The sequence below is a fragment of the Gelidibacter pelagius genome, from assembly GCF_017581925.1.
Taxonomy (GTDB): Bacteria; Bacteroidota; Bacteroidia; order Flavobacteriales; family Flavobacteriaceae; genus Gelidibacter; species Gelidibacter pelagius.
The window spans coordinates 1-57671 of record NZ_JAGEVG010000017.1; the positions used below are offsets into that span (position 1 = coordinate 1).

General features: G+C 38.2%; 39 protein-coding genes (1 of these 39 running past the window's edge). 14 read left to right on the forward strand and 25 right to left on the reverse strand.

Annotation, left to right across the window (positions count from 1 at the left end; genetic code table 11):
* The coding region (locus J4051_RS14100) for a hypothetical protein (RefSeq protein ID WP_208234523.1) at positions 1-212 on the forward strand (212 nt) is incomplete at its 5' end.
* Positions 213-365: 153 nt separating this feature from the next.
* Complete coding sequence (locus tag J4051_RS14105) at positions 366-1436, forward strand: serine hydrolase domain-containing protein (RefSeq protein ID WP_208234524.1); 1071 nt, start codon at positions 366-368, stop codon at positions 1434-1436.
* Here the strand turns inward: J4051_RS14105 and J4051_RS14110 are convergent.
* The 14 genes from J4051_RS14110 to recR all read right to left on the reverse strand — a co-directional run bounded on the left by J4051_RS14110 (position 1433) and on the right by recR (position 12797).
* Positions 1433-3076, reverse strand: a complete 1644-nt coding sequence (locus J4051_RS14110; RefSeq protein WP_208234525.1) for an amidase family protein — start codon at positions 3074-3076, stop codon at positions 1433-1435. The genes J4051_RS14105 and J4051_RS14110 overlap by 4 nt on opposite strands.
* A 204-nt stretch (positions 3077-3280) precedes the next feature.
* Positions 3281-4234 carry a signal recognition particle-docking protein FtsY gene (gene ftsY / locus J4051_RS14115; protein WP_208234526.1) on the reverse strand — a complete coding sequence of 318 codons (954 nt, stop codon included), beginning with the start codon at positions 4232-4234 and terminating at the stop codon, positions 3281-3283.
* Positions 4235-4560: 326 nt separating this feature from the next.
* Positions 4561-4713, reverse strand: coding sequence for a DUF4295 domain-containing protein (locus tag J4051_RS14120; protein ID WP_208234527.1), 153 nt, complete (start codon positions 4711-4713; stop codon positions 4561-4563).
* A gap of 45 nt (positions 4714-4758) precedes the next feature.
* On the reverse strand, positions 4759-4941 hold the full coding sequence (gene rpmG / locus J4051_RS14125; protein ID WP_208234528.1) for a 50S ribosomal protein L33: 183 nt from the start codon (positions 4939-4941) through the stop codon (positions 4759-4761).
* A 26-nt stretch (positions 4942-4967) separates the two neighbouring features.
* Positions 4968-5204: a 50S ribosomal protein L28 gene (rpmB, locus tag J4051_RS14130; protein WP_129016605.1), complete on the reverse strand. Its 237-nt coding sequence runs from the start codon at positions 5202-5204 to the stop codon at positions 4968-4970.
* Positions 5205-5282: 78 nt separating this feature from the next.
* Positions 5283-6530 (reverse strand): competence/damage-inducible protein A, encoded by a 1248-nt coding sequence (locus tag J4051_RS14135; RefSeq protein ID WP_208234529.1) that lies wholly within the window; start codon positions 6528-6530, stop codon positions 5283-5285.
* On the reverse strand, positions 6530-6871 hold the full coding sequence (locus J4051_RS14140) for an Hpt domain-containing protein (protein ID WP_208234530.1): 342 nt from the start codon (positions 6869-6871) through the stop codon (positions 6530-6532). Before J4051_RS14140 ends, J4051_RS14135 begins: the two co-directional genes overlap by 1 nt.
* Positions 6872-7483, reverse strand: coding sequence for a fumarylacetoacetate hydrolase family protein (locus J4051_RS14145; RefSeq protein WP_208234531.1), 612 nt, complete (start codon positions 7481-7483; stop codon positions 6872-6874).
* A gap of 176 nt (positions 7484-7659) precedes the next feature.
* The gene (locus J4051_RS14150) at positions 7660-8154 is read right to left on the reverse strand and encodes a hypothetical protein (RefSeq protein WP_208234532.1); all 495 of its coding nucleotides are present in this window, start codon (positions 8152-8154) and stop codon (positions 7660-7662) included.
* A gap of 84 nt (positions 8155-8238) precedes the next feature.
* Positions 8239-8514, reverse strand: coding sequence for a carboxypeptidase-like regulatory domain-containing protein (locus tag J4051_RS14155; RefSeq protein WP_208234533.1), 276 nt, complete (start codon positions 8512-8514; stop codon positions 8239-8241).
* A gap of 132 nt (positions 8515-8646) precedes the next feature.
* Positions 8647-9423 carry a 3'-5' exonuclease gene (locus tag J4051_RS14160; protein ID WP_208234534.1) on the reverse strand — a complete coding sequence of 259 codons (777 nt, stop codon included), beginning with the start codon at positions 9421-9423 and terminating at the stop codon, positions 8647-8649.
* A 156-nt stretch (positions 9424-9579) separates the two neighbouring features.
* Positions 9580-10962 (reverse strand): dihydrolipoamide acetyltransferase family protein, encoded by a 1383-nt coding sequence (locus J4051_RS14165; protein ID WP_208234535.1) that lies wholly within the window; start codon positions 10960-10962, stop codon positions 9580-9582.
* Positions 10963-11081: 119 nt separating this feature from the next.
* On the reverse strand, positions 11082-12173 hold the full coding sequence (locus J4051_RS14170; RefSeq protein ID WP_208234536.1) for a glycosyltransferase family 2 protein: 1092 nt from the start codon (positions 12171-12173) through the stop codon (positions 11082-11084).
* Between the two features lie 6 nt (positions 12174-12179).
* Positions 12180-12797 carry a recombination mediator RecR gene (gene recR / locus J4051_RS14175; RefSeq protein WP_208234537.1) on the reverse strand — a complete coding sequence of 206 codons (618 nt, stop codon included), beginning with the start codon at positions 12795-12797 and terminating at the stop codon, positions 12180-12182.
* Positions 12798-12921: 124 nt separating this feature from the next.
* Here recR and J4051_RS14180 point away from each other — a divergent pair, with 124 nt between their 5' ends.
* Positions 12922-14364: a sodium:solute symporter gene (locus tag J4051_RS14180; RefSeq protein ID WP_208234538.1), complete on the forward strand. Its 1443-nt coding sequence runs from the start codon at positions 12922-12924 to the stop codon at positions 14362-14364.
* Here the strand turns inward: J4051_RS14180 and J4051_RS14185 are convergent.
* A complete protein-coding gene (locus J4051_RS14185) occupies positions 14335-14703 on the reverse strand; it encodes a CoA-binding protein (RefSeq protein WP_208234539.1) in 369 nt (122 codons plus the stop codon). The genes J4051_RS14180 and J4051_RS14185 overlap by 30 nt on opposite strands.
* 120 nt (positions 14704-14823) lie before the next feature.
* Here J4051_RS14185 and J4051_RS14190 point away from each other — a divergent pair, with 120 nt between their 5' ends.
* Positions 14824-17280: an outer membrane beta-barrel family protein gene (locus J4051_RS14190; protein WP_208234540.1), complete on the forward strand. Its 2457-nt coding sequence runs from the start codon at positions 14824-14826 to the stop codon at positions 17278-17280.
* Between the two features lie 897 nt (positions 17281-18177).
* Here J4051_RS14190 and J4051_RS14195 read toward each other — a convergent pair.
* Positions 18178-19188, reverse strand: coding sequence for a 3-oxoacyl-ACP synthase III family protein (locus tag J4051_RS14195; RefSeq protein ID WP_208234541.1), 1011 nt, complete (start codon positions 19186-19188; stop codon positions 18178-18180).
* 177 nt (positions 19189-19365) lie between these two features.
* On the opposite strand from J4051_RS14195, the gene J4051_RS14200 reads away from it, so the two are divergent.
* From J4051_RS14200 to J4051_RS14225, 6 genes are all read left to right on the forward strand, one after another.
* Positions 19366-21816, forward strand: a complete 2451-nt coding sequence (locus tag J4051_RS14200) for a S9 family peptidase (RefSeq protein WP_208234542.1) — start codon at positions 19366-19368, stop codon at positions 21814-21816.
* A 254-nt stretch (positions 21817-22070) separates the two neighbouring features.
* The gene (htpG, locus tag J4051_RS14205) at positions 22071-23984 is read left to right on the forward strand and encodes a molecular chaperone HtpG (RefSeq protein ID WP_208234543.1); all 1914 of its coding nucleotides are present in this window, start codon (positions 22071-22073) and stop codon (positions 23982-23984) included.
* A 362-nt stretch (positions 23985-24346) separates the two neighbouring features.
* Entirely contained in the window at positions 24347-27799 is a 3453-nt protein-coding gene (locus J4051_RS14210) for a pyruvate carboxylase (RefSeq protein ID WP_208234544.1), read from the forward strand.
* Positions 27800-27820: 21 nt separating this feature from the next.
* Positions 27821-28465: a transposase gene (locus J4051_RS14215; RefSeq protein ID WP_208234545.1), complete on the forward strand. Its 645-nt coding sequence runs from the start codon at positions 27821-27823 to the stop codon at positions 28463-28465.
* 17 nt (positions 28466-28482) lie between these two features.
* Positions 28483-29049, forward strand: coding sequence for a hypothetical protein (locus tag J4051_RS14220; protein WP_208234546.1), 567 nt, complete (start codon positions 28483-28485; stop codon positions 29047-29049).
* 170 nt (positions 29050-29219) lie between these two features.
* Entirely contained in the window at positions 29220-31460 is a 2241-nt protein-coding gene (locus tag J4051_RS14225; protein ID WP_208234547.1) for an FUSC family protein, read from the forward strand.
* Between the two features lie 228 nt (positions 31461-31688).
* On the opposite strand, the gene J4051_RS14230 is transcribed toward J4051_RS14225, so the two are convergent.
* The 4 genes from J4051_RS14230 to J4051_RS14245 form a co-directional block, all read right to left on the reverse strand.
* Complete coding sequence (locus tag J4051_RS14230; protein WP_208234548.1) at positions 31689-33710, reverse strand: protein-disulfide reductase DsbD family protein; 2022 nt, start codon at positions 33708-33710, stop codon at positions 31689-31691.
* A gap of 257 nt (positions 33711-33967) precedes the next feature.
* Positions 33968-35287 carry a TolC family protein gene (locus tag J4051_RS14235; protein ID WP_208234549.1) on the reverse strand — a complete coding sequence of 440 codons (1320 nt, stop codon included), beginning with the start codon at positions 35285-35287 and terminating at the stop codon, positions 33968-33970.
* On the reverse strand, positions 35274-38363 hold the full coding sequence (locus J4051_RS14240; protein WP_208234550.1) for an efflux RND transporter permease subunit: 3090 nt from the start codon (positions 38361-38363) through the stop codon (positions 35274-35276). The genes J4051_RS14235 and J4051_RS14240 overlap by 14 nt, the downstream gene beginning before the upstream one ends.
* A gap of 3 nt (positions 38364-38366) precedes the next feature.
* Positions 38367-39431: an efflux RND transporter periplasmic adaptor subunit gene (locus tag J4051_RS14245; protein WP_208234551.1), complete on the reverse strand. Its 1065-nt coding sequence runs from the start codon at positions 39429-39431 to the stop codon at positions 38367-38369.
* A 236-nt stretch (positions 39432-39667) separates the two neighbouring features.
* Here J4051_RS14245 and J4051_RS14250 point away from each other — a divergent pair, with 236 nt between their 5' ends.
* Positions 39668-41485, forward strand: coding sequence for a TonB-dependent receptor (locus tag J4051_RS14250; RefSeq protein WP_208234552.1), 1818 nt, complete (start codon positions 39668-39670; stop codon positions 41483-41485).
* A gap of 7 nt (positions 41486-41492) precedes the next feature.
* Here J4051_RS14250 and J4051_RS14255 read toward each other — a convergent pair whose 3' ends face one another.
* The 3 genes from J4051_RS14255 to J4051_RS14265 all read right to left on the reverse strand — a co-directional run bounded on the left by J4051_RS14255 (position 41493) and on the right by J4051_RS14265 (position 49805).
* Positions 41493-44627, reverse strand: coding sequence for a glycoside hydrolase family 2 TIM barrel-domain containing protein (locus tag J4051_RS14255; protein ID WP_208234553.1), 3135 nt, complete (start codon positions 44625-44627; stop codon positions 41493-41495).
* A 132-nt stretch (positions 44628-44759) separates the two neighbouring features.
* Positions 44760-47786 carry an aminotransferase class III-fold pyridoxal phosphate-dependent enzyme gene (locus tag J4051_RS14260; protein ID WP_208234554.1) on the reverse strand — a complete coding sequence of 1009 codons (3027 nt, stop codon included), beginning with the start codon at positions 47784-47786 and terminating at the stop codon, positions 44760-44762.
* On the reverse strand, positions 47787-49805 hold the full coding sequence (locus tag J4051_RS14265) for an MGH1-like glycoside hydrolase domain-containing protein (RefSeq protein ID WP_236027457.1): 2019 nt from the start codon (positions 49803-49805) through the stop codon (positions 47787-47789).
* 210 nt (positions 49806-50015) lie between these two features.
* Between J4051_RS14265 and J4051_RS14270 the strand changes: the two genes are divergently transcribed.
* The 3 genes from J4051_RS14270 to J4051_RS14280 all read left to right on the forward strand — a co-directional run bounded on the left by J4051_RS14270 (position 50016) and on the right by J4051_RS14280 (position 56631).
* Positions 50016-51710 carry a tetratricopeptide repeat protein gene (locus J4051_RS14270; protein WP_208234555.1) on the forward strand — a complete coding sequence of 565 codons (1695 nt, stop codon included), beginning with the start codon at positions 50016-50018 and terminating at the stop codon, positions 51708-51710.
* 260 nt (positions 51711-51970) lie between these two features.
* Entirely contained in the window at positions 51971-55066 is a 3096-nt protein-coding gene (locus tag J4051_RS14275; protein ID WP_208234556.1) for a SusC/RagA family TonB-linked outer membrane protein, read from the forward strand.
* Positions 55067-55086: 20 nt separating this feature from the next.
* A complete protein-coding gene (locus J4051_RS14280) occupies positions 55087-56631 on the forward strand; it encodes a RagB/SusD family nutrient uptake outer membrane protein (RefSeq protein WP_208234557.1) in 1545 nt (514 codons plus the stop codon).
* A 103-nt stretch (positions 56632-56734) separates the two neighbouring features.
* Here J4051_RS14280 and J4051_RS14285 read toward each other — a convergent pair whose 3' ends face one another.
* Together J4051_RS14285 and J4051_RS14290 are read right to left on the reverse strand one after the other, a co-directional pair.
* On the reverse strand, positions 56735-57355 hold the full coding sequence (locus J4051_RS14285) for a MarC family protein (RefSeq protein WP_208234558.1): 621 nt from the start codon (positions 57353-57355) through the stop codon (positions 56735-56737).
* Between the two features lie 147 nt (positions 57356-57502).
* Positions 57503-57671, reverse strand: partial view of a carboxymuconolactone decarboxylase family protein gene (locus J4051_RS14290; RefSeq protein ID WP_208234559.1) — the end only. The gene runs 224 nt beyond the window's last position; the window shows 169 of its 393 coding nt (coding positions 225-393); the start codon falls outside the window, past its right edge; it ends in the stop codon at positions 57503-57505.

Below are 57671 nucleotides of genomic sequence, written 5' to 3' on the forward strand. Positions count from 1 at the left end.
AAGCAGAAGACGAGGTGGTTTTTAAATTGCACAAGCTCAATGCTTATAACGATTCTTTTTTATTCCTAATTCCTCGCTTTAAAACAAACCCTTCCGGCTTCATCCCGTATCCGCGGGATGAAGCCACCTTCCCTTTGAAAGGGAAGGAATTAATTGGGCTATGTATGAATGAAAATAGCGCAGTAAATTATACCTCATCCGCTGAACCCTGAACTCTGAACTCTGAACTCTGAACTTTGGAATTCTTCAATCGCTAATCAAACTTCATTTCTGACCACCAAATCATCATCCGTCATCCAAAATCCAATCTTGTCCACATTAAACTTTTCTATTTTTTGACAGTCTTAACGTCAAATTCATATCCTATGAAAACTCTCTGGATCTTTGCTATTTCGATATGTTTTCTGAGTTTTACTTGTTCTACTGATCCCTCTGAAATCCAAGAGCCACAAGAAGACAGCATTTATTTCCCTCCAATAAATTCAGATGAATGGGAGACTGTTTCTCCGACAGATTTAGGATGGGATCAAACTGAACTTCAGCCACTTTTAGATTATCTCGAATTAAAAAACACCAAAAGTTTTATCATTCTATACAATGGGAGAATTGCCGTTGAAGCTTATTTCGATGAGCATTCCGCTACATCTCTATGGTATTGGGCCAGTGCTGGAAAGACCTTGACCTCCACCATTGTAGGAATTGCTGAAGATGATGGCTTATTAAATATCAATAATAGGGTGTCTGAATATTTAGGAACGGGTTGGACCAGTGCGCCGTTGGAAAAAGAAAATTTGATAACTTGTAAAAACCTTTTGTCCATGGATTCTGGTCTTGATGATCATTTGGGAGATAATGTCTCTCCAGAAAACCTGCGATACATGGCAGATGCTGGAACACGTTGGGCATATCATAATGTGTATGTAAAACTGCAAGATGTTGTTGCAGAAGCCAGTGATCAAAGTTGGAACACCTATTTCAACAGCTCTTTAAAAAACAAAATCGGAATGTCTGGAACTTGGCTTCCTCTTGATGATTTGAGCGTGTATTGGAGCAACACCAGAAGTATGGCACGATTTGGGTTAATGATATATGCCAAAGGAAAATGGAAAAACACTCAAATTGTTTCAGCAAGTTATTTGAATGATGCCACTAATACATCTCAAAACATCAACGAATCCTATGGTTATTTCTGGTGGCTCAATGGTAAATCAAGTTATCATTTACCTCAAACCCAACTGGAATTTAATGGAAGTCTCATCCCGAATGCTCCAGCCGATATGTTTGCAGCCTTGGGAAAAAATGATCAAAAAATCTACATCGTGCCCAGTAAAAAGCTAGTGATTATTAGAATGGGAGATGCTGCGGATGCGGTTAATTTTGGACTATCAGATTTTGACGATACCCTATGGGCCAAAATTAATGCCTTAACAAATTAATTGTATTTTTCAGGAGCAACACGTCGCTTAGAAGCTTGTTCATAAGCATATGCCCATGACAAAAGTAAAGCTTCAGTCCATGGTCTTCCTATCAACGTCAAACCTTTAGGCACACCACTATCTGTATACCCCATTGGCACCGTTATGGCTGGATATTCAGCGACTGCTGCAAAACCAGCGTGATAATTATTTATTGATAAAATTCCGTCTAAATCATGTCTTTCAAATGGTGTGTCAAAAAACAATTTACCATTTGTTTTAAGGGTATTTTTGATAGATTCAAATTCCTCGTCCGTAGCGGAATCCGCAACAATTCCTGCAAACAAACTCTGACCATAAGGCATCGTCGCCATGGAATCCTTCTGGTTGAAGGCCATGACATCTTGTATAGACTTTACTGTCAGTTTAGCATCTCCTGAAGTTTTGATATAGTTGGGAAGGTCATTTTTCATGTCCAAATTGAGGAGTCTTAAAAAATCTGGCAACTCTATCTTCTCTGGTTCAATTTCAATGATGATGGCTCCTTCGGATTTTAGATCTTCAATAGCCCGCACATAAAGAGAATCTTCCAACAAGGTTGTCAATACCCCAAAACGCTTTCTTTTGAGCTTGTTTGCCTTAAAGTTCTTTTCATAATAAGATGAGTTTTCTAAATGTCTCTTGACTGATTTTGAATCCGTAGCATCAAAACCTCGCATCGCATCCAAAAGTATGGCGGTGTCCGTGACATTTTTGGCCATTGGCCCAGGTGTATCCAAGGTTGATGAAATAGGTACAATGCCGCTCCTGCTCAATAACCCAATAGTTGGTTTTAATCCTACCCCCGAATTTTGGCTGGCAGGAGATAAGATAGATCCCGATGTTTCGGTTCCAACCGCTGCAACACAAAAATTAGCGGCAACAGCCACCCCACTTCCTGAACTCGACCCACCAGTGTCTATGATCTTTCGACCATACGGATTCAAGGTTTGTCCACCAATAGCGCTATAACCGCTCGGGCAATCACCACAGAAGAAATAAGCCCATTCGCTTAAATTAGCCTTTCCTAAAATCAATGCGCCTTGTGCTTTCAAACGCTCCACAATAAAAGCGTCCTTGGTGTTATTATTTTGAAACGCCACCGCACCTGAAGTTGTTGGCATGTCAACCGTATTAATATTGTCCTTCAAAAGAATTGGCATTCCGAAAATGGGATGCTTCCGCATCTTGTTCTTGAAATCGAAATCCTTTTGTTTAGCTTCGGAAATAACATTCGGATTCAAAGAGATCACAGAATTCAAGGATAGATCATTATCTCTATCGAAGGCTCTTATGCGATAGAGATAGAATTTGGTCAAGTTTTCATAAGACAATTTTCCATCTTGAATATGCTGCTGCATGGTTGGGATATCTTGTTCTAATATTAAAGGTTTAAGAGCATTGTATTTGTCCTCAGTGAAATCCGCCAAATCATCAGTGAAACCTTCCCACAGTTTTGAATTGTCAATATACTTAGAGTCCAACACCTTAAATTCAGTGAAATCTTTAGCGGAAATGGCACTGATATCTGTGGATGACTTTTTGGTTCCTTCTTCGCTCTTTTCAGTGTTTTTACAAGAGCAAACAATCATAAATGTGATACAGAATAAGATTGGTTTCATTTTGGAAGTTTTTACTAAAAATACTCAAAAGGAATTGATTATTCAAAACGCGGGAATAATAAGCGGGGTTTGGTGAGCGGACTATTGCGCATGTGGTTGGAACAAATATTTCCGTCAGATGTACAGGTTTGGTTGTCAATCAGTAAATTGCGAGATTACGTGAGATTCCTGTCTTCGCAGGAATTCGTCTTCGCAGGAATTAGGCTATTTGAAAAAAGAATCTACGAATTCAAATTTATTGAAGACTTGCAAATCATCGATTCCTTCTCCTACACCAATATATTTAACGGGAATTTTAAACTGATCAGAAATACCGATGACCACGCCACCTTTGGCAGTTCCGTCCAACTTTGTAACGGCTAATGAAGTGACTTCTGTTGCAGCAGTAAACTGTTTAGCTTGTTCAAAAGCATTTTGACCTGTAGAACCGTCTAATACCAAAAGTACTTCGTGAGGTGCATCAGCAATGACTTTTTGCATGACACGTTTGATTTTGGTCAACTCGTTCATTAAATTGACCTTGTTATGTAAACGTCCAGCGGTATCAATGATAACCACATCCGCATTTTGGTTAACGCCACTTTTTAAGGTATCAAAAGCGACAGAGGCAGGGTCACTACCAAAATCTTGACGCACCATTGGCACATCAACACGATCTGCCCAAATTTGCAACTGATCGATGGCTGCAGCTCTAAAGGTGTCTGCGGCACCAAGCACAACTTTTAAGCCTTGCTTTTTGAATTGTGACGCCAACTTACCAATAGTGGTCGTTTTTCCAACACCATTTACGCCAACAACCATAATGACATAAGGTTTTTTATCTGTTGGAACTGTAAATTCTGTCGCATTGCCACTATCAACTTCAGACAGCAAACCCGCTATTTCCTCACGTAAGATTTGATTGAGCTCTGAGGTTCCTAAATATTTATCTGTAGCAACACGCTCTTCGATCCTATCAATGATTTTTAAAGTCGTATTGACCCCTACATCACTTGATACTAAAATTTCTTCAAGATTGTCAAGAACATCATCATCTACTTTTGATTTTCCAGCAACTGCTTTGTTGAGCTTTGTGAAAAATGAGGTTTTAGATTTTTCTAAACCTTTATCTAAGGTTTCTTTCTTTTCTGAAGTGAATATTTTTTTAAAAAAGCTCATTTGTTTTGAGGTGTTAATTGTTAAGCCGATTTTATGGTTCAAAGACAGAGTTGCGTTAGGGATTACTCATAGCTCAGCATTCTTTTTATTTTGATGGCTGAGCTTGCCGAAGCCCTCAAAATAAAAAGATACAGCGATAAGCCCGATCTTTTTAACCCACATGGTTTTTTTGGTGACCTTGGGTGTTTAAAAGGTAACTCTTAAAATCTTATAACAAATTTAAGTCCCTAAAGTTCAAACTGCTAATTTGTCAGATTTAACTCAAATATAGACATAAAAAAACTGCTTTCAAATGAAAGCAGTTTTTAAAAATATAGCGTATATATTTATTTTTTATTTAAAAAGTCGTCCACAAACTCAGGTGCGATAACAGCTTCAACGAACTGATAAGCTCCTGTTTTTGGAGATTTAACCATCTTTATTGCTTTGGTTAATCTCTTAGATCCTTTTTGTAACGATGCTACTGATTTCTTTGCCATTGTAAAGTTTCTTTTTATAATTCCCATGTCAATGGGAATCTACATTTATTTTATCTCTTTATGAACTGTCATACGCTTAAGGACAGGATTAAATTTCTTAATCTCCATTCTGTCTGGCGTATTCTTTTTATTCTTTGTGGTGATGTAACGAGACGTCCCTGGCTGCCCAGACTCCTTGTGCTCAGTACACTCTAATATAACTTGTATTCTATTACCCTTTTTTGCCATTATCTTAACTTTTTAGCTTGTGGCTATTATTTTAAAAATCCTTTAGATTTCGCTTCTTTGATTGCAGCAGCAATACCAATTTTATTGATTGTTTTCAACGCAGATGTAGAAACTTTTAAAGTTACCCATTTATCCTCCTCAGGAATGTAAAAACGTTTTTTGATCAAATTTGCATCAAATTTACGCTTCGTTTTATTCATAGCGTGAGATACGTTGTTTCCAACCATCGCTTTTTTTCCAGTAAGTTCACAAACTCTTGACATTCTTTCTAACTTTAATTATGTTATTTAAAACAGTTTGCAAATTTAGTAAAACTTTACAATACCAACAAACTTAAATTGTTACTTTTTTAAAATTTCTTTCTGTAGCATTTCAAAGGCTTTGGTTGTGGCTCTGTTTATGACTTTATGACGATGATCACCAAAAGTAAAACGTTCAGAAAATACTTTGTACTTCGTAGCGATGGCTATAAAAACGGTACCTATCTCAGCATCGGCATCGCCTTTTGTTGGCCCCGCATTTCCAGTAGTAGCAATAGCATAGTCCGAATTAAACAATTTCAAAGCGGCTTTGGCCATGGCTTCAGCAACTTCAGCACTTACTACAGAGAATTTAGAAATCAACTCTGGATCAATCTTCAAAACATCCACCTTAGATTGGGTGGCGTAACTGACCACACTACCTTTAAAATATTGGGACGCGCCCGCAATCGCCGTGAAGGATTCAGCTATTTTACCTCCTGTACAGCTTTCTGCCGTGGCTACTGTTTTGCCCGAAGCAATCAGATGTTGCCCAATAACGGCTTCAATAGATTCATCACGTTCAAAACCAACAAAAACGTCTTTAATTTGCGGCAACAACAATTCAATCTGATGTTTTATCTCTATTTGGATCAGATGTTTGTCCATAGATTTACCCGAAAGACGTAATCGCACTCTTCCTAAACTGGGCAAATACGCCAACTTTATATAGGGAGGCAAATGGTCAGCCCAGGCTTCAATGCGTTCTGCCAAAGCACTTTCGCCAAGACCATAAGTCAATATCGTTTCATGTTGGATATAAGGAAACTTAAATTGCTTTGCAAGTTTAGGGATAACGGCATCATCAATGAGTCCGCGCATTTCATACGGTACGCCAGGGAGCGAAATAAATACTTTCCCTTCCTTTTCAAGCCACATTCCTGGAGCACTCCCGTGATGGTTCATTAATACTTGTGCTTTAGACGGTACCAAAGCTTGATCCAAACTGACTTGGGAGGGTGTTTTAACCGTGAAGTCTCCCCAAATACGTTTGATGTTTTCTGTGACTTCATCGTTTCTAACCAGGGTATCATTAAAGTATTCCGCAATGGTTCTTTTGGTGATGTCATCTTTGGTTGGCCCCAATCCGCCAGTGATGATAATGATATTGGCATTCTCTTCAGCTTCCTTAAAAGACTTTAAGATATGCTCCTTATCGTCTTGCACAGAAGTAATCTGATATACGGATACTCCAATCTTATTAAGTTGTTTGGCTATAAATGCAGAATTGGTATCGACAATTTGACCAATAAGAATTTCGTCTCCAATAGTTATGATTTCAGCTAACATTAGAGATTGAAATCTTTTTTAATTTCTTCAGATGTCTTTTCTATAGCCTCCAGAACTGTCCTTAATTCCTTTGAAACATCCTCGTCCTTCTTTTCTAATTTACCCCAATCCTGAACGGTTATCAAATCGTCTAATACGCCAAGTTCAAACAGATCAATTGTCGGTTTCATTTTATGGGCAGCTTGATATGTTGTGTAATAGTCTGCTTCTGCAACAGCTTTTTTAAGTCGCGCAGCATCTTCCGGAACTTCCTCCAAAAAGGCAGCCGCAATCGCCATGATAAAATCTTCATCGCCATCGGCTAATTCACGTACACGATAAAGTTTATAATTTTCTTCCATTTACTTGATTGTTAATTTAAACATTTCGTTATTTTCAATCAATCCCCTTAGTTCATCATTAGCTTCTACTTTAGCAACTCCTGATGGTGTTCCCGTAAAGATAATGTCTCCAATCTTTAAAGTAAAATATTTTGATACATATTCTATAAGTTCGTCAATTTTCCATAACATATGACTTGTGTTGCCTTGCTGCACAAGAACTCCATTTCTTTCCAACCCAAAATTAATGGCATCTACCGATTCAAAATCGGATTTTGGCAACCATTCCCCAACTACTGCTGCGCCATCAAAAGCTTTGGCCTTTTCCCATGGCAATCCTTTTTCTTTTAATTTCTGTTGTAAATCACGCGCCGTAAAATCGATACCAAGCCCAATCTTATCATAATATTTATGGGCGAATTTTTTATCGATATACTTACCAACCTTAGATATTCTGACTAAAATCTCTACTTCATGATGGACATCATTAGAGAAATCAGGAATATAAAACGGTTGTTTTTTCAATAAAATTGCAGAGTCAGGTTTTAAAAACACTACGGGTTCTGTTGGCCTTTCGTTGGCCAATTCTTTGATATGCTCTGTATAGTTGCGACCGATGCAGATGATTTTCATGACTAATCAGTTTTAAATAAACGTGAAGATGGAATTATGCTTAATACTTATAGGTTCATGTGATATTTTAGTGCCACGAATTTACGAATACATTCCATTCAAAAGAATGACTGGAACTATACCGCAAAGTTACACAAAGAAGACACAAAGCTACCCAAAGAATTGATCCAAAAAATTTAATTTGACAGTGTTAAGGAAATGGCAGGAACTATTTGTGTTCCATCTTTAATACTCGGCATGGGATTATCATACCATTGGCCTGTCAAAAATACCATAACTCTATACTTCTCAATTTCTTCCATAGTCAATGCAAATTTTGGTGCAAATCTTTTCATCGTTTTTTTTCTGTTTTCACCTTCGGCAGTAAAAGTTTCTTCATATTCATTGAACGGAATAAAAAGCCACTCCAAACCTATATATAAACCATTTTCCGAAAACGTCAAATTATATTTTGAAACATCTATAACCACTTCTTTTTGATTTTTTTCTGTTTCAACAACAATACTTTCGTAAACTAAATCTTCATCAGGAAGCTCATCTTTGCCAACTGACAAGAATCTTAATCTGAATTTTGAAGGACGGTTTTTTTCAAACCAATATTGTTTTAAATATATTTTTACACTGTTCAAGTTCTTAGTAGCATCATAATTGGCTTCATACGGAAAATACAAAGCAAGAATAATCGGATACTCAGAAGCTCCAAAACCGCTTTTAATATCCTTTTTTATAATCGGATTAACAACCAGTAATTGCTCCTAAAATTTTTTGGAAATAACGACCTCACTTAAAACCTCTGTTTTGGCTCTCAAGAAAATTCGGTTTTCCTTCACAAGTTGCGACACAGCAAAGATCGAATCTTTAAAACCCAATGATGATAAATGAATGTTTTTTGAAAGGTCGTTTTCTTCAATTTCTAAACGAAAACTTCCATTATGATCGCTTGATGTTCCTTTTCGGGAATCTATAATAGAAAGATTGACGAATGGAATGGGTTGTTTGGTGGTATCGTCAAGAACAAATCCCTTCACCATTTTAGATTGTCCAATTGAAGTGAAAGAAATGAAGAAAATAACGAACAAATACCTCATATAAAATTACCAAACACATAAAACAATAAGACTAACTTCGCTGAACCTAAAGGTTTCCGGCCTACGAAGGTATTTTTAGGTCAACTTATTATTGAAAGCCCTCAATTTAATGGCGGTCAATACTTTTTTGGTGTACAGTGGAAAATCAGCATTGAGCAACCAACCAAAATACCCAGGTTCTTCGTTTAAAACATCTTCTACTCTTTTGGTTTTATGTTTCCCGAAAGAAAAGCACTCTTCATTATATTTATTATAAACGATAAACCCAGCAAAATCGGCAAATTTCTTGCGCGAACTGAATTCGGCTAAAAACTTAGTATCATTTTCCAGTTCATCATATCTTGCAATTTGAGCTTTTAAGACTTCATAGGTTGCTTCGGTATCTGCAGCTGCGCTATGTGCATCTTCCAAATTCTTATCGCAATAAAACTTATAGGCTGCAGCCAAGGTGCGCTGTTCCATTTTATGGAAAATAGTTTGTACATCAACCGCCACACGACCTTTCATATCAAAATCGATCCCAGCCCGCAACATTTCTTCTGCTAACAATGGGATATCAAATCTATTGGAGTTGAATCCTGCCAAATCTGAATCTTTAACCATAGTGTTGATCTCATTGGCCAATTCTTTAAAAGTAGGTTTATCAGCTACATCAGCATCAGAAATTCCATGAATTTCTGTAACCTCAGCTGGAATTGGCATTCCTGGATTTACTAACCACGTTTTGCGATCTTCCTTTCCATCAGGAAACACTTTCAGTACTGCAATTTCCACAATGCGGTCTGAGGTGATATTAATCCCTGTTGTTTCAAGGTCAAAAAAGCATATAGGTTTGGTAAGGTTGAGATTCATTTTTGTCTGTAGTTTATTTATTCTTGCTGATTTTTAAATAATTAGCGTAAAAATAGAAAAACCTAATTGTTTTAAGATTAGGTTTAAGATTTGTTTAGGTTTTGTGTTTAATCAGACCTGACAGATTTCTAAAATCTTTCAGGTCGGAATGCTACATTAAATCTCACGATTGACATCCCAAGCTTCCAAATAATCTTTGACGGCTTTTACAAATTGCCCACCCAATGCACCATTAACAACACGGTGGTCGTAAGAATGTGACAGGAACATCCTATAACGGATGCCTATAAAATCGCCATCAGGAGATTCAACTACTGCAGGAACCTTTCTTATCGCACCAAGTGCCAGAATCCCGACTTGTGGTTGATTGATAATTGGTGTTCCCATTATACTTCCAAAAGTCCCAACGTTAGTTACGGTGTAAGTTCCGCCTTGAATATCGTCTGGCTTCAATTGGTTTAAACGGGCTCTGTTTGCTAAATCGTTGACGCGTTTGGTCATCCCGATCAGGTTCAGTTGATCTGCGTCCTTAATCACAGGAACAATAAGATTTCCGTCAGGTAATGCTGCAGCCATCCCTAAATTGATATGTTTCTTTTTGATGATTTTATCATCTTGGAGTGAAATGTTCATCATTGGGAAATCGCGGAGGGCTTTCGCCACAGCTTCCAAGAATATTGGAGTAAATGTCAAATTCTCACCTTCGCGTTTCGCAAAATCACCCTTGACTTTATTGCGCCAGTTCCAAATATTGGTCACATCAGCCTCAATAAAACTTTGTACGTGAGCTGATTTCTGTACGGATTCCACCATGTGATGTGCAATCAGTTTGCCCATCCTGGTCATTTCAATAATCTCATCACCATTACTGGCAATTACAGGAGACGCTTTTGGTTTTTCAGGAGTTTTCTCTTGAGCTGATTGTGCTGCTGCAGGCTCTTGCTTAACAGATTCTGCCGCTATATTCTCTTTTACAGGCTCTGGTGTAGACGCTGGTGGCGCAGACACTGGAGCTGATTTCTTTGTCTCAAGATATTCGAAAATGTCATTTTTGGTGACACGCCCATCTTTACCTGTTCCAGAAATACTGTCCAATTCAGATTGGGAAATACCTTCTTGTTTGGCTATGTTTTTAACTAATGGTGAATAAAAACGATCTTCCGTAGAGGTTACTGGAGCTGCTACAGCTGTTTTTGCTGCTTCAACCGTTTGTGCTACTTGTGCAACTTCTGGAGTTTCGGCCATAGGTGCTGGAGCAGATTCTTGTTTCGGAGCCATAGGCGCTGCAGCAGCACTTGCATCCGTTTCAATAATCGCAATGACTTGACCAACTTTTACAACATCATCTACGTTATAAAGGATCTCGGTCAAGACACCATCCACTTCACTAGGCACTTCGCTATCTACCTTATCAGTTGCAATTTCCAATACTGCTTCATCAGCTTCAATAGTGTCGCCAACATTTTTCAACCAAGAGGTAATGGTTGCTTCTGCTACGCTTTCACCCATCTTTGGGAGTTTCAGTTCAAATTTTGCCATATTATTATTCAGATGCTAAAATTTTTATTTGCTCTTGCAAAATTAGTTAAAATTGCCATACTTCATTACATAATCCTTTATAATTTCGGAATTCATGGCGCATATATTCATTGATGTTTTTACAATAAAATCACTTCTCCACGATGTTCCGAGCTATCACTACCAATAATGAACTGACAGTTTTTAGGTAAAATTCTAAACGTCAATTCCTTGCCTTTGCTTGAATACATCATATATTCGATTATAGACTTGTAATCAATGGTGTTGCCGTCAAATATAACTTGTGTTCGTGGCGCAATATCAGCTATATCATGAACCGTTGTTGTTTTGAAAGGAAATTCTATGAGAAAGTCTGAACTTTTAGTCATCAACACATGAGATTTTACTTTGATCTCCAAGGCCTTTGGTACTTTCAGGAAAAACCTTGAAAATAAAATCCCAAACCGGACAATGACATCAAAAATAAAGCTGGACTTGAAGTGCTTTTTGTAAAAAATATGCATCGCACCATAAAAGCGCTTGGCATAAGTTTCATCTTTTAAAGTACTTTCCCCTTTATAATGAAGGACGGTTGTGCTTCCGTAATATATGTTTTGATACCCCGCTTTTAAGACTTTATAAGAAAGATCTATATCTTCACCATACATGAAGAAATCTTCATCAAAGCCTTTGACTTCGTTATAAATCTCTCTTTTGAGCACCATAAAAGCACCTACAAGAATACCCACCTTGCCAATATCAGCTATCGACAAATGATTTGCATAATAGGTATTTGAAAACCCCAATATTTTCTTGATAGAAACCGTTGGAGTGGGAATGTTTCTTTTGCTTTCTGGCAGGAATTGCCCGCGTCCATCGATGAGTTGACAACCCAAAACACCCATATTGGGACTATCCGCGGCATAAGCCAATATCTTTTTAAAAGTATCTTCAGCTACTACCGTATCAGGATTCAAGATGCATAAGTATTCACCTTTTGCTTTGGCCACACCAATATTATTCCCTTTTGAAAAACCAAAGTTTTCAGCGTTCTCAATTAAGACAACCTTTGGAAAGTGCCGCTTTACCATCTGGCAACTATCGTCAGACGAATGATTGTCAACAACAATAATTTCAGCATCCAAATCCGCTATTGCAGCTTGAACACTTTTGAGACACAACTCCAAGAAGCAGCGCACATTATAATTTAATATGACAATGGATAACTTCAATAAACACTACGATTTTAAAGAGGATTCAAAAGGGATTCTATTCAAAATACTTCTTCCAAGGGTAACCTCATCGGTATATTCCAATTCGTTGCCCACTGAAATACCTCTTGCAATTGTAGAGGTGATAATTTCACAATCTTGAATTTGCTTAAAGATATAAAAATTGGTGGTATCGCCTTCCATAGTAGAGCTTAATGCAAAAATCAACTCTTTTACAGTTCCATTTTTCACCTTTTCTACAAGTGAAGTGATATTTAGGTCATTAGGTCCAATCCCATCCATTGGTGATATTTTTCCTCCCAACACGTGGTACAAACCTTTAAACGAACTTGTGTTTTCAATAGCCATGACATCTCTAATGTCTTCAACCACACAGATGATTTCTTCAGTTCTACGTGGATTGGAACATATCTCGCAAAGTTGGGTGTCACTGATATTATGGCAACTTGAGCAAAACTTGATATCCTTTCGCATATGCTCCAATGCAGAAGTCAGTAACATAGTTTGATCTTTTGGCTGTCTAAGCAAATGCAATACCAAGCGCAATGCTGTTCGTTTCCCAATTCCGGGGAGCTGAGACATTTCATTGACTGCTTTTTCGAGTAGTTTTGAAGAAAATTCCATGGGGGCAAATTTACGATTTTAGTACATATTTTTGAGGCTTTCACATATTCTTATTTCATATTAAGTCCCGTTATTTGAAAATTGAAAACTATAATAAGTAATTTTCCGCCATATTTTATTATTTATGCATTCTACAACCATTATCCTGCTTATCCTTTCCTACTTTGGAATTCTCATTTTGATATCCTATCTCACGGGAAGAAAATCAGACAACATTACCTTTTTCAAAGCCAACAAACAAGCGCCGTGGTACATTGTGGCCTTTGGGATGATTGGTGCATCACTTTCTGGAGTGACATTTATCTCGGTTCCGGGGTGGATAGAATCTTCTCAATTTAGCTATATGCAGATGGTGCTGGGTTATACTGTCGGTTATCTCATTATTGGCACTGTGCTCCTTCCACTCTACTATAAATTAAATTTAACCTCTATTTACACCTATTTAGAGGAGCGCTTTGGAAATGCTTCTTATAAAACTGGTGCGTCATTTTTTCTAATTTCTCGAATTGTGGGTTCGAGCTTCAGGCTGTTTTTAGTGGCCAATGTACTGCAAGTGCTCCTCTTTGATGATCTGGGCATCAGCTTTTGGCAAACTGTAACCATCACCGTTTTTTTAATATGGTTATATACTTTCAGATCTGGAATCAAAACCATTATTTGGACGGATTCCCTGCAAACCTTGTTTATGTTGATAGCAATTGGTGTGGCAATTTATTCCGTGAGTGATGATCTGGGCATTAGTGGTGGCAATATTTTAGGCTATGTATTGGAGAGTGACCTATCTAAAACCTTCTTTTTTGACGACTTTAAATCCAGCGAGTATTTCTGGAATCAGTTTATATCCGGAGCGTTTATCGCCATTGTGATGACCGGCTTGGATCAGGACATGATGCAAAAAAACCTTACCTGTAAAACCTTAAAAGATGCGCAAAAAAATATGTTCTGGTTTACGATTATTTTAACCATAGTGAATTTCATGATTTTAAGCTTGGGTCTTCTTTTAACCGTTTACGCGCAAAAGAATGGCATTGATGCACATAAAGATGAGCTCTTCCCTATTTTGGCAAAAGAACATTTAGGCATTGGAGTCTTTGTATTCTTTTTACTGGGATTGATCGCTGCAGCATATAGCAGCGCCGATAGCACCTTAACCGCCTTGACCACCTCCTTCAGCATTGACGTTTTAGACATTGAAAAAAAGTATGATGCTGCTAAACAAGTTGTTATTAGAAAACGTGTTCACATCATGATGTCATTTGTTTTGATTCTGGTCATTATCGCTTTTAAATACGTTATTAAAGATGAAAGCGTCATTGCGAAACTCTTGCTTTTTGCGGGATACACCTATGGCCCATTACTCGGGCTCTATGCTTTTGGATTGTTCACCAGGTGGCAGATAAAAGATAAATGGGTGCCTATAATTGCCATTCTGTCGCCAATTCTTTCTTATATAATCGGTATCAACAGCTTAAAATGGCTAGGCTTTGAATTTGGATATTTTATTCTGATCTTAAATGGTCTTCTGACATTTTTAGGATTAATACTGATTCGTACCAAGCAACACTAAGGTACAGGCCATTTCGAACTCAATTTTAGCATCGCGTAAACGCTGGAAAAAATCTGGATTTTCTGTCCCAGGGTTAAAAACCACACGATTTGGTTTTAAAGAAATAAGGTAATCATAAAATGGTTCTTGCCTGGTCGGATTCATATATAAAGTAACAGTATCAATACCGTTGTACGGTATCAATTCCGTATCGATCTTGATGCCAGAAACCTCGCCTTCCTTTAATCCAAAAGCCACAACTTCATGCCCGTGAGATGTCAGTCTGTGCATTGCTAAATTAGAATAACGGCTCGGATTTAAAGAAGCTCCGAAGACTAGAGTTTTTTTATTTGTCTGCATAGTTTCATGGATTTTATTTGAAAATAAAGTTTATAAGGGCGTAACAATTTACAAATGTAGTCGTCTCTCTTATAACAATCAAATCAAAATTCATCAATCAAATCAAAAAATCAATCACAAATGAAATCGCTATTTTTATTTTGCATTTTAATGTGCTCTACATTATTTGCACAACCGTCAGTTAACTTACCAAAAGAAGGTTCAATTTCAGGAACAATCATTGATGCCCATCTAAATCAACCATTGCCCTACGTGACTATTGTCATTAAAAACAGTAAAAATGAAACCATTACGGGCTCGATTACCCAAGATGATGGCAGTTTTAAAATCTCTAAACTTTTAGAAGGCCAATACTCTGCAACAATTCAGTATATAGGTTACAAAACCGTTATACAGCCTTTCCTAATTGGAAAAGATTCTTACGATGTAAATTTGGGCAAGATTCTTTTAGAAGAAAATGTGGCTGCGTTGGATGAAGTTACCGTGATCGCAGAAGTTTCCAGCATTCAGCAAAAAGTGGACAGAAAGGTCATTACCGTCGGAAAAGATTTAACCACTTCTGGGCCTACGGCTTCTGATATTATGAACAATATCCCCTCAGTGACTGTTGATCCACAGTCTGGAAATTTGAGCTTGCGAGGCAACGAGAATGTACGTGTAATGGTGGATGGCAAATTGTCAAATGTCCCAGTGGACCAACTATTGAAACAGATCCCTTCGACGTCCATCAAACAAATTGAATTGATCACCAATCCATCTGCACGATATAACCCAGAAGGCATGAGTGGCATCATCAATATCATCCTCCATAAAAACACCAATATCGGTTTTAACGGGAATCTTAATGTGGGTCTGACCAAAGAAATAAACGCAAAATTCAACAGCTCTGTCGATTTGAATTACAGAAATGGAAAGTTTAATCTGTATGGAAATTATGGTAATAATATTGGTAAAAGCACCAATTATGGCACTCTCGATCGACCGGATGACAATTCACAGCAAGTTTTTGATTTCTTCGACAACAGCAAATCCCATCTTTACAAATTTGGAGTTGATTTTTATGCAGATGACAACAATACCATCTCCATATTCACAAATCAAAACACCTACGATGGCAAAGGAACGGGCACCATTAATATTTTGAGACCAAATACTGCTCCGCAAGGACAGCTCTTTAACAATATATCTGATAATCTGTCTTCCCAATACAATTTCGTATTCAAACACAACTTTGCCAAGGAAGGTGAAAAAATTGAATTAGAAGCGGACTACAACACTTATGAGGAAAACGAATCTTCTGATTTCATATACTCCAACATTTCTTTTCCTCCAAATTATATAGATTTTGTGAGCACTGACCGTGAGCAAACCACCATCAATTTGGATTATGTGAATCCATTAAGTGAGTCAGCAAAACTGGAACTCGGTCTTGAGGCACGTTTATTTAATACGGATGTCTATTATGATTCTACAGGAAAATCATTCGATGAAACTGGCGCAATCATCAATACTCCTAGTACAGACTTCAATTATAACAGGGATATTTATTCAGCATATATCACCTATGGAAAAACTTTTGAAAAATGGAGTTATCAAGTTGGAGCGCGAGCAGAAACTGTTACCGAGGACGCAAAAGCCATTAGTATAACAGAAAATTCAAGAGACACCAATCCGTTCAAAAATGATTATTTCCAAGTATACCCCTCCGCCTTTTTAACCTATACACCGACCGATAAAAATTCTTTTCAGGCCAGTGTGAGCAGACGTGTGGACCGGCCAAGTTTACGACGTGTCAATCCTATTAGAGAATGGAGCAGTCCCTTAACCTCCTCTTACGGAAACACAGAATTGCAGCCACAGTTTACAAATTCCATGGAAGTTAATTATACCCGAAAACTGGATAAGGGTTCCATTACTGGAGGTGTTTTTTACCGCATGATTGAGGATGAAATCAATCGTGCCGCCTTTATTGACCGCTTAGACTTGAACAAGATGATTCTCTCCTATGATAATTTCGATAATACTTCGGCCTATGGCATTGAACTATCAAGTGCCTACAAACCGACGACATGGTGGAATTTCAACGCCAGTTTTGATCTTTTCTCACAAACCCAAAAGGGAATTTCTGAAATTCTCGACACCCCTTTAGGCCAGGAACCTACAGTGGATGACATTCTACTTACCGAAATTAAAGTAGACAACATTGCCTACAGTTTTAGAATGAGCAACAATTTTAAAGTCACCAAGAAACTGACACTTTCCGCTTTTGGAATGTATCGATCAGCACAAGAGAGTTTACAATTCAAAAGCAAGCCCATGTACTTTGTAAATACTGGTTTACGCTATTCATTTTTGGATGATGCAGCCACATTTAGTTTTAACTACAATGATATTTTCAATACCATGAAAGCAAGGTTTGAGAGCGATAGGCCTTATACCCAAAAAGGACAGTTCAACTGGGAAAGCAATGCTTGGTATGTCGGATTGTCCTACCGCTTTGGAGGTGGGAAATATAGAGCCTTACAACGAAAATCCAGAGATAAAAATGAAGCATCATCTGGTGGAGGTTTTATGTAACAACATCGCTCTGTAATCCATTTGATGGTTGGTAACATGTCAATTCAGGTTATTTCTCTCGTCGGACAACTGTTTTTCGGTATTAAAATATGTTAATATTTTGTTAAATTAACGTGTTTTCTTGGAATACAGCCTTTTAAACCATTGTTTTATAGAACCTAACAAACTGTACTTATTTTTAAATTGATTTGAATTAGCCTTCTACTTTTTGAAAAGGAAGTATTTGGGAATTAGGTATACATTAAAATCCGGAGTTTATACTTCGGATTTTTCTTTTTTCAAAACGAATAATTCTCATTCATTAATTTCTACAACGTCAGCTCATTCTTTTCAATTAGAGAGTGTTTTTATTTTTACAGAATTTAACCTCAGATGTTAATTTTGAAGGTCAATACCTCCAAAATTTCGCGGTTTATGTTAATTGAGAGTTAAAAATTTATTTTGATAAAATAAAACAGAAGTTTCTACGTCTAATACATAGTGATAAGTTTTATAATCTAATCAAGTGTTAGTTAATGTTGGTTAATTGCAGAAAAACCCGAGACAGAATTATGTTTCGGGTTTTTTAATTCCTGCAAAAGCAGGAATCTCATTGTTGTTATTACTATCCTACAGATATAGCCTTACCCCCACTCCAATAGCTATTGGATTCATTCCGTCTATTTTGTTCCTATCAATGTTTTAGCCATCTCACAATTGCCATAGAGATCTCGAATAATTATGTGTCACATCATATTCTTAATCAACTACTTCATGAAATCGACTTTTAGTCTGCACGAATTCAGTGTGTTCGCTATTTAAATCCTGAGAAAAATAATTTTGAGGGATTCTACAACGCCTTTAGTGCTCGAAATTCGCCTTACTTAAACTCGAGATTCCTGTCTTCACAGGAATTGGTTACCACTTAATGATCACACTCCCCCATGTAAATCCGCTACCGAAGGCAGCCAGTACCACCACATCGCCTTCTTTGATTTTACCTTCTTCCCAAGCTTCAGTTAGCGCAATAGGAATTGAAGCGGCAGTTGTATTACCATATTTTTGAATATTGTTGAACACTTGGTCGTCACTCAACTCAAATCTTTTCTGTATAAATTGCGAAATCCTCAAGTTGGCCTGATGAGGAATCAACATGTCGATGGCTTCCTTTTTCAGATTGTTTTTTGCTAGACCTTCCATAATAACCTCACTAAACCGGACCACCGCATTTTTAAACACAAATTGTCCATTCATGTGTGGAAAATAGCTTTCGTCATTGGGATCATTATCTTTAAGGATGTCATTCACCCAACGCTTCCCCATCCCAGGAGCAACCAAAACCAATTCTTCGGCATGCTCTCCTTGTGCATGTAAATGCGTAGAAAGAATCCCTTTAGTGTTATCTTCTTCCCGTGTCAAAATAGCAGCCCCTGCTCCATCACCAAAAATGACCGAAACCCCACGTCCACGCGTAGTTTTATCCAATCCATGGGAATGTAACTCACTCCCAATCACCAAAATATTCTTATACATACCGGTTTTTATATATTGGTCAGCCACTGAAATAGCATATACAAATCCCGAACACTGATTTCGAACATCCAATGCGCCTACAGTTTTGATGTCCAAGGCATGCTGTACCTGTACACCTGGTCCTGGAAAATACATATCAGGACTCAAGGTTGCAAACACAATAAAATCAATGTCATCCTTATCTATTCCCGCACGTTCAATGGCAATTTTAGCGGCTTTTATGCCCATTCCGGAAGTTGTGTCTTCAGAATTTTCAATTGCCCAACGACGTTCCTTTATACCTGTACGTTCTTGGATCCATTCGTCATTTGTATCCATCATTTTAGAAAGATCGTCGTTAGTAACCACATTATCAGGAACATAATACCCTAATCCAATTATTTTGGAGTTATACATAAGTTAATTTGTTTAGCGTTAAATAGATTTGCAATTTAAGCAATATTCATAGTATTCATAAAATTACCGATTTTAAATACCAAATTCAGATAATAGCGCTTCATTTTAACATTTATTTGAGGTTCTACTAGCCGTGTTTTGATTATTTTTAGAGCTTTAACTAAAATTTAATCCATAATGAGAGCGTTTCTACTAAGTATTTTCTTTTTGTTGTCCATGTTTGGCTTTGGGCAAGTTAATTTATCGTATCAAAAACCTGATCCAAGCATCTTAAATCTTGCAGAAGCGCCATTGGCACCACGCATAAGTATGGATCGGCAAGGCGAAAACATTATATTTCTTTACCGAAGCAATTTTAAGACTATCGAGGAGCTTTCTGAAACTGAGATGCGCCTTGGTGGGTTACGAATAAATCCGGTAACCAATATTGGTAGCAGAACCACATATTCTACAGATCTCAAAATCAGAAAAGGGAGAGAAGGCGATCCTCAAAATATTTCAGGAATGCCAGAAAACGGACGTTACGCTTATCTATCATGGTCTCCAAACCAAAATTATGCTGCGTTTACAAACACCACTTCAAAAGGTGTAGAGTTATGGTACATTGATATCAGCACCGCACAGGCGAAAAAGTTAACCGAAGACAACCTCAATGCCAATATGGGCAGACCTTATACATGGTCAAAAGACAGCAACTATTTATTGGTACAAACCCTTCCTGCCTCTAAAAAAGAATTGATTGATCCAGAGAAATCTGTGCCTGAAGGGCCAACAATCTCTGTAAGTGAAGCGGGTGTAAAAGCTCAAAATAGAACCTATCAAGATTTACTTAAAAATCCAAACGACGAATATAACTTTGAACAATTGGCATTGTCCGATATTCAAAAAGTGAATTTGGACGGATCGTCTTCAAATTGGAAATCCACCGATATTTACCAAGACATGAATTTTTCACCAGATGGTAAGTATGTAATGGTCACCACCATCAACAAACCTTTTTCCTATTTGGTGCCTTATAGCAGATTTCCATCGACCACCACTATTTATGATGCGCATGGCACCTTGGTTAAAAAAATATTGGAAGTGCCACTTATTGAGGATTTACCACAAGGATTTATGGCCGTACGCACTGGAATGCGTAATTTAAGCTGGCGTAATGACCAGCCTGCCACCTTAGTATGGACTGAAGCATTAGACGGCGGAGATCCTGCAAAGGAAGTGGCGTTTAGAGATGAAGTATTTCAACAAAAAGCACCATTTACAGCAAAAAAGCAATCCATTTTAAAAACAAAAGATCGCTATGCCGGAATTCGTTGGGGTAATGAAAATACTGCCATTGCTTATGATAGATGGTGGAACAGCAGAAATACAAGAACTTATTTATTTGATCCTTCCAATGCCAGTAAAGCTCCGAAAGTTCTTTCTGATAGAAATTATCAAGATGTCTATAGTGATCCAGGAAATTTCGTAACTACTTTGAATGCTTATGACGAATACGTTTTAGATCTTAATGACGGAAAAGCCTATTTAATTGGTGATGGTTTTAGCGCTGAAGGGCAATTTCCATTTATAGACGAAATGAATCTTAAATCACAAAAAACAGAACGTTTATACCAATCGAAATTGACCGATAAAGTTGAGAATATTGCTTTCGCCTTAGATGCTAAAGCAGGTGAGTTTGTGGTTCAGATTGAATCAAAAAACGAATATCCTAACTATTATATCAGGAACATCAAAAAGCGTATCGCATTACAACCTTTGACACAATTTGAGAATCCGTTCAAAAGTTTACAAAACGTCCATAAAGAAGTCATTTCTTACAAACGTGATGACGGATTGCCGTTAACCGGAACCTTATATTTACCAACAGATTATAAAGAGGGTGAAAAATACCCAATGCTCATGTGGGCATATCCTCGTGAGTATAAAGACAAAAACAGTGCAGCTCAAAGCACTTCAAACTCCAATGAATTCACCTATCCATCCTACGGTTCACCTTTATTTTGGGTAGCCCGAGGTTATGTTGTATTGGATGATGCAGCGTTCCCAATTGTTGGAGAAGGCGACGAACAACCTAACGACACTTTTGTCAAGCAATTGGTAGGCAATGCCAAAGCGGCCATTGACGCTGTTGATGCCATGGGCTATATTGATCGTGATCGCGTGGCGGTTGGCGGACATTCTTATGGGGCGTTTATGACGGCGAATTTACTATCACATTCCAATTTATTTGCTGCAGGTATCGCTAGAAGTGGCGCTTATAACAGAACTTTGACACCTTTTGGGTTTCAAAGTGAAGAACGGAACTATTGGGAAGCACCTGATGTCTACAATACCATGTCTCCATTTATGAATTCCCATACTATGAAGACACCTTTATTACTGATTCACGGTGAAGCCGACAACAACTCTGGTACTTACCCAATGCAAAGTGAGCGTTATTTCAACGCCCTAAAAGGTTTGGGAGCACCAGTAAGATTAGTCATGTTGCCTAATGAAAGCCATGGTTATAGTGCCAAGGAGTCCGTTATGCACATGTTGTGGGAACAAGACCAATGGTTGGAAACTTATGTGAAGAACAAAAAGAAGGATAATCCTATTAAAGCGACAGAAAGTATTAAAAATTAAGACGTGAACGATTCAGGTTTCAAGAATTATGAGAGGTAGGGAATCAGTGGGATTATATTGATTACTGACGACTGAAAACTGAGGACTGAAAACGATTAAGCCATTCTTTACACGGAATGGCTTTTTTTATGCCATATTGTCACAAAAGCTGGATTGGCATTTTTGTTGACTACTACAATGAAACAAACTAAAGTTCAAACAGTTTCCCTCCCGATAGCTATCGGGATTCGAGGGAATGACAAAAATTATAAATTATGACAAAAGGAAATATTAATGTTTCGGTAGAGAACATCTTTCCACTGATTAAGAAGTTCTTATACAGTGATCACGAAATATTTTTACGTGAGTTAATCAGTAACGCTACAGATGCTACTTTAAAGTTAAAGCACTTAACCAATATCGGTGAGGCAAAAGTAGAATATGGCAATCCGAAAATCGAAGTCAAAATCGATAAGGAAGGCAAAAAACTCCACATCATTGACCAAGGAATTGGGATGACTGCTGAAGAAGTTGAAAAATACATTAACCAAATCGCCTTTTCAGGAGCTGAAGAGTTCTTGGACAAATATAAAGATGCTGGAAAAGATTCAGGCATCATCGGACATTTTGGATTAGGTTTCTATTCCGCTTTTATGGTGGCAGAGAAAGTTGAAATCGTAACTAAATCTTACTTAGAAGATACAGAAGGTGCACGTTGGACTTGTGATGGTTCTCCAGAATTCACTTTAGAGGCAGATGCCAAAACAGAACGTGGTACAGAAATCATCCTTCACATTGCAGACGATTCTCTTGAGTTTTTGGAAGAATCTAAAATCCGTGAACTATTGACCAAATACAATAAGTTCATGCCTATTCCAATCAAATTCGGAACTAAGGAAGTTAATGATCCAGATCACACACCTGAGACCAAAAAAGATAAAGACGGTAAAGAAACTACTGAGCCCCAAAAGAAAATTACCGTTGACAATATTATCAACAATCCAAATCCTGCGTGGACTAAGCTGCCTACCGAGTTAGAAGATAAGGACTACAACTCTTTTTACAGAGAATTGTACCCAATGCAGTTTGAGGAGCCGTTATTCCATATCCATTTGAATGTAGATTATCCATTCAACTTGACGGGAATTTTATATTTCCCAAAAATGACTGGCGATTTGAACATCCAAAAGGACAAAATCCAATTGTACCAAAACCAGGTATTTGTTACGGATAATGTAGAAGGTATCGTTCCAGAATTCTTGACCATGTTGAGAGGTGTGATCGATTCTCCAGACATTCCCCTGAACGTTTCTCGTAGTTATTTGCAAGCAGATGGCAATGTGAAGAAAATCTCTTCATACATCACTCGTAAAGTGGCTGATAAACTGAAATCGTTGTTCAACGAGAACCGTGAGGATTTTGAGAAAAAATGGAATGACATCAAAATCGTAATTGAATACGGAATGCTTTCTGAAGACAAGTTCTTCGAAAAAGCAGATGCATTCGCTCTATATCCAACGGTTGATGGCAAATACTACACCTATCAAGAATTGTTCGATAAAATCAAGGGCAATCAAACGGATAAAGACGGCAAATTAGTCATCTTATATGCGTCCAATGAAGATGCGCAACACAGTTATACGGAAGCTGCAAAAGCTAAAGGCTATGAAGTGTTGTTATTGGATTCGCCAATTATTAGTCATTTGATGCAGAAAATGGAATCCACTAAGGAGAACATCACTTTTGCACGTGTGGACGCTGATCATATTGATAACTTGATCAAGAAAGACGATACAAAAATCTCAAAACTGTCCGAAGAACAGCAAACAGAACTGGAAACTATTTTGAAAGAAGCAATTCCTTCAGAAAAGTTCATGGTTCAATTGGAAGCTATGGATAGTGATGCGTCACCGTTCATCATCACCCAACCAGAGTTTATGCGTCGTATGAAAGAGATGCAAGCAACTGGCGGTGGCGGTATGTTTGGGATGGGCAATATGCCAGAAATGTACAATTTGGTGGTCAATACCAACTCTGAATTGGTGGGTGAAATTTTAAGCACCAAAACTAAGAAAAAACAAGAACGATTGATTTCTCAAAGTTTAGATTTAGCACGTCTGTCTCAAGGCTTGTTAAAAGGAAAAGAACTGAGCGAATTCATCAAACGTTCTTATGAGATGATAAAATAAAACCCAATAATGCGGGTCATTGCAAGAAGCCTTTTTAGGCGACGAAGCAATCTCATGTTCAAAATGCAAAACCATCCCGTCAAAAGCGGGATGGTTTTTTTGTGCTATACTTTGAAGGTCAATTCAATCCATTTCGAATAATTAAAATTGAGATCTCTACTATTTTTTTAAGTCTACTTTTTGTTTTTGAATAATTTAAAAATTATCTTCGGAGGAATCGTAGGATTCGGTGGACGAAAAGCTCATTTCCAACAAAACAGCAACTTTCCCTAAAAGTTGTTTTTAAACAGAATATCTGACAGCTATACTTCAGGAAGTCTACATCCATAAAGGATCCACACATCATCATATACTATCGAAAAATGAAAATAAAAAAGGTACTTATTGCCAACAGAGGAGAAATTGCCATTCGCACAATGCGCGCCTGTACAGAATTAAACATCGCTACAGTTGCAGTCTACACCTATGAAGACCGTTATTCACAACATCGTAATAAAGCGGATGAATCCTACCAAATTGGTGAAGATAATCAGCCTTTAAAGCCGTATTTGGATATGGATGAAATCATCTCTTTGGCAAAATCCAAAAACGTTGATGCCATTCACCCAGGTTATGGTTTTCTCTCAGAAAACTCAGAATTTGCCCGAAAATGCGCAAAAAACGGCATAATTTTCATTGGACCAACTCCGGAAGTTATGGATGCTTTGGGCGATAAGATTACAGCTAAAAAAATTGCCGTAAAATGTAAGGTGCCTATTATTGAAAGCAATAAAAAGAAGTTAACTTCATTAAAAGTCGCCTTATCAGAAGCAAAAAGTATAGGCTATCCTTTAATGCTGAAAGCTGCTTCGGGTGGTGGTGGACGCGGGATGCGCATCATCAGAAAAGATGAGGATCTGGAGCAGAATTTCGATTCTGCCCGAAACGAAGCTTTAAACTCATTCGGTGATGACACAATGTTTCTCGAAAAATACGTGGAAGATCCGAAACATATTGAAGTTCAGATTGTAGCCGATAATCACGGTAACATCCGTCATTTGTTTGAACGCGATTGTTCGGTACAACGCCGTCATCAAAAAGTGGTGGAGATTGCACCTTCTCATAACGTTTCTGAAAAAGTCAAACAAGAACTTTATAAGTACGCCGTAGATATTGCCACGGAAGTCAATTATAATAATATTGGAACCGTCGAGTTTTTAGTCGACAAGGAAGACAATGTCTTTTTTATTGAAGTCAATCCGCGGATTCAAGTAGAACATACCGTTACTGAAATGGTGACGGGAATTGATTTGGTCAAAACCCAAATTTTTATTGCTGGCGGTTACAAATTATCAGATCAGCAAATCAAGATCTACGAACAAGAATCTCTAAAAACTTATGGCTTTGCCTTACAATGCCGATTGACCACAGAAGATCCTGGTAATAATTTTACACCAGATTATGGCACGATAACAACGTATAGAAGTGCTTCGGGCATGGGCATCCGTTTGGATGCAGGAAGTATTTACCAAGGCTACAGTGTGAGTCCTTTTTTTGATTCGATGCTGGTCAAAGTTTCTGCACATGGTAGAACTTTAGATGGCGCCGTTCGTAAAATGGTGCGTGCTTTAAAGGAATTCCGAATTAGGGGCGTCAACACCAACATTCACTTTTTACAAAATGTAATCTTACATGATACGTTTAAAGAAGGAAAAGTAACGGTCAATTTTATCCAGAACACCCCTTCCCTATTCCAGATCAAATTACCACAGGATAGAACAACCAAAGTCACCCAATTTTTGGCTGAAGTGATTGTCAATGGAAATTCTGATGTAAAACATAAAGATGACAGCAAAGTCTTTAGAAATCCGAAAGTTCCAAAATCTAATTTAGCCGCTCCGCATCCCAAAGGCACAAAAGACATGCTCACGGAAATGGGATCGGAGAAATTCTGCGAGTGGCTCAAAAACGACACAAAAATCCATTATACCGATACGACCATGCGTGATGCACACCAATCGCTCCTCGCCACCCGGATGCGAACTTTTGATATGATGAAAGTTGCCGAAAGTTTTGCGAAAAATCATCCCAACACTTTTAGTATGGAAGTTTGGGGAGGTGCTACTTTTGATGTTTGTCTTCGCTTCTTGCATGAAAGTCCTTGGACACGCTTGCGCGAATTGCGAAAAGCAGTCCCAAACATTTTGTTTCAGATGTTACTGCGTGGCAGTAATGGTGTAGGATATAAAGCTTACCCTGATAATCTCATTGAGAAATTTGTTGAAAAATCTTGGGAAAATGGAGTTGATATCTTTAGAATCTTTGATTCCCTCAACTGGGTCAAAGCCATGGAACCAAGCATCAATTATGTGAGAAATAAAACTGGCGGCATTGCACAGGCTGCCATAAGTTATACAGGGAATGTTTTAGATGTCAACGAAACCAAATACACCCTAAAATACTACACCCAATTAGCCAAAGACCTTGAAAATGCCGGGGCACACATGATTGCCATCAAGGATATGGCGGGATTGTTGAAACCCTATGCAGCAACGGAATTGGTGGGTGCACTAAAAGACACGGTCAAACTGCCCATCCATTTGCATACCCACGACACCTCATCTTTACAAACTGCAACCTACCTTAAAGCCATCGAAGCAGGCGTAGATGTGGTTGATGTGGCCTTGGGAGGCTTATCGGGATTGACTTCACAACCCAATTTCAATGGGATTGTTGAAATGATGAAAGGTCAACCACGAGCACACGACTTTGAGATGAATACTTTAAACCAGTTCTCAAACTTTTGGGAGGATACCCGTGAACTCTATTATCCTTTTGAATCGGGATTAAAAGCTGGAACTGCGGAAGTATTTCAGCACGAGATTCCAGGTGGTCAGTATTCCAATTTGCGACCACAGGCGATTGCTTTAGGTTTGGGAGATCGGTTTGACGAAGTAAAGAAAATGTACGCCAAGGTCAATGCTATGTTTGGGAACTTGATAAAAGTCACGCCGAGTTCAAAAGTAGTTGGTGATATGGCGATTTTTATGGTCACCAATAATCTGACCCCAGAGGATGTGATGGAACGTGGCGGAGAAATTTCGTTTCCGGAATCAGTGATCAATTTCTTTAAAGGTGATTTAGGTCAACCAACAGGAGGCTTTCCAAAGAAATTACAAAAAATAATTTTGAGAAATCACAAAGCCTATACCGATAGACCAAATGCGCATTTGGACCCTATAGATTTTGATGCGGAATATGATGCTTTTAAAAAGAAATTCCAAAAAGGTTTTACCAGAGCTATTGAAATTGAAGATTTCCTCTCCTATACCTTATATCCTAAAGTCTTTGAACAGGCGCACGAGAATTATAAGCTGTATGGTAACTTAAGTTTAGTACCCACCAAGAATTTCTTCTATGGCATGAAGCAACGTGAAGAAATATTAATCGAACTGGAACCTGGAAAGACCATAATTGTCAGATTGCTTTCTGTAGGCATTCCGAATGAGGAAGGCGTCAGAATTGTTTTCTTTAAAGTGAATGGTGAAAACCGCTTGGTAGAAGTTTTGGATAGATCACTCAATATCAAAAAAGAAACCCATGAGAAGATTGATCCAGCAGATACCACTCAAATCGGCGCACCTTTACAAGGTTCTTTATATAAGGTATTGGTGAAAAGAGGTCAAAAAGTCAAAGAAAATGATCCATTATTCATCATTGAAGCGATGAAAATGGAAACTACAGTAACGGCATTTAAGGCAGGAAAAGTAAAATCCATCACTATTAAAGAAGGTACGATGGTGATGCAGGATGATTTGATATTAACAGTGGAATAATAATTATCAATTTGCAATCTGATGTCTAAAAAATTTAGAAATAAATACAGAATAGATTCCACCCGATTGCAGTATTGGGATTATGGTAGCAATGCCGCCTATTTTGTAACCATTTGCACAAAAAATCGGATTCATTATTTTGGGGATGTGACAGAGACACAAGATATTGTGTCTCCACCAATGCAATTATCAGAAATTGGAAAAATAGCAGATCAAAATTGGCGATCTATACCAGAACATTTCCCATTTGTGAAATTGGGAAATCATGTGATTATGCCGAATCATGTTCATGGAATTATCATTATTGATAAACCCATTGGTATGGATTCTGCTGAGGTACAGACGCAAAATTTTGCGTCTCCACCATTGCAAAATTTTGCGTCTCCACCATTGCAAAAATTTGAATCTCCACCAATGCAAAATACTGCTTCACCACTTGAACAACAGCAAAAGAACAAATTTGGCCCACAATCTAAAAATTTAGCATCTATCATACGAGGCTATAAAGCATCAATAAAAAAATATGCAACCATGAATTCCATTGATTTTGCTTGGCAACCTCTTTATCATGAGCATATCATTAGAAGCACCCAATCATATCAAAGAATTTCCAATTACATTTTAAACAATCCGATGAATTGGAAAAAGGACACATTTCACAAATAAATACATATCTTGGAACCATGAAAAAACTACTCTTTATTTTACTGGCAGTACCGCTCCAATTGTTGGCGCAGGAGGTGCCTGGATCTGTTCAATTTTGGGACACTCTTAAAAGTCACTGTGGAAAATCTTACGAAGGTGAAATTATGGCTGGAGGCCAAGAAGGCGATGGTTTTACTGGCGAAAAATTGGTCATGCATGTTCGTAGTTGTGAGGACAATATACTCAGAATTCCGTTTTTTGTTGGTGATGACAAATCGCGTACTTGGGTATTGACGATGGGAGAAGATAACTTAATTCTCTTAAAACACGATCATAGAAAGATGGATGGCACTGATGATGATGTCACTCAATACGGCGGACTTAGTCCAAATACAGGACGCGCTGACATTCAATTTTTTCCAGCCGATCAGTTTACCGCCAACCTATTGGCCCACGCCGCAAATAACGTCTGGTGGATTACCGTTGATGAGAGTTCATTTACTTACAACCTTCGTAGAATAGGCACGGACAGATTGTTTTCTGTGAAATTTGACCTCACCAAGGAAGTAGAAACGCCTGGTGCACCTTGGGGAAGCGAAGATTAATCTGATTGCTTTTCATTCATAATCGATAAAAATCAAATAGTTAAAACCACTTCCGAACAAGAAGTGGTTTTTTAATTGCTAAAATATCAAAACCAATAACCTTAAAATAACCTCAGCATTGAATTAGAGCAAATCAATTAGTTTACCTTTGCAGGCAATCACATAAACATTTGAAAGAACTCCTCACATCCATAGAAATATTCCTAAAAGGTTCCGACTTTTATAGAGGTATCAGATTGACCTTTTCCGCGATAACACCTTTGGCTGTCCTATATCTTTTGGGCCATTTTGAATATGCTCCTGCCATTGCTATGGGTGCTTTTTTAAATGCTCCTGGAGATATTCCGGGAAGTTTAAAGCGTAAGGTCAATGCTATTTTAATCAGTACTGTATTAACAATGCTGATTACGGCCACCATCCTGTTTTGCAAGCCTTACCTCCCACTCGTCGTTGTAGCCTTGGCCGTTTTTTCATTTTTTGTCTCCTTCATTTCCGTTTATGGATTTAGGGCATCTATGGTATCTCTTTCTGGGTTATTGGCCATGGTATTGGCTTTTGCAGTTGAAAAAGAAACGCCATTTGAAATTTTATCCCATGTGTTACTGATTGGTTGTGGCGGACTTTGGTATTTGCTCATTTCTTATCTATTCAGGAAATTATCACCCAAAAAAGATGAAATCCAGTTTTTGTCGGACAGCATGTCTCTTATTGGAGAGTATTTAAAATTACGAGCGCGCTTGTTGACCAAAAAGACAGAACGTCAAGAACTCATACAGCAGGCTTTTGTACTGCAAAGCCAAATCAATGAAAAGCACGAAACCCTAAGGGAGTTACTTCTTTTAGAACGTAAACGTTCAGGACGCTCCCATTATGATGAAAAACATTTATTGATCTTTATTTCTTCAGTTAATATTTTTGAGATCATTGAAGCCAAGCATTTAGATTATAACGAAATAGACCGGCTTTTTAGCGATCGAAAATACCTTAAAGCTTTTAAGAACCTGAATAATGTCATGGGGAATCATTTGATAACCTTATCTGAGTTACTGATTAAGAACGATAAAATTCCGGAAAATAATTTCTTAATAGATGCCCTGTCCGAAGCTAAAAACGCTATTTCCTTATATGTCGAAGACATCAAATTGCCAAAGGCTCGTGAAGGGGCTTTGGCTCTTCGGAATCACTATGATTACCAAGAACAACTCTTAGAGGAAATCCGGGCCATACGTCGCGTTATGGCAAACGTCAAGGACGCTTCAAAAGTTTCCTTAAAGCGTCATTATACGAGTCAATTTTTGACACTTCAAGAATATCGTTTGAACGTTATTGTTCAAAATTTTAGCTTTGATTCCACCTTGTTCAGGCATGCGCTTCGATTTACAGTTGCCATTATATTTGCCTTCATTTTAGGAACTCTATTGGATATAAGAAACACCTATTGGATTCTCCTGACCATTATTGTGATCATGCGCCCCAACTATGGCCTGACCAAAGAGCGCTCCAAGGACCGAATTATTGGGACTCTTATTGGTGCCACCATAGCTATTGGCATCGTATTGCTGACCCAAAATGTGATCATATATGGGATTTTAGCGATCATTTCGTTAACCTTGGCGTTTTCATTGATTCAGCAGAATTTTAAATCGGCAGCAGCTTTTATCACCATAAATATCATATTCGTGTATTCACTTATCACTCCTGATGCCTTTCAGGTGATCCAATACCGTGTGATTGACACCATCATTGGTGCGGGAATTGCCGTAATTGCCAATTACACTATCTGGCCAAGTTGGGAAGCCTTAAACTTAAAGAATGTGCTGGTCGATGCTTTAAACAAGAACAGAAAGTATCTTTTGGCTACCCAAGAATTATATTATGATAAGAATAAAAATGAACTCCCTTATAAATTAGCACGGAAGGAAGCCTTTCTGGCCATAAGTAATCTAAATGCCGCCTTCCAAAGATTGACTCAAGATCCGAAATCGAAACAAAAGGAATTTCAACTCATCTACGACATGGTGACCTTAAACCAGACCATGGTGTCGGCCATTGCCTCTATAGGCAGTTTCATCATCAATCATCAAACCACTCCAGCTTCCAAAGAATTTGATGCTATCGTTCGGAGAATAGCCAATACGCTTGAAGCTTCCTGTTCCATTTTAAATGAGGTTAACGCCGACTGTGAAACCATGACTATCGATATTGAAGAAGCACAGGAAAAACTAATGGAAACCTATCATAACCTATCCAGAATGCGTGATGAAAACCTGCAAAATGGTTTTACAGAATTAGATAGAGAGAGTCTTCATAACCTCCAAGAGGCCTATCTGATTGCCAATCAATTGATTTGGCTAAAGACGCTTTCTGACAATCTTAGAAAAGCAACTTCAAAGTATCAGGAGGTTCTATAAAAAGATTATCAACAATGCATTACACATATTGGCTTCCATCACCTAGCTTAAATCAAAATACTTTGAAGTTTAGGGCACTATATTGACTATTCCGATTTAAGTTTCATTTGATCAAGAAATTCGGGGTATTAAAGCCCACTGGTGAGAATAAAAAACCACTTCAACAAAAAGAAGTGGTTTCTAATATTTATAAACAATTGTGGTCTTTCAACAAATAAATTTCATGTCTTATTCTTTATATGCACCCACACCTTCTCTCATCCACTCTATATATTCCTGAGCATTTGGAGTATAACCAACTGGATCATTAAGATTTTCCTCATCATGATCTATCAAGACATAAAAAGGCTGCGTGTTTGTTTTATATCTTATGGTCTGGAACTCGCTCCATTTCTGTCCGATATACTTCAACTGTTTGCCTGGTCGTAACTGCGATTCTACGATCTCATCGTCCTCAAGTTTTCGCTTATCATCAACATATAAGGAAATCAACACCACTTCATTCTTAAGAATATTGAGTACTTGATCATTTGGCCAAACGTTCTGCTCCATCCTTCTACAATTTACACACGCCCATCCCGTAAAATCCAACATAACTGGTTTGCCGACTTCCTTGGCGTAGGCCATTCCCTTATCATAATCATTGAAGGCCAAGATTTGATGTGGTGCCAAAAGATGTCCACCATCAGGAAGCACTTGTGCTTCACCTGAACTAAACCCTCCTCCGGTTTTGGAATTACCTACACCATAAGGCGATTCAGAATAATCCAATGGCGGTGGGAAGGCACTAATCAAATTAAGAGGCGCACCCCAAAGTCCCGGGATCATATAAATAGTAAAACTCAGTACCAACAAACCAAGACTCAAACGTCCTACAGAAATATGGGTCAACGGTGAATCATGTGGTAATTTGATCTTTCCGAAAAGGTAAAAAGCCAAGGCACCAAAAATAGCAATCCAAATCGCGATGAAAACCTCGCGCTCCAAGAAATGCAGCTGCAGCACCAAATCTGCTTGAGATAGGAATTTGAATGCAAATGCCAATTCCAAGAATCCTAAAACCACTTTAACCGTATTCAACCAACCACCTGATTTCGGCAGCGAGTTCAACCATCCTGGGAATGCCGCAAATAATCCAAATGGCAATGCCAAGGCGATCGAAAAGCCCAACATCCCAATCATTGGTGCCAATCCGCCTTTGGTGGCAGAGAGTACAATAATATTCCCTACAAACGGTCCTGTACATGAGAAGGATACTATGGCAAGGGCCAAAGCCATGAAGAATATTCCAGTATAGCCACCCTTACCAGCTTTACTGTCGATTTTATTCGCCCACGATTGTGGCAACATGATTTCAAATGCACCTAAAAAGGATACCGCAAATATCACAAGAATAAAAAAGAACAGTAAATTAAAGGTTACACTTGTAGAGAACTCATTAATGGCGCTCGCACCAAAGATGGCCACGACACCTGTGCCCAAAATAACATAAATGACGATAATACAGAGGCCGTAAATAATGGCGTTTTTTACTCCCTCAGCCTTGTTCTGACTTTGTTTGGTAAAGAAACTGACCGTCATGGGTATCAATGGGAAGACACAAGGAGTGAACAAGGCGATAAGCCCTGCACCCATTCCAAGAATAAAAATCGTCCAAAGACCACTGTTCTCGGCTTCTTTCTCCTCTCTTTCAGTAACAATGACCTCTTTATCGCTATCTATCTTTACAGGTTCCTGAAAATTAATAGTGCCGCTTTCTTCTGAGACATTCGAATCTGTGCCAGTGAATCCTTCAGCTTTTGAAAGATCAAAATCCAAGTCGATATAAGATGGAGGCAAACATCGCATGTCATCACAGACCATAAATTCGACTTCACCCTTAACTATTGAAAGTTCCTTGTTGAGTATATTGATGCGTTGTCTGAATTCAGCTGAATCATCAAAATACTTGATGCGCATATTAAATACTGGGTCATTAACGGTACGCCCTTCTTCTTCGGTGGTATTACCCATAAGTTCAGCATCTGCACCGGTATCATAAGTAAATGTCGTTGGAATTGGGCCATCCTCAGGTACATCTTGTGAGTACAAGTGCCAACCTCTGTCGATCGTGGCTTTTGAAATCAGATCATACTCTGTGTCAGAGATTTTTTCTACTGAAGTCGACCATTTTACGGGATCCAAAACCTGGGCTTTCACAGCTGTCAATGTCATTGAAACCAATAAAAAGTAAAGAAAGATAGTTCTCATTTGATAGTATTCGTTAGGGTAGTATCAATATTTAAAACAGAAAAAAAACATAAACTGTAACTTCTCTATCACTAAGACGTTGCAAATGCGGAATGCCCTTATAATAATTTGTTAAAAATATTAATACTTGTAAAAATCAAGGTGCAAAGGTAATTAAAAGAAGTAGGAAGACATACTATTTTGGAAGGTTCAGACGGAGTTTAACAAAGTCTTTAGAACCTTTTTTATCTTATACGAATTGAAAAGAATATTTTATTTCACATCAATGACAAACTGCCCGCAAGTTGTTTTAATGTGATCTCTGACAATTTAGCTTGATAAATAGCATTACTCAAGCGTAAAGTGGCTTGAATATAATTGAGTTGTGCAGTTCTAAACTCGATGGTTGGGATCGTTCCTATTTTATATTTCGCTAATGTAATATCAAGGTTTTCCTTGGCAATGTTTTCGTTGCTGGTTTCCAATTCAATCAAGCTCAAATTGGTCTGATAGGTTTGGAATGCGGTATGCAATTGCGTTTTTATAGTTTCTGTTCGCTGTGCTATGGCAATAGTCGAATTTTCAATTTGAAGCTTTGCAATTTTTTCATTCCGATTTTGATTGGAGCCGTTAAAAATATCAATACTTGCAGCGAATCCGTAGTTCCAACCTTGTGCATTATTTTTTGTGGTAAAGCCCAAGCTCGATTCTGAATCGCTAAAATTATATCCTGTGTTTGCAGAAATTCTGGGATAACGATTGCCCTTAACCTGTTTTAATTCCAGTTCCGAAATTCGCTTACTGATCAATAATGCCTGCAATTCCGGGTTTTGGGTTGTTGCGAGATCCTCCAGTTCAGAAAGCTGCAAATTACTTGCAATCAACACCTCATCCCTAACCTTAAATTTTGTTTCGGGATCACGAGCCATAATTTCATTAAGTCTAATTTTCGTATTAGCATAGACTTCACTTTGCCTAATGTAAAGTGTCTTATCCGTATTGAGATCCACTTGCGCATTTAGCACTTCCAACTTAGAAGCCTTTCCAATATTAAATCGGTTATCGGCAAGTTCTACACGCTGCCGGGAAATGACCAGAGTACTGTCCAAAGCGGTCAATTGCTGCTGGTGTTGAACCAAATCATAATAAGTGATCATCACATCCCTAACCCGATTCAATAAGGTACTTTGCAATTCTGCTTTTCCCAATTTTTCAAGTTCTTTCAGTTGGTCATACCGTGCGAACATGCCAAAACCATCAAAAATAGTCCAGTCCAGTCCAACGCCATAATTGAGACTGTTGTTTTTGGCATTATCCAATTCGATCACCTCGCCATTTGAGCGGGTTTGCGAAATATTTTGAGTGCTGTTATTGGTGTTGGCCTGAGCAAAAACTCTAGGGAGCATGCCGGCAAATCCGGGACTGACACCAAGAGAATCTGTTTTCAAATTGTTTTTTGCCAAACGAATATCGTAATTGTTTTCCAAGGCAATTTCTACCGCTTCCTCAAGTGTCAATAGATCTTGGGCAAGCGTATTAATGGAAAATAATCCCAAACATATACTTAGATATAGCGGCCAGAGTTTATATGGTTCCATAGGTATCAATTTTATCAAATTCTGGATGATGTTTTCTTTTTCTTGACCACATCATATAAATAGACGGAATAACGAACAAGGTCAGAACAAGTGAAAACATCGTGCCCCCAATGATAACTACTCCCATTCCGATACGACTTGTTGAAGCCGCTCCGATGGACAATGCAATTGGCAATGCCCCCAATGCAATAGTTAAACTAGTCATCAAAATTGGACGCAGTCGGGACACTGAAGCCTTCCGAATAGCTTCATCTTTCGGAATGCCCTCTTCCCGAAGTTGGTTGGCAAATTCTACAATCAAAATCCCGTTTTTCGTCACCAACCCAATTAACATGATGGTACCGATTTGGCTAAAAATATTCCAAGTCTGTCCAAATAACCACAATGAAAATAAAGCTCCCGCAACTGCCATAGGCACAGTAAGAATAATAATAAATGGATCTATAAAACTTTCAAACTGAGCGGCCAAAATTAGAAATATCAACAATAAAGCCAATCCAAACGCGAAGAGGGTATTGGAACTACTTTCTACAAAATCTCGCGACTCACCGCCTAAATCAGTGGTAAAAGTTTCGTCCAAAACCTTCGCACGTATGCTCTCCATGGCGTCAATACCATCACTAATACTCATCCCAGGTGCCAAACTTGCAGAAACAGTGGCCGACATATAACGATTGTTGTGATAAAGTTGCGGCGGACTACTGTGTTCTTCAGTAGTCACTAAATTATCCATTTGGATCAATTCGCCTTTATCGTTTTTGACATACATTGAGGTGAGATCCATCGGTTTACTACGATCTTTCTTGTCAAACTGTCCGATCACCTGATACTGCTTTCCATTCATCATAAAATAACCGAAACGCTGGCCACTTAACGATAATTGTAAGGTTTGTGCAACATCCAAAACCGAAACGCCCAAGCTCTTTGCCTTTTCACGATCAATAGTGACATAGATTTCAGGTTTGTTGAATTTCAAATTTACATCCGTATTGGAAAAGACCGGATGATCCTCGGCTTCTTCCATAAATTCAGGAATTACTTCGCGCAACTTCTCAAAATTCTGAGCCTGAATAATGTATTGAATTGGCATCCCTCCCCTTCTATTTACAGCGATGGTTGGGGTTTCTGAGACACTCACACGGGCGTTTTCATAGTTTCTGGTCCATCGGGAAAGATCTTCGGCAATTTCTTTTTGAGAACGATCGCGATCACCTGGATCTACCAACGAAATTGTAGCACGGCCACTATTTACTGAAGACGATCCCCAACCTGGAGAAGTGATGATCAAACTCACCTTTTTTTCTGGAATGGAATCATTGATCAAATCGGTTATCTCCGTCATAAACCGATCCATATACTCATAAGATGCACCTTCTGGAGCCGTTACGTTAAGTCCGATATAACTTCTATCATCGTAAGGTGCTGTTTCTTTTTGAAGTAAACTATAGAACACCCCTATCATCACAATACAAATGGCCAATACCGGAAAACTCCACCATTTATTCTTCAGGAACTTTCCTAATGAACTGGCATAGGCATTATTCATCTTCACGAAAAAAGGTTCTGTATACAGATAAAACCGTGTTTGGTTCTGCTTTCCAGGTTTCATCAAATAGGCATTCAGCATCGGCGTTAATGACAAAGAGACGAACGCCGAAATCAAAACGGCCGCACCGATAACAACACCAAATTCCCTAAACAATCGGCCAACAAAGCCCTCTAAGAAAATTACAGGAAGAAAAACTGCTGCCAGCGTCACCGAAATGGAAATCACCGCAAAGAAAATCTCATTGGAACCTTTTATGGCGGCTTCAATTGGCGACATGCCTTCTTCTACTTTCTTATAGATATTTTCCGTGACCACAATCCCGTCATCCACCACCAATCCCGTGGCGAGCACAATAGCAAGTAGGGTCAATACATTGATAGAAAACCCAAACATCCACATAATAAAGAATGTCGCAATCAAGGACACAGGGATATCGACGAGTGGACGCATGGCAATAGACCAGTTTCTAAAGAAGAAAAAGATGACCAGGATGACCAAAACAATAGAAATTCCCAAAGTTTCAACAACCTCGGTGATGGCGCGTTTAACGAACAACGTATCATCAATCACAATGTTCAATTTGAAATCGGCCGGCAAATCCTTTTTAAGCTTGTCAAATTCCTCATAGAAAGCGTCGGCGATGGCCACATAGTTGGTACCTGGTTGCGGTACTATGGCCAAAGCCACCATTGGCTGCCCAGAGTCGCTCAACTTAGTTTCCATATTTTCAGCCTCCAAGGTGGCCCGTCCAATATCACTAAAACGCACTACTTTCCCATCCTCAGAGGAGATGATGATATCATTAAATTCTTCTTCGGTAGAGAGATTACCAATGGTTTTTATGGTCAATTCGGTGTTGGCGCCCGTTAATTTACCAGAAGGCAACTCGACGTTTTGCGACAACAATGCGCTTCTGACTTCAGCAACGGTTACACCGTACGACGCCAATTTTAAAGGATCAATCCATAAACGCATGGCATACTTGCGCTGTCCCCAAATTTGCACACTACTCACTCCTGGAATGGTTTGCAAACGCTGCGCTAAAACATTGTCCGCATAATCGGTAAGTTCCAAGATGTTTCTATTATCACTTTGAACCGTCATGGAAATAATGGCACGAGAATCGGCATCAGCCTTTGACACTACCGGTGCAGCATCAATATCCTGAGGCAAACTACGTATGGCTTGTGACACTTTATCACGCACGTCATTGGCGGCTTCCTCAAGATCTTTATCAAGATTGAATTCAATACTGATTCGGCTGGAACCCTGGTTGCTTGAAGAGGTTATATTTCTGATCCCATCAATACCGTTGATGGCTTTTTCGAGTGGTTCAGTAATTTGGGATTCAATAATATCAGCGTTCGCACCGGAATAACTGGTGCTCACCGAAATTTGTGCTGGATCAATAGAAGGAAATTCCCTTACTCCAAGATAGGTAAAGCCAATAATCCCGAACAGCATAATGGTCAAGTTCATGACAATGGCCAGTACGGGACGTTTAATACTTAAAGTAGATAAACTCATCAGTTAGGATTGATTCTTTAAATTCACTTTTACCGGGGTACCATTTCTTAGTGACATGACTCCTGAAGTTAATATGGTATCACCTACCTTAATTCCAGAAAGGACACGTACTTCACTATCCGTTCTCGCCCCTGTTTCAACTTCAATTTCCTTAGCTTTCCCATTATCCATGACGAATATTTTCTTGCCGTTTTGGATAGGGATCAAAGCTTCCGTCGGTACCAATAACGCGTTATTGACGGTTTCAAGTGGTAAGGTCACATTGGCAAAAGCACCAGGGTATAATTTATCTTCCCTATTTTCGGCAATAGCCCTCATTCTCAAAGTTCTTGAGGCAACATCCACCTGTGGTTCTATCGCATAGATTTTCGCCGTGTGTTCTACTTTGGAATTGGAGGTTGTAAAGGTCAATATGGTGCCCACTTTCATACGGGAAACATATTTTTCCGGAACGGCAAATGTTAATTTTAGCTGACTTGTATTGACCAACTTGGCAATTGGTGTTGACGGTGTGACGTAGGTACCTTTAGAAATAGCGCGTAAACCGATGGTTCCTGAAAAAGGTGCGCGAACAGTTGTTTTTGATAGTTGGGCCGCTATCAGATCAGCTTGGGCACGGGCAGATTCAAAATCGGCGTTGGACACATCAAATTCCTCCTGACTTATGGCCTGTTTATCCAATAAAAGCTTGGCTCTTCTTTGATTTTCAGAAGCCAACTGTTGCGCTGTTTTTACTTGCGACAGTTGGGCCCGAAGTTCAATATCATTGACTTTAAAAAGAATTTGTCCTTTTGAAACCTTTTTACCTTCTTCAAAATTGATACTCTCTACAATTCCAGAGATTTCACTTCGTATCTCAATTTCCTCATTGGCTTCCAAGGTGCCGGATAGTGTAAGGTTTTCTGCGAATTTTTCGGCTTGGAGGACTTTCCCTTCAACACTCATCACAGTGACTGTTCGTTGGGCGCCTTTCGGACTGCTAGCTTTGGAATTCACACTAATTCTATTAGCGATGAGCGCAATTATTCCGCAGATAATAATGGCGATAATAATGTATCTTTTTTTCATTAAAAGATGGTTATATAAATTCAGGATAGTTCATGGTATCACAAATCTAATTTTTTAAATTTAGAAGTACCAAATCTTATGTTTTTTTAACAGATTTTAAGAGAATTTGAATGAATCCACTTTTTTTAAAGTGTAATGGTATTCTATCTTTACAAATAGTTTGGACTTTTAATTAGGATTTCCACAAGTGGTTTAATTAACTTTGGCGCCTTATAAAAACCAACTAAAAACCCACAATGAATTTTAGAATTCTACCTTTATTATTTTTCATTCCTTCCTATTTCATAGCCCAAGAAAATCAAAATACACCTCAGAACCTCGACGAAATCATCATCTCGGCGCAACGCATTGAAATACCTTTTTCAAAAGAATCACGTTCTATAATGATCATCACTGCCGAGGACATCAAGTTGAGTCCAGCCAAATCTTTGGCGAAACTTTTACAAGAAGTAGCAGGCTTGGATATCAGACAACGTGGCACAAATGGCATGCAAGCCGACCTTTACATTAGAGGTGGTGGGTTTGATCAAACCCTACTCCTGATTGACGGCATTAAAATGGACGATGCACAAACGGGCCATCATATTTTAAATGCCGCCTTACCCTTGGACATCATTGAACGCATAGAAATCATTAAAGGGCCCGCTGCACGAGTTTATGGTCAAAATGCATTTACGGGTGCTGTGAATATTATAACGAAGAAAAAAAGTCCTGATCATCTATCCATCGCATTGAGTGGTGGTTCGTATGAGCAGTTGGGCGCTGCAGTTACCGCCAGTAGCAATTTTGAAAACTCAAATCATTTAATGCATTATTCGAAAAACGTCTCTGAAGGCTATCGTTACAACACCGATTACGACACACAAAATTACTTTCTTAAGAGCGCGTTCAATACTCAAAATAGGCCTATTGAAGTTTTAGCCACATTTACTGATAGAAAATTTGGAGCCAACGGATTTTATGCGACGCCATCGGCAACAGATCAATACGAAGAAACCCAAACGAGTCTTGTAGGTGTCACCACACGATATAAAAAGAACAACTTGACCATCACGCCACAAGTTTATTGGAGGCGTAATCAAGATCTCTATTTGTACAATAGACAGAATCCAACCGGTTATAGAAATCTGCATATTTCCAATAAAGTCGGCGCACAAATTAATGGATCTTATCTGTCCAATATTGGAATTACAGGCTTCGGCGTCAATTTTGAAAAAGTGTTCTTATCCAGTAATAATTTAGGCAACCACTCGAGAACCATAACTACCTTGTTTTTGGAACAACGGTTTAAACTCTTGAATGATCGTATCGATTTAACACCTGGAGTTGCGATGTCTTATTACTCAGATTTTAAATTTCATGCCTTCCCGGGAATTGATGCAGGAATTGATATTACACAGAATCTTCGCGCTTATGCCAATATAGGTTATACGTATAGAATCCCTACTTACACTGATTTATTCTACAGCGACCCCACCACTTTAGGCAATGACCAGTTAAAACCAGAAGAAGCCATTGCTGAGGAATTTGGAATTAAGTTTAAGAAGTCGGCAATTAATTTGACATTAAGTTTATTCAATAGAGATTCAAAAAACTTAATAGACTTCATCAAAACCACCGAGGATGAAGCTTTTAAGGCCACCAATATTAGAAGCCTTAATACGAAAGGCTTTGAAACATCCGTCGATTACAGGTTTTCAATGTTATACTTTGATCAGAAAATCAATTTTGGCTATACCTTTATTGAGGATAAAATAAAGGCATTAGACCTTCCGTACTCCAGATATGCAATTAATTCTTTAAAACATCAATTTATCGCGAATTTCAGATCCCAATTGATCAAGAATTTCTCACAAACGATTCTGTATAAATACGCAGTTCGTAACGCGGGCGACGACTATGGCGTGATGGACATCTCATTAAACTATCAAAAGAAGAATTTCGACATCTCATTGTCGGCAAATAACATTTTCAATGCCGAATACACGGAAACGAATTTAGTGCCGATGCCTAAAGGAAGTCTTCTTTTTGGGGTGACCTATAAATTTGATTAATCAAACATTACTGAGAGGGGTTGATATCGAATGAATATTCATAAGCCTGATTCGCAGGAATTGTGTATTCCGGATGCACCAGTCGTCCCCATGAGGTATCGCCACCAACTCCCATTTGCATATAATCAATGTTCCATTGCACCGTATTACCAATTTTAATATCGGCACCGTGCTTTTTGGTGACAGGCACCAAACCAGAAGCTGATTCGCTGGCATCATCACTATTAAAATCAATTTCGGTCATATCAAATGGCCAAACACTTGTATTAAGTAAAACAGCGCTCGAAGCTTTTAAATTCAAGATAGAAGATGAGACTTCAACCCAACGAACATCGGTTTTATTTCCTGTTTCCTGCGGACGGAGATATCTTTCAAACTGGTCCACGATTTTCCCCGAATACACACCTATTTTAACCCCGGTTTTTCTGTCCCAATAACTTTCCGTCTCTCCTTTTCCATACCAAGACACATCAGTAAAATCATTGGATAAGGTCATGTACATCCCTAAACGAGGGATGTTAGGCAGGTTCTTTTGATTGGGCGTAAAGCTAAAATGGACATTTAGACTTCCATCGGATTTCAAGGTATATTTCACCTCTACTTTAGCCTCATTGTTGGGCAATATATAATTGACTTTATAGGTTACGCCATCATTGGATGCCACAGGATTTCCTGACAACTTAGAGCTATAATTATAGGTGGCGTCCTGCCAAACTTTAGCCCATTGCTGCATATTGTTTCCTAAATCATTATCTGTTGGTGCACGCCAGAAATTTGGGCGGATCGCTGCGTTGGTAATAAGCTTTCCGTCGTAAGTCCACGATTGGATTTCTCCTGTTTCGGCATTGATCTTCAAATCAACAAGGTCATTTTTAATTGTGAAGTTGTCATTGTTCTGAGCGATTTCAAGGGATTTCTCTTCAGATGCAATTGGCTTATTAAATTGACCTTTTTGAAGTACAAACTCATCCCAACCCACTTCATAGCCTTTCGGAATTAAATCTTTGGCATCTTTTTGAATTAAACTGACTTGAAGTATATACTCGTTTCCTAAAGACAAGGACGTTGGAAATTTCTCAAGTTTGATTTTCCCAGTCTCTTGAGGCTTCACATCAATATTAATATTCTCATCTTGAAAAACTTCTTTGCCGTTTTCTAAAATTTTCCAAGCAATGGTTTTATCAGAGAAATCCACAAAGAAATTCTTATTTTCAACTTCTATCACGCCATTCCCCAAATAATTGAATTGGACGGGTTCATAGACTTTCTTGACTTCAGATAAATGTGGGTGTGGCACACGATGTGGATCGACCAAACCGTTATTCAAAAAGTTTCCGTCGGTTGGCAAGTCGGGATGGTAATCATGTCCATAAGCAAAATACGGATTGCCATTTTCATCTTTATATTCTAAAGCCTGATCCACCCAGTCCCAAATATAACCCCCTTGAAGGTTAGGATAGGTTTCAATTATATCCCAATAATCCTGCAAGTTGCCCACCGAATTCCCCATGGCATGCGCATATTCAATCATGATGGAAGGTTTATCCGAATTGGACTTTCCGTGTTCGATCAAAAACTCTGGCTTTGGATACATTGGGCAATACAAGTCTGTATAATCTTCCTTTCTCGCAGGTTCATATTGCACAATCCGATTATCATCATGTGATTTCAACCATTTATAAGTAGTTCTAAAAATCTCCCCCGTTCCCGCTTCGTTCCCTAAAGACCATGAGTAAATTGAAACATGATTCCGATCGCGATAGTACATGCGTTGCGTACGCGCTTCATGTGCTGGCAACCAGCTCATTTCATTTCCTATTTGCGTATTTTTGTCTATGGCTAACGGGTGACTTTCAATATTGGCTTCATCTACCACGTACAATCCATATCTATCGCACAATTCCAACCAATACGGATCGTTGGGATAATGCGAGGTCCGCACCGCATTAATATTATTTAGTTTCATTAGCTGTATGTCCTTCTCCATCGATTCTCGTGATACGATATGACCCGTAAGAGGGTCAGTTTCGTGTCGGTTAACACCACGGATGTAAATAGCCTTTCCGTTAATCAACACTTGAGAGTTTTTGATCTCTACACTTTTGAAACCTACATTTCTGGTGATGAATTGATCGTTTTTTGCGTTCGTTTCATCCTCTAAAACTATTTTTAAAGTATATAGATTTGGCTGTTCAGCTGACCATTGTTTTACATTTTTAAAACTACTTTCTGAAGAAAATTGAATGCTATCATTCGCTGGAATCTCTACAACTTTAGAGTCAGTAAATTTTGATGTTTCGCCATCCAAAACTTCTACGGACACTTTTCTTTTAACGGGCTCATTAAAATGATTGGCTATTGAAACGGTGTTTTTAAAAATGCCGTTCGCATAATTATCATCTAAGTTGGTATAGGCGTAATAATCTGAAATGGAAACTTTTGGTTGCGTATATAAATAGACGTCGCGCTCAATACCACTCATGCGCAAAAAGTCCTGACTTTCCAAATAACTGGCATCACTCCATCTGAACATTTGTAAGGCCAACAAGTTTTTTCCTTCTTTTAAGTATTTGGTAATATTAAATTCCGCAGGCAATTTACTGCCTTGGGAATAGCCCACATAGTCGCCGTTGATATAAACATACATTGCCGATTTGGCACCTGCGAAATGCAAGATGACGTCTTCAGATAAAAACTCTTTATCTAAAGTAATTTCCTTTCTATAGGTACCAACGGGATTATAATCGGTGGGTGCATCTGGCCAAGTCGTGGTAAACGGATAACGCTCGTCCAAATAAATTGGATGATCGTACCCTTCTACTTCCCAATTTGCAGGAACTGGAATTGTTGTCCAATCAGAGTCATCAAAATTCACATTTTGAAATGTGGTGGGTCTCGTTTTTGGATCCTTAACCCAATGGAATTTCCAAGGTCCGTTTAAACTCATGAAGCGTTTTGAATTTTCTTTTTCTTTAAGATCAGCCGATTCAAATCCGAAATAGGTCGCTCTTGGCGGCAATTTATGGTCTTCAAATACCTCGTGATTAAAATGGGACGTTTGTTCTGGGACTTCCAAAAGAGGCTGGTTTTTGCAACCCATCACTATAAATAAAACGATGGCACTAAATAATCTTAATTTCATGTGTAATTTTTTAATACCCGCCACGATGGCAAGCTTGGTTTTAAATGATTTCCAAAACGTCGGAATGGTCCGCAAACACTCATTCCGCTGAGTGATTATGCTATTATCTCGCAGGTTCCGCTTCGGATAATTCTAAAATTGCATGATATCCTCCGCTAATATTTTTCTTAAATAGAAGAGTAATTCTTTGGCGTTATCTTTAGTAAAAATAATTGGGGGTTTAATCTTCAATACGTTATGATTGGGGCCATCGGTACTCATCAAAATACCATGGTCTTTCATTCTATCTGCTAAATAATCGGTTTGTGCTGCCAACGGATTCATATCCGCATCCACCAATTCAATTCCAAGAAATAAACCTTGTCCGCGCACATCACCAATAATTGGAAACTCTTGAGCCAATTTACGGAGTTCATCTTTTAAAAATGTTCCGACTTTTAAGGCGTTTTCTTGTAAGTTCCCGCGCTTTACGGTGCGTATCACCTCAGCACCAATGGCACAGGACACTGGATTCCCACCAAAAGTGTTGAAATACTCCATGCCATTCGCAAACTTATCTGCAACCTCACGTGTACAGGCCACCGCGGCAAGGGGATGTCCATTACCTAAAGGCTTGCCAATAGTGACAATATCTGGAACCACATTATGCAATTGAAAACCCCAAAATGTTTTCCCCATCCGGCCACAACCCGTTTGTACTTCATCCGAAATACAAAGGCCGCCAGCCGCTCTTACAGACTTGTAGGCCTTCGCTAAAAAACCTTTGGGTAATTCTATTTGTCCGCCACAGCTGATAATAGGTTCTATGATGAATGCACCAACACCGCGACCTTTTTTATGGACAACATCAATTTGTTTTTGGACCTCTTCTGCATATTTTTCTGCACTGTCATCACCTCTATATTTTCCTCTAAACGCATCTGGCAAAGGGAAAATATGGGTGTGTTCTGGGGCACCACTACCACCCTTTCCATCAAACTTATAGGAACTGATGTCAATGCACATATTACTGTTGCCATGATAACCCACTTCACTGGCTATAATATCACGTTCGCCAGTGGCCGCTTTGACCATTCTAATGGCCAGTTCATTGGCTTCACTGCCCGAATTGACAAAATGTAAAACACTTAATTCCGGGGGTAAGGTTTCAATAAGTTCTTCGGCCAAGGCGTTAATATTGTCGTGCAAATAGCGCGAATTGGTATTGATCAGAGCCATTTGTTCTTGACCTGCCTTTACCACGTCATAATTTTCATGACCAACATGCGCCACGTTATTGACGGTGTCCAAATATTTACGTCCGTATTGATCCATTAAATATTGACCTGCACCACGAACCATCTTGATGGGCACTTTATATTGAAGACTTAAGCTTTTGCCTAAGTGTTGCTTTCTATAGTTGATTAATTCGGCATTGGAAGTGCCATCAATTTTTTGAAGCGCTTCCGATTTAAATAACACATTCGGATTGGGACAGATGCTATTCCACACGTCTATTTGATTATAATACGCAACTCCAGGGAAATCATTCTTATAATCTAAAAGTGACAACATGATCTGAAAATGAAGATGAGGCACCCAATTGCCGTTTTCTTGTGAAGCTCCTAATGCTCCGATTTTTTCATCTTTCTTTATAGTGTCCCCTACTCTATTTTTAGTAGCGCTTTCAACCGATAAATGCCCATAGAGTGTATAGAATTCAAAGTCGTCGGCTTGGTGTTTTAAAATCACCAAGCCACCATATTCCTTATCACCAGCGTCGTTGACAGCAATAACCACTTCGCCATCAAATAACGCGTTGACAGGAGTGCCGCTTGGCAACCAAAAATCAACCCCTAAGTGGATGGTTCTACTTTCCTTTCCGGAATTTCCTATTTTATCATAAGCATCCGAAGTATATAAAGCACGAGGTTCTAAATAACCACCAGCGATAATATAGTTAGGATGATTCTTTTGAAGTCGATCAATTTTAAACTGAAAGAGATCCAAATCATTAAATTCTTTTTGGTGACCGATCCATTTGCTTGACACACTTAAATCGATGTGATGTGCTTCTTTCTTATCAATGTTTGGAAACAGGTGGTTTAGTTCAAAACTTTGTTTTTCAGCCCAATCTTCAAATGACTTCGATTTAGGATGCGCCTCGTAACCACAGGTATTTCTAAAACTAAAATGAGCAAAGTCCGAACTTATATTGCGCCATTTCTCAAGAACTTCCCAAGCTGGTTTTTCACTGATTAACAAGTAAGTGTTATCAGGTTCTGCAATCTTATTGATGGCAGATTTAGTAACCGAGATCACCAATCGCATAGCAATAGCATTGTACAAATGCGCTAATTCGTCCTCTTGCAATTCAAACGTCGAATGATAACCTTCAACAATCGGCAAAGCCGCTTCCAAAGGATCATTATGATTCATTATGGCATACGCACAAGCAACGGCAACATCGTTAATAATCTGGGTATAAACCGCATCGCCATAATCTATGACCGCTTCAACTTTAGGATCAATTAAATCGGAGGAGACAATGATATTATTATCGTTGGCATCATTGTGAACGACTGCTTTTCTTAATTTCGAATAGTTGTTTTGAGAGTCTTCAAATAGATTTTGAAAATGCTCAACAATGGCTTTTTCTTCATTATTAAACAGGTCAACATGTGCTTTTGTCCAAAGAGATTGTGCCACATCCCAATCAAATCCGCGATGTGCTTCTGCATGGTCAAACCCTTGCAGCGCTTGGGTCAACAATCCGCATTGTTTACCTAAACTAAAGCGCAAATCATCCAATTGCGGATTGACGCCACTCCAAACCCGTCCAGAAACCCAACTTAATAACCGCACATGGCGTTCCTTTCCAAAATCATCGGTGATTTTAGAAATAGCATTTCCATTCGTATCACTTATTACTTTTGGCGCCATAAGATTTCGCCCATGATCTGCAACAAACTGCAAGAGTTGTTGTTGAAAATCGAGATAGCTCTCATTTTCGTTGGGACGCGAAATTTTCAGAATGTAACCAGGATCATTATCAACCTTAATTCTAAAGTTAAAATCCAATTCTCCAGGGAGTTCTGTTGCTTTTCCTTTAATCTGGAATAGCTTGAAGAGAATGTCTTCCGCCTGCTGATTTGATATTTTTAAGTTGTCGTAGTTCATTTAGTCGTTTTGTAAAAGCATTATAAGATGTGCTGCACTCCAACTGAAATTTTGGGCGTTTAAACCTTCTCCTGTTATGGGATGGTAATTTTCACGAATGGCTTTTCCTTTTCCTAAAACGCCATTGGCACCTTCAATAATTTGGATGGTCGCTTGATCGGCCTCGGTATTAAATCCGTAATTGCGTAAGCCTCGCACTCCAAAATAAGCCTGATCCAGCCAGTTTGGACCTCTCCAATAGCCTTTTAGTGGATTGAATTTCTCATGATCCGCACTCATCGTTTGAAACGGTACTTTCGTATAAAACTTTTCAGGATCCATCATTTTAATTTTAACAGCATTAGCTTGTTCCTGTGTTGCAGCATTTGCCCAAAGTGCGGTCCAGCCTTCACTTCCTTCACCTTTAATAAAAGTTTTACCATCAAGCGTGGTATCGTAAAACCAACCGTCTTCGGGGTCATAGAATTGTTGTTGGATTTTGTCTTTTAAAATTGCCGCCTCATTTTTATAGGTTTTTGCCTCCTCTAATTTATTGATTATCTCCGCCAATTCACTTAAATAAAGTTTTTCAGCATACAAATAAGCGTTTAAATCGACACTTTCCTGATCCAAAGAATACGCACCTTCCCCATTTTTTAGAATTTTAGAATCATCAAAACGAATGGCATTATCCATTCCGCTTTCCCATTTTGCAGCAACTACGGTTCCGTCGGTAGAACCATATTCGCACAAGCCATCTTGGTCATGGTCCCGTTTGGCGTACCACCACTCGTGGTATTTTTTGAGTTTCGGGTACATTTCTTTTACAAATTCAGCATCCTTATCCTTTTCGTATATTTTAGCAACCGCCCATGCTGAAAGGGGTGGTTTGGTGTCGCGGTAGTTATGCGCTTCAATTGTGGTATCTCGAAAGATACAATCGACTATAAATCCATCATCACTCTGGAAATCGAACATGGCGCGCATTTGATTTTTTGCCAAGTCGATGTCATAATAGGCTAAGCCCACAGCATGCTTCCAGGAATCCCAAGCCCAAAACCCGTGGAAACCAATATAATGATAACTTGGAAATAAGCCTTCATTTGTAAGTTCCCCAGCAGGAATACGCCAGTTATTTTGTAAGGTCAAATGTGATTTTGCTAAAACTCCAGCATATTTATCATCCTTAAATTCTGGTTTCCCATTTTCAATAATGGCCTTTAACTGATTGTTCTTTTCGCTTTTTCGAGCTTCAAAAACTGAATCAAAATTCACGTTAGCAATGCTTTGTTTCTCTTCTTCCCAGGAATATTCAGGAAAAATAAAGGTTTGAGCCACCACAATTTCTTTGGTTTCGTTGGGTTTTAAAGTTAGAACCTCTTTTGCTCTGTATTGCAAGCTATCGACCAGGTCAACCTGAGTATTTTTCGGAAAAGTGAGATAACCTTTGGCATTCGTTTTTGTGGAATTAATAGTGATGATGTGATCATTTTGCGATAATGAAATACCTTCAATCAAAATTGGCGCATTTCCCCAAAGCACTTCCACATCGATAGTTTCATTACCAGTATTCTTAATTTTAGTCTGCAGTAAAGCCGTATGCCCATTTTTAAAAAGCAATGTTTCGCTAACGGCTATTTTATCGCTTGCATAATTCATTTCCAAGTGACTGGAATAACTTCGAGATGATTCGGTCTTTAAGGATTCAGGATTGTTATCCACCTTAATCTTAGCATTTACAAAAGAAGGACTCAACCAAACACCGTTTTGCTGTGTCATTAAAAAAGGTCCTGTAAAGCCAATCACATCAGTTGTATCTTCAGGCATCCCATAGGCAAACCAAGCGCCCTGATCAGAAAACATAAGACCTGATCTGTCTTTTGCATCTTTTGGCGTGATATGGTAATCTAAAATGTTTTCACTGAAATCCAGAAAATTATTTGCGTTCTCAGTTTTCTGTGATTCTTTTGAAGTATTGCAACTCAAATTAAATAACAATCCGAGTGCAATTACATATTTGGCCATTGTTTTCAGATACATCTTTTTAACCATTTCAAAGTTTTAAATCCATTTATATTATGACATAGCAAATTTCGTTTTTTTATTGACAATAACACAAAACTCACCTTTACTTGACCTTACAAATGCTTCTTTCGTTAAAATTATTAAATTAATATTGTCGATATTTGATAACACGCAAATCATTCTGACAAGTATGAGTACAGCACTGATACTAAGAAATTCCGACTCATGAAAAAGTTGACGCATTTTATTCTTTTCACCTTTATATGTATCTGTTTTACAACACAGGCACAAACGAATATATGGGATGAAAACCCAGCTGATTCGCAAGTTGAGTTGGACAGTTTGTTAACCGTATTGCCAACAGTAAATCGTGCAGACAAAACACTCTTGTTAAATAGGATTGCCGAGATTTATTGGTCAATCAACCCTGACAAAACCATAGAATATGCTTCTGAAGCCTTACAACTATCAAAGGAATTCAATCAAAAAGAACAAGAAGGCTTGGCCCTTATCAATCTTTGCCAAGGCTATTTATTTAATGATATTTATGACAAAGCTTTACAATATGGTTTACAGTCTTTAGAAATCCGAAAAGAGATCGGAAACGACTACGATTTGGCTTTTACCTTACGCACGCTTGGATGGCTATATTATGACATTGGATATTTTGACAAAGCTTTAGAATATCATACGGAAGTACTTAGAATACACGAAAAAATAGGCTCTAAACAACGGATTGCCTACAGTTACAATAGTTTAGGACTGATTTATGAGGGGAAAGGCGATTGCAATTTAGCATTATCCTTTTTTAAACGATCCTTAGAGCTCATCGAAGAGCTTGACAATAAGGACAGAATTGCCGAGGCCATGACCAATATGGGCATCTGTTATCGTAAAATCGATGACCTTGATTTAGCCATAAAATACTTAGAATCGGCTCTGAAGATTACCAATGAAATCAAATTCGATCACAAAAAAGTCTATATCCTGCATGAGCTGTCCATAGTTTACTTGAAACAGGAAGGTTTTGAAAAAGCTTATGCATTATTGGAAGAATCGAGAATGATTATTCAAACGATAAAAAATAACAAGGAATTAATTTTAGAGAACAATAAAATCACCGCCGATTATTATGTCGCAACACACAACTATAAGGAGGCCTACAATTACTATAAGAAATACATAGAAGAAACCTCTGAGATTTTCTCGAGCACTGAAAGTGAAAGACTCGCCGAGATGAGAGTTTTGTACGAGGCAGAACGACGTGAGAACGAAATTAAACTATTAGAGCAAGAACGAAATTTAGAAGCTCAGAAAAGAAACTTCCTACTCATTGGTGTGCTATTATTGGTCATAATTGCAATTCTAATTATTGGAAGCCTCTGGAATAATATAAAAAAGAAGAAAGCCATCTATCTTCAAAACCAAAAGCTGACTAAAGAGAAATTAAAAACACAATCTTTAGAACGAGAGAATCTTGAACATAAATTAGAATTTCGTCAGAAAGAACTCACAAACCTGGCCTTGTTTATCTCGCAACGCACTTCCATATATAAGGACTTCACAAAGTCTTTAAAGAATCTAAAATTCACAGATTTAAAAGAGCTCAAAAAAAACATTGATAATCTTATAAAAGACTATACGTTTAAGTTTGATTTTAATGAAGACATTCAACGCTTCCATGCCAATATAGAAAATCTGCAAAGTGACTTCTTATTTAAAATCAAAGAAGAATTCCCGCATTTAACGGATAAAGATGTTCAGCTAGCGGTTCAAGTTAAACTCAAACTTAGCTCCAAGGAAATTGCCAACATTAATAATATCTCTTTAAATTCGGTGGAAATTGGCAGGCATCGATTAAGAAAAAAGCTCGGCTTGGAGTCAAAAGACAATCTTGTAACTTTTTTAGAAAACATTTGAGTTATAAGGTTATTTCTGACACCCTTTTGCTCACATCTCATCCAACAAGACAACCTGACCAGCAAATTACTCCCACATAATCAGATACTTAAATAACTAAATTCAGATTCCAAAAGCCTCAATAAAATTAAATTTTATATAGGTTGTAAAGGTCAAGTAAAGGTGGTTTCTAATGTTTTGTCTCAAAATAATTTCATATTTGGTATTCTTAAACTTAAGTTAAATCGAAGTTTCAGCTAACTAATAAAGAAATTACTAACATGAAAAAAAAACAATCAAAAAATCAAATTCACACTTTTAAAGCTCTGTCTTTATTACTTTTTGTATTTGTGTCTTTTGGATTTATGACCAACTCATATGCTCAAGGCATTTTGGTGAAAGGAACAATTACAGATAATGTTGGAATTCCTGTTCCGGGAGCAACGGTTATGGTTAAAAGCAATCCTTCTGTTGGGACACAATCTGACTTTGACGGTAATTATGCTCTTGAAGTACCAAACAGCCAAACCATATTGGTATATAGTTTCTTAGGATTTTCAACCAAAGAAATAATGGTAGGCACCCAAACAACCATCAATGTGACTTTACAGGAAAGCGCTGAAGATTTGGATGAAATCGTTATCGTTGGATATGGTACCCAAAAGAAAAGTGATGTCACTGGGGCCATAAGCTCAGTTAAAAGCGAAGATCTTACTAAAGTAGTGACCACGAATCCAGTAGACGCACTTCAAGGTAGGGTTTCAGGTATTACCGTAACGTCTTCTTCTGGAAGTCCTGGTTCAACCTCAGATATCACCATTAGAGGTATTGGAAGTTTCGGAAATAATCAACCTCTTTATATTGTTGACGGTGTACAAGCTGACCCGTATTTTTTAAATGCCAATGATATTGAGTCCATTGAAGTTTTAAAAGATGCTGCTTCCGGTGCTATTTATGGAACCAGAGCCGCTAATGGTGTTATCATCATTACCACAAAAAAAGGTAAAGTTGGCAAAACAAAAATCGAGATTGAAAGTTCTTTAAGCTCCAATACAGCCAGAGAAGACATGAAGTTATTAGATGCCGACGGCTACGTTTCCGTACATAGGCAGATGTATGAGAATGCAGGCGTCAGTCTACCACAGTATGTTCAAAACCCTCCTAATGTAAATACCAATTGGGTTGACCAAACACACAGAACTGGTCAATTAAATTTATTGAACGTTCGGGTAAGTGGTGCATCTGACAATATCAATTATAGCGTAGCAGGTAGTTATGCTGATGAAAAAGGAATCTTGATAGGTTCAGGGTTTTCCAAAAAAGGCATCAATGCCAACCTTTCATCTACGAAAGGAAAATTAAAAATCAACACGAGTTTAAATTACAGTGAAACAAATCAAGAGGATTATAAATTCTCACTTAGAGAAACGTACTTTATATCGCCTTTGATTCCTGTATTAGATCCATCTAAACCATCAGGATATGGCTATAGAAGCGGAGATTTACCCGACCATCGAAATCCAGTTGGCGAAAATGCCATTATTGATGGCTACACCAAAATGAAGTATTTCTTAGGGAATGTAGGTTTTAATTATGAAATAATTGAAGGTCTGTATGCCAACGCAAATTTTTCCTTAACCAACAGAGATAATTACACTTACGCTTTTCATCCGCCATTTCAAGTAAGGGATATTGATGACAATCCTCAAAATGAATATGCCTTTGTTTCTGAGTACAACAGTGAATTCAGAAGGTTAAATCAAGATTATACGCTCAATTACCAGTTTGATATAGGTAAGCATTCGGTTAATTTATTGGCGGGGTATCAAAGAATTTCTGAACCTTTCAAAGAAACCTATGTCCAAGCTGAAGGCTATAAGTTTGATGAGAATGGCGATAAAATCCCAGCTACAATATTAGATCCAAGTTTCAATACGATGAATGCATTTGGCGACGGTACTTATTCCGCCGAAGGCACAAATGCAGAATATGCATTGGTATCACAATTTGGAAGGGTTAATTACGCCTACAATGATCGCTACTTATTTCAAGCGAGTGTACGTAGGGATGGCAGCTCAAGATTTGGTAAAAACAATCAATACGGCGTTTTTCCTTCTGTAGCGGCTGGTTGGAAGATAACGGATGAAGATTTTATGCAGAATCAAAATATCTTCAACTTCCTAAAGTTACGCTATAGCTGGGGTCAAGCTGGTAATGATAGCGCTTTGGGTTATTACGATTACATCGCCCTTGTCTCTCAAGGAAAAGACCGAAACAATGGAGGTTACGTATTTGGAAATCCACAAACCTCATATTTAGGGAGTATCGCCCGCGATTTACAAAATGACGATCTGCAATGGGAAACCAACACCTCATCAAACTTCGGAATTGACTTTGCCTCATTGGGCAATAAGTTAAAGGGAGCAATTAACTATTATAAAACTACAACCCAAGATTTGCTCATTACAAAAGAAGTTTCTCCATCGAGCGGTGTAGAAGATCCTACTGTAAACGTTGGTGAATTTGAAAATAATGGTTTGGAATTAGAATTAGGCTACGTCAATAAAGATGGTGAATTTGGCTACTCCGTTTTTGGAACCTTTACAACCATTAATAGCGAGGTCACCAAACTAAGTAACGCAGATCAAAAATTATATGGGATAGGGTTATTATTTGGGTCAGACCATTTTGTGAACCAAACTCAAATAGGCTATGAACCTGGAGCCTACTTTTTACCAGTGGCCGATGGGATATTCCAAACACAAGCCGAAGTAGATGCTCACGGTGCTCAACCCAATGCCGCACCTGGAGACATTAGGTTTGTTGATCAAAATGGTGATGGTGTAATAGATTCTAAAGACGAAACCTATCAAGGCACTGCAATTCCTAAATACGAGTATAGCATGAGCCTTTCTGCAGATTACAAAAACTTTGATTTCAATATCTTTTTCCAAGGTGTAGGTGGCAACAAAATATACAACGGTAATGATTTCAGATTATTAAGTTTAGATACGGGTAGGAATTTTAGAACTGAAGCTGCGAACGCTTGGACACCTTCCAATACCAATACCAACATTCCAAGAGCTGTATTGGGCGATCCTAACAGAAACAGTAGAGCCTCAACCAGATTTTTGGAAGATGGCGATTATTTAAGAATCAAAACCATACAAATTGGCTATTCATTACCTACCAGTGTTCTCGAAACTTTAGAATTGGATAAATTCAGAGTTTACCTCACCGGACAGGACCTCTTCACATTCACCAAGTATAGTGGGTTAGACCCAGAAGTTGGAGGAGATGTATTGTCAAGAGGTATTGATATTAATTTATATCCGAAATATAAATCGATAATTTTTGGAGTACAATTAGCATTTTAAAAATTACTAAACAAAACAAAATGAAAAACGTATATAAAATAGTTTTAGTTGCTTTAATATTAACAACTATAGCATCATGCAGTGATGACGAGTTCTTAGAACAATCATCAGCAGATCAATTAACCTCCGTCAGTTTTTGGAGAAATGCTGAAGATGCACAATCAGGTTTGGTAGCGGCCTATTCAGAATTAGAATCAAGAAGTAATTTTTGGGATGGCTGGCAAGAAGGACGACCAGTGGTTGAGTATTTCAGATCTGATTATGCTCTACCGGGACCGGATGCGAGTAACTACGCACATTGGATGTCCATATTTAATTTCAGCTATACCAATGGCCATACCTTTTTAGATGTGATATGGACCACGAACTATAAAGGATTAAATTTTGCCAATCAAGTTATTACCAAAGTTGGAGAAATGACCTCTGACAAGATATCGGATGCGGAGAAAAAGCAAATCATTGGAGAAGCTACTTTTTTAAGAGGTTATTACCACTTTAAATTATTGACGCTTTATGAGCAAATTATTTTAAGGACTGAGTTAATTTCTAACGAAACCTTAGACAAGCCGCTATCCACTCGTCCAGAAGCTTGGGAAGTGATTATTAGCGACTTTAAACAGGCTGCAGAGATGTTGCAAATAGTCGACAATACGGAGCCTGGAAGAGCCACAAAAGGAGCTGCCCTCGCCTATTTAGGAAAAGCTTATATGTATAAAGCTGGAGATGCTTCCTCAGCTGAAGCCTCTGACTTTGAAAATGCAGCACAAGCTTTTAAGCCAATTGTTGATGGCGCTGCAGGCAGCTACGCTTTAGAGTCTGATTTTTTAAGCTTGTTTAATGGCGAAAACGAAAACAATAAAGAATCCATCTTTGAACTGCAGTTTAAAACCGCAGATGCCACATCGGATAACTCAACAAGATTACATGCTTTTGTAGGCGACTGGTCCATAGGTGGATGGGGCGGTATTGCTGCTACCATGGATATTGTAAACGAAATGAAAAGTGAAGGCATGATTGCCAGTAATGGCCTTTATGACAATAGACTATACGGTTCGCTCTATTTTAAAGACCCGTTTTATAATGATTCCAACACCAATCAAATGCAGGGCAGCACGTGGGATGCCTTAATGATGGAAACTTATGAAAACACAAATGATGATGCCGCTTATTTCAGAAAATGGCTACCTAATTATGTTCGGGATAATAGCTATGTTGGTGTTAATGTGGTATTAATGCGATATGCTGATGTATTACTCATGTATGCGGAAGCTTTGAATGAAACTGGAATGACGCCTCAGGCCATTGACATCATAAATAATGTGCGGGCAGTTCATGGCTATATGCCTCCAATAACAGTGACTTCTCAAACTGATGTTAAAAAACAAATCATCCATGAACGCACCATGGAATTGACCTTAGAATCCGTGCGATTTTTTGATTTGAGAAGATGGAATATGCTGGACCAAGCCATGCAAGCAGCTGGTAGAAATAATTTCAGTGCGGCATCTCATGCTTACTTACCAATACCTTTGTCAGAGATTCAAACCAACTCTGCCATTGATTAAATAGTTTTTGTTTATTTGATTTAGTCAAAAAGAGCTGTCATGAATTAAATGACAGCTCTTTTTTATTATAAAACTTCAGGATTAAATTACCGCGTTCATAAGATTAGGACATTAAATTAAAAGAAATCTTAATGCCTTCTATGATCATCCCTGTTCCTATGATCGCAATGATCAATCCCATTATTTTTCCAATCACAGAAATAACATTATATCCAACTATTTTAACAATATACTTACTTAGTCTGAAAGTTATATAAGTCAATAAACTCATCGATCCAAAAATAGCAATGACTAAAAACACTTGTAATGGCGTCACATTGGCTACAAAGTTCATGGCTGTAACAATTGTTCCTGGCCCGGCCAAAATAGGAATGGCCAATGGTGAGACCGCAATGTTCTCATCAATATGTACATCCTTAATGTTCTTTACATTGGATTTTTTTGATTGTAGCATTTCAAAACCAATGTAAAATATTAAGATCCCTCCGGTAATTTTAAACGCAGGAATACTAATATTAAACAATTCGAAAATATATTTCCCCAACAGGACAAAAACAGTGACAATAATAAAGGCAATAATATTTGCTCTCTTGTTGATATCTCGTTTTGTTCGCTCATCAGCACCTTGGGTCAAGGATAAAAAAACGGTCATGTTTGATATTGGATTGGTGATCGCAAAAAAACCGGTAAATACTGTAATCGAAAATGTTAATAGGTTATCCATTGGCTGAAGTATTTCAATGTTCAAAGTACTTGAATCACTTCTTTACTTCCTAAGTAATTTTGATTTAATTTTAACCGCTCATTAAAAACAATTACGCCCCATTTTGGAGTGCAATTGATAAGTTCTGAAGCTAAATTGCTTAATCTTTTATTTAATATCTCTTTCAACAAAAACTTCTTTTGCCACTTTTAATGCATTCAGCACCCTCGGAAAACCGGTGTATGGCAGCAAGTGAATGATGGCGCCTATTATTTCCTTTGGAGTCAATCCAATTGTAAGGCCAATATTGACATGCAATCGCAATTGCGGTTCCAAT

Coding starts and splice junctions, on each gene's coding strand:
- J4051_RS14105 (WP_208234524.1), top strand. CDS start 366: ATGAAAACTCTCTGGATCTTTGCTATTTCGATATGTTTTCTGAGTTTT.
- J4051_RS14110 (WP_208234525.1), bottom strand. CDS start 3,076: ATGAAACCAATCTTATTCTGTATCACATTTATGATTGTTTGCTCTTGT.
- ftsY (WP_208234526.1), bottom strand. CDS start 4,234: ATGAGCTTTTTTAAAAAAATATTCACTTCAGAAAAGAAAGAAACCTTA.
- J4051_RS14120 (WP_208234527.1), bottom strand. CDS start 4,713: ATGGCAAAGAAATCAGTAGCATCGTTACAAAAAGGATCTAAGAGATTA.
- rpmG (WP_208234528.1), bottom strand. CDS start 4,941: ATGGCAAAAAAGGGTAATAGAATACAAGTTATATTAGAGTGTACTGAG.
- rpmB (WP_129016605.1), bottom strand. CDS start 5,204: ATGTCAAGAGTTTGTGAACTTACTGGAAAAAAAGCGATGGTTGGAAAC.
- J4051_RS14135 (WP_208234529.1), bottom strand. CDS start 6,530: ATGTTAGCTGAAATCATAACTATTGGAGACGAAATTCTTATTGGTCAA.
- J4051_RS14140 (WP_208234530.1), bottom strand. CDS start 6,871: ATGGAAGAAAATTATAAACTTTATCGTGTACGTGAATTAGCCGATGGC.
- J4051_RS14145 (WP_208234531.1), bottom strand. CDS start 7,483: ATGAAAATCATCTGCATCGGTCGCAACTATACAGAGCATATCAAAGAA.
- J4051_RS14155 (WP_208234533.1), bottom strand. CDS start 8,514: ATGGTGAAGGGATTTGTTCTTGACGATACCACCAAACAACCCATTCCA.
- J4051_RS14160 (WP_208234534.1), bottom strand. CDS start 9,423: ATGAATCTCAACCTTACCAAACCTATATGCTTTTTTGACCTTGAAACA.
- J4051_RS14165 (WP_208234535.1), bottom strand. CDS start 10,962: ATGGCAAAATTTGAACTGAAACTCCCAAAGATGGGTGAAAGCGTAGCA.
- recR (WP_208234537.1), bottom strand. CDS start 12,797: ATGGAATTTTCTTCAAAACTACTCGAAAAAGCAGTCAATGAAATGTCT.
- J4051_RS14180 (WP_208234538.1), top strand. CDS start 12,922: ATGCATTCTACAACCATTATCCTGCTTATCCTTTCCTACTTTGGAATT.
- J4051_RS14185 (WP_208234539.1), bottom strand. CDS start 14,703: ATGCAGACAAATAAAAAAACTCTAGTCTTCGGAGCTTCTTTAAATCCG.
- J4051_RS14190 (WP_208234540.1), top strand. CDS start 14,824: ATGAAATCGCTATTTTTATTTTGCATTTTAATGTGCTCTACATTATTT.
- J4051_RS14195 (WP_208234541.1), bottom strand. CDS start 19,188: ATGTATAACTCCAAAATAATTGGATTAGGGTATTATGTTCCTGATAAT.
- J4051_RS14200 (WP_208234542.1), top strand. CDS start 19,366: ATGAGAGCGTTTCTACTAAGTATTTTCTTTTTGTTGTCCATGTTTGGC.
- htpG (WP_208234543.1), top strand. CDS start 22,071: ATGACAAAAGGAAATATTAATGTTTCGGTAGAGAACATCTTTCCACTG.
- J4051_RS14210 (WP_208234544.1), top strand. CDS start 24,347: ATGAAAATAAAAAAGGTACTTATTGCCAACAGAGGAGAAATTGCCATT.
- J4051_RS14215 (WP_208234545.1), top strand. CDS start 27,821: ATGTCTAAAAAATTTAGAAATAAATACAGAATAGATTCCACCCGATTG.
- J4051_RS14220 (WP_208234546.1), top strand. CDS start 28,483: ATGAAAAAACTACTCTTTATTTTACTGGCAGTACCGCTCCAATTGTTG.
- J4051_RS14230 (WP_208234548.1), bottom strand. CDS start 33,710: ATGAGAACTATCTTTCTTTACTTTTTATTGGTTTCAATGACATTGACA.
- J4051_RS14235 (WP_208234549.1), bottom strand. CDS start 35,287: ATGGAACCATATAAACTCTGGCCGCTATATCTAAGTATATGTTTGGGA.
- J4051_RS14240 (WP_208234550.1), bottom strand. CDS start 38,363: ATGAGTTTATCTACTTTAAGTATTAAACGTCCCGTACTGGCCATTGTC.
- J4051_RS14245 (WP_208234551.1), bottom strand. CDS start 39,431: ATGAAAAAAAGATACATTATTATCGCCATTATTATCTGCGGAATAATT.
- J4051_RS14250 (WP_208234552.1), top strand. CDS start 39,668: ATGAATTTTAGAATTCTACCTTTATTATTTTTCATTCCTTCCTATTTC.
- J4051_RS14255 (WP_208234553.1), bottom strand. CDS start 44,627: ATGAAATTAAGATTATTTAGTGCCATCGTTTTATTTATAGTGATGGGT.
- J4051_RS14260 (WP_208234554.1), bottom strand. CDS start 47,786: ATGAACTACGACAACTTAAAAATATCAAATCAGCAGGCGGAAGACATT.
- J4051_RS14265 (WP_236027457.1), bottom strand. CDS start 49,805: ATGTATCTGAAAACAATGGCCAAATATGTAATTGCACTCGGATTGTTA.
- J4051_RS14270 (WP_208234555.1), top strand. CDS start 50,016: ATGAAAAAGTTGACGCATTTTATTCTTTTCACCTTTATATGTATCTGT.
- J4051_RS14275 (WP_208234556.1), top strand. CDS start 51,971: ATGAAAAAAAAACAATCAAAAAATCAAATTCACACTTTTAAAGCTCTG.
- J4051_RS14280 (WP_208234557.1), top strand. CDS start 55,087: ATGAAAAACGTATATAAAATAGTTTTAGTTGCTTTAATATTAACAACT.
- J4051_RS14285 (WP_208234558.1), bottom strand. CDS start 57,355: ATGGATAACCTATTAACATTTTCGATTACAGTATTTACCGGTTTTTTT.